The organism is Duganella sp. CF402, assembly GCF_900109645.1.
Taxonomy (GTDB): domain Bacteria; phylum Pseudomonadota; class Gammaproteobacteria; order Burkholderiales; family Burkholderiaceae_D; genus Rugamonas.
The window spans coordinates 57672-113649 of the sequence record NZ_FOBG01000001.1; the positions used below are offsets into that span (position 1 = coordinate 57672).

Annotated in this window: 52 protein-coding genes, 3 tRNA genes, 1 other RNA gene and 1 riboswitch (2 of these 57 only partly in view); of the genes, 29 read left to right on the forward strand and 27 right to left on the reverse strand. The window is 62.4% G+C overall.

All coding sequences use genetic code 11. The features are described from left to right. The 5 genes in view from BMZ70_RS00235 to BMZ70_RS00255 are tightly spaced (at most 15 nt apart) and all read right to left on the reverse strand, a layout consistent with a single transcriptional unit that may run on beyond the window. On the reverse strand, nt 1-484 hold the beginning of the coding sequence (locus tag BMZ70_RS00235) for a sigma-54-dependent transcriptional regulator (protein ID WP_092268569.1). 911 nt of this gene lie to the left of the window's left edge; the window shows 484 of its 1395 coding nt (coding positions 1-484); its start codon is at nt 482-484; its stop codon lies beyond the left edge, outside the window. Nucleotides 485-487: 3 nt separating this feature from the next. Further along, the gene (locus BMZ70_RS00240; protein ID WP_092268571.1) at nt 488-1684 is read right to left on the reverse strand and encodes an ABC transporter permease; all 1197 of its coding nucleotides are present in this window, start codon (nt 1682-1684) and stop codon (nt 488-490) included. Next, nucleotides 1684-2922 carry an ABC transporter permease gene (locus BMZ70_RS00245; protein WP_092268573.1) on the reverse strand — a complete coding sequence of 413 codons (1239 nt, stop codon included), beginning with the start codon at nt 2920-2922 and terminating at the stop codon, nt 1684-1686. Before BMZ70_RS00245 ends, BMZ70_RS00240 begins: the two co-directional genes overlap by 1 nt. 9 nt (nt 2923-2931) lie before the next feature. Beyond that, on the reverse strand, nt 2932-3594 hold the full coding sequence (locus tag BMZ70_RS00250; RefSeq protein ID WP_092268576.1) for an ABC transporter ATP-binding protein: 663 nt from the start codon (nt 3592-3594) through the stop codon (nt 2932-2934). A 15-nt stretch (nt 3595-3609) separates the two neighbouring features. After that, nucleotides 3610-4857: an efflux RND transporter periplasmic adaptor subunit gene (locus BMZ70_RS00255; RefSeq protein WP_092268578.1), complete on the reverse strand. Its 1248-nt coding sequence runs from the start codon at nt 4855-4857 to the stop codon at nt 3610-3612. Nucleotides 4858-5095: 238 nt separating this feature from the next. Between BMZ70_RS00255 and BMZ70_RS00260 the strand changes: the two genes are divergently transcribed. Together BMZ70_RS00260 and BMZ70_RS29150 are read left to right on the forward strand one after the other, a co-directional pair. Continuing rightward, nucleotides 5096-5881 carry a transporter gene (locus tag BMZ70_RS00260; RefSeq protein WP_092268580.1) on the forward strand — a complete coding sequence of 262 codons (786 nt, stop codon included), beginning with the start codon at nt 5096-5098 and terminating at the stop codon, nt 5879-5881. A gap of 12 nt (nt 5882-5893) precedes the next feature. Continuing rightward, nucleotides 5894-7435 (forward strand): methyl-accepting chemotaxis protein, encoded by a 1542-nt coding sequence (locus tag BMZ70_RS29150; protein ID WP_092268582.1) that lies wholly within the window; start codon nt 5894-5896, stop codon nt 7433-7435. On the opposite strand, the gene BMZ70_RS00270 is transcribed toward BMZ70_RS29150, so the two are convergent. After that, nucleotides 7432-9093: a methyl-accepting chemotaxis protein gene (locus tag BMZ70_RS00270; protein ID WP_092268584.1), complete on the reverse strand. Its 1662-nt coding sequence runs from the start codon at nt 9091-9093 to the stop codon at nt 7432-7434. The two genes, BMZ70_RS29150 and BMZ70_RS00270, sit on opposite strands and share 4 nt — an antisense overlap. Nucleotides 9094-9333: 240 nt before the next feature. Here BMZ70_RS00270 and BMZ70_RS00275 point away from each other — a divergent pair, with 240 nt between their 5' ends. Next, complete coding sequence (locus BMZ70_RS00275; RefSeq protein ID WP_092268586.1) at nt 9334-10509, forward strand: DUF418 domain-containing protein; 1176 nt, start codon at nt 9334-9336, stop codon at nt 10507-10509. A 61-nt stretch (nt 10510-10570) separates the two neighbouring features. On the opposite strand, the gene BMZ70_RS00280 is transcribed toward BMZ70_RS00275, so the two are convergent. Further along, a complete protein-coding gene (locus BMZ70_RS00280) occupies nt 10571-11167 on the reverse strand; it encodes an IMPACT family protein (protein WP_092268588.1) in 597 nt (198 codons plus the stop codon). A 42-nt stretch (nt 11168-11209) separates the two neighbouring features. On the opposite strand from BMZ70_RS00280, the gene BMZ70_RS00285 reads away from it, so the two are divergent. Then, nucleotides 11210-13192, forward strand: a complete 1983-nt coding sequence (locus BMZ70_RS00285; RefSeq protein WP_092268590.1) for a helicase-related protein — start codon at nt 11210-11212, stop codon at nt 13190-13192. A gap of 45 nt (nt 13193-13237) precedes the next feature. Here the strand turns inward: BMZ70_RS00285 and BMZ70_RS00290 are convergent. Then, nucleotides 13238-13313: transfer RNA gene (locus BMZ70_RS00290), tRNA-Lys, on the reverse strand. Nucleotides 13314-13463: 150 nt separating this feature from the next. Between BMZ70_RS00290 and BMZ70_RS00295 the strand changes: the two genes are divergently transcribed. Together BMZ70_RS00295 and BMZ70_RS00300 are read left to right on the forward strand one after the other, a co-directional pair. Then, nucleotides 13464-14618 (forward strand): acyltransferase family protein, encoded by a 1155-nt coding sequence (locus tag BMZ70_RS00295; RefSeq protein ID WP_092268592.1) that lies wholly within the window; start codon nt 13464-13466, stop codon nt 14616-14618. A gap of 203 nt (nt 14619-14821) precedes the next feature. Further along, nucleotides 14822-17584, forward strand: coding sequence for a TonB-dependent receptor (locus tag BMZ70_RS00300; protein ID WP_092268593.1), 2763 nt, complete (start codon nt 14822-14824; stop codon nt 17582-17584). Between the two features lie 9 nt (nt 17585-17593). Here BMZ70_RS00300 and BMZ70_RS00305 read toward each other — a convergent pair whose 3' ends face one another. Together BMZ70_RS00305 and BMZ70_RS00310 are read right to left on the reverse strand one after the other, a co-directional pair. Then, complete coding sequence (locus BMZ70_RS00305) at nt 17594-19711, reverse strand: TonB-dependent receptor plug domain-containing protein (protein WP_092268595.1); 2118 nt, start codon at nt 19709-19711, stop codon at nt 17594-17596. A gap of 84 nt (nt 19712-19795) precedes the next feature. Beyond that, nucleotides 19796-20053, reverse strand: a complete 258-nt coding sequence (locus BMZ70_RS00310; protein ID WP_092268596.1) for a hypothetical protein — start codon at nt 20051-20053, stop codon at nt 19796-19798. Nucleotides 20054-20293: 240 nt separating this feature from the next. Between BMZ70_RS00310 and BMZ70_RS00315 the strand changes: the two genes are divergently transcribed. After that, complete coding sequence (locus tag BMZ70_RS00315; RefSeq protein ID WP_229205229.1) at nt 20294-20848, forward strand: PEP-CTERM sorting domain-containing protein; 555 nt, start codon at nt 20294-20296, stop codon at nt 20846-20848. A gap of 107 nt (nt 20849-20955) precedes the next feature. Further along, complete coding sequence (locus BMZ70_RS00320) at nt 20956-21735, forward strand: substrate-binding periplasmic protein (protein WP_092268600.1); 780 nt, start codon at nt 20956-20958, stop codon at nt 21733-21735. Here the strand turns inward: BMZ70_RS00320 and BMZ70_RS00325 are convergent, their stop codons facing one another. From BMZ70_RS00325 to BMZ70_RS00385, 13 genes are all read right to left on the reverse strand, one after another. Beyond that, the gene (locus BMZ70_RS00325) at nt 21736-22257 is read right to left on the reverse strand and encodes a hypothetical protein (protein WP_130300962.1); all 522 of its coding nucleotides are present in this window, start codon (nt 22255-22257) and stop codon (nt 21736-21738) included. Between the two features lie 9 nt (nt 22258-22266). Beyond that, the gene (locus BMZ70_RS00330; protein ID WP_092268603.1) at nt 22267-22962 is read right to left on the reverse strand and encodes a hypothetical protein; all 696 of its coding nucleotides are present in this window, start codon (nt 22960-22962) and stop codon (nt 22267-22269) included. Between the two features lie 166 nt (nt 22963-23128). After that, nucleotides 23129-23392, reverse strand: coding sequence for a hypothetical protein (locus BMZ70_RS00335; RefSeq protein WP_092268605.1), 264 nt, complete (start codon nt 23390-23392; stop codon nt 23129-23131). Nucleotides 23393-23485: 93 nt separating this feature from the next. Further along, nucleotides 23486-23561, reverse strand: a tRNA-Lys gene (locus BMZ70_RS00340). A gap of 28 nt (nt 23562-23589) precedes the next feature. Continuing rightward, a tRNA-Lys gene (locus BMZ70_RS00345) sits at nt 23590-23665 on the reverse strand. Nucleotides 23666-23722: 57 nt separating this feature from the next. Continuing rightward, nucleotides 23723-24478, reverse strand: a complete 756-nt coding sequence (gene ybgF / locus BMZ70_RS00350; RefSeq protein ID WP_092268607.1) for a tol-pal system protein YbgF — start codon at nt 24476-24478, stop codon at nt 23723-23725. 109 nt (nt 24479-24587) lie between these two features. After that, nucleotides 24588-25118 carry a peptidoglycan-associated lipoprotein Pal gene (pal, locus tag BMZ70_RS00355; protein WP_092268609.1) on the reverse strand — a complete coding sequence of 177 codons (531 nt, stop codon included), beginning with the start codon at nt 25116-25118 and terminating at the stop codon, nt 24588-24590. A gap of 30 nt (nt 25119-25148) precedes the next feature. Further along, nucleotides 25149-26414 (reverse strand): Tol-Pal system beta propeller repeat protein TolB, encoded by a 1266-nt coding sequence (gene tolB / locus BMZ70_RS00360; RefSeq protein WP_092268611.1) that lies wholly within the window; start codon nt 26412-26414, stop codon nt 25149-25151. Nucleotide 26415: 1 nt separating this feature from the next. Next, entirely contained in the window at nt 26416-27324 is a 909-nt protein-coding gene (gene tolA, locus BMZ70_RS00365; RefSeq protein ID WP_092277344.1) for a cell envelope integrity protein TolA, read from the reverse strand. Nucleotides 27325-27333: 9 nt separating this feature from the next. Continuing rightward, nucleotides 27334-27771 carry an ExbD/TolR family protein gene (locus BMZ70_RS00370; protein WP_092268612.1) on the reverse strand — a complete coding sequence of 146 codons (438 nt, stop codon included), beginning with the start codon at nt 27769-27771 and terminating at the stop codon, nt 27334-27336. 5 nt (nt 27772-27776) lie between these two features. After that, nucleotides 27777-28469 carry a protein TolQ gene (gene tolQ / locus BMZ70_RS00375; RefSeq protein ID WP_092268614.1) on the reverse strand — a complete coding sequence of 231 codons (693 nt, stop codon included), beginning with the start codon at nt 28467-28469 and terminating at the stop codon, nt 27777-27779. 10 nt (nt 28470-28479) lie between these two features. Beyond that, entirely contained in the window at nt 28480-28890 is a 411-nt protein-coding gene (ybgC, locus tag BMZ70_RS00380; RefSeq protein WP_092268616.1) for a tol-pal system-associated acyl-CoA thioesterase, read from the reverse strand. Nucleotides 28891-29039: 149 nt separating this feature from the next. Further along, nucleotides 29040-29786, reverse strand: coding sequence for an SDR family NAD(P)-dependent oxidoreductase (locus tag BMZ70_RS00385; protein ID WP_092268618.1), 747 nt, complete (start codon nt 29784-29786; stop codon nt 29040-29042). Nucleotides 29787-29916: 130 nt separating this feature from the next. Continuing rightward, nucleotides 29917-30053, forward strand: a riboswitch (ZMP/ZTP riboswitch). A 94-nt stretch (nt 30054-30147) separates the two neighbouring features. Here BMZ70_RS00385 and glyA point away from each other — a divergent pair. The 14 genes from glyA (at nt 30148) to BMZ70_RS00455 (ending at nt 41922) form a co-directional block, all read left to right on the forward strand. Beyond that, nucleotides 30148-31395 carry a serine hydroxymethyltransferase gene (gene glyA, locus BMZ70_RS00390; protein ID WP_092268620.1) on the forward strand — a complete coding sequence of 416 codons (1248 nt, stop codon included), beginning with the start codon at nt 30148-30150 and terminating at the stop codon, nt 31393-31395. Nucleotides 31396-31507: 112 nt separating this feature from the next. Then, nucleotides 31508-31981 (forward strand): transcriptional regulator NrdR, encoded by a 474-nt coding sequence (gene nrdR, locus BMZ70_RS00395; RefSeq protein WP_092268621.1) that lies wholly within the window; start codon nt 31508-31510, stop codon nt 31979-31981. 93 nt (nt 31982-32074) lie between these two features. Beyond that, a complete protein-coding gene (gene pilV / locus BMZ70_RS00400; protein ID WP_092268623.1) occupies nt 32075-32611 on the forward strand; it encodes a type IV pilus modification protein PilV in 537 nt (178 codons plus the stop codon). Beyond that, nucleotides 32608-33501 (forward strand): PilW family protein, encoded by an 894-nt coding sequence (locus tag BMZ70_RS00405; RefSeq protein ID WP_092268625.1) that lies wholly within the window; start codon nt 32608-32610, stop codon nt 33499-33501. The genes pilV and BMZ70_RS00405 overlap by 4 nt, the downstream gene beginning before the upstream one ends. A 3-nt stretch (nt 33502-33504) precedes the next feature. Beyond that, entirely contained in the window at nt 33505-34131 is a 627-nt protein-coding gene (locus BMZ70_RS00410) for a pilus assembly PilX family protein (protein WP_092268627.1), read from the forward strand. Then, nucleotides 34128-36083 carry a pilus assembly protein gene (locus BMZ70_RS00415; RefSeq protein WP_229205230.1) on the forward strand — a complete coding sequence of 652 codons (1956 nt, stop codon included), beginning with the start codon at nt 34128-34130 and terminating at the stop codon, nt 36081-36083. The genes BMZ70_RS00410 and BMZ70_RS00415 overlap by 4 nt, the downstream gene beginning before the upstream one ends. Then, nucleotides 36080-36526, forward strand: a complete 447-nt coding sequence (locus BMZ70_RS00420; protein WP_092268629.1) for a type IV pilin protein — start codon at nt 36080-36082, stop codon at nt 36524-36526. The genes BMZ70_RS00415 and BMZ70_RS00420 overlap by 4 nt, the downstream gene beginning before the upstream one ends. Further along, nucleotides 36523-37071 (forward strand): GspH/FimT family pseudopilin, encoded by a 549-nt coding sequence (locus tag BMZ70_RS00425; protein WP_165403551.1) that lies wholly within the window; start codon nt 36523-36525, stop codon nt 37069-37071. Before BMZ70_RS00420 ends, BMZ70_RS00425 begins: the two co-directional genes overlap by 4 nt. A gap of 45 nt (nt 37072-37116) precedes the next feature. Beyond that, nucleotides 37117-38211, forward strand: coding sequence for a bifunctional diaminohydroxyphosphoribosylaminopyrimidine deaminase/5-amino-6-(5-phosphoribosylamino)uracil reductase RibD (gene ribD / locus BMZ70_RS00430; RefSeq protein ID WP_092268633.1), 1095 nt, complete (start codon nt 37117-37119; stop codon nt 38209-38211). An 8-nt stretch (nt 38212-38219) separates the two neighbouring features. Beyond that, nucleotides 38220-38855 (forward strand): riboflavin synthase, encoded by a 636-nt coding sequence (locus BMZ70_RS00435; RefSeq protein ID WP_092268635.1) that lies wholly within the window; start codon nt 38220-38222, stop codon nt 38853-38855. Between the two features lie 122 nt (nt 38856-38977). Beyond that, nucleotides 38978-40090 (forward strand): bifunctional 3,4-dihydroxy-2-butanone-4-phosphate synthase/GTP cyclohydrolase II, encoded by a 1113-nt coding sequence (gene ribBA / locus BMZ70_RS00440; protein WP_092268637.1) that lies wholly within the window; start codon nt 38978-38980, stop codon nt 40088-40090. A gap of 25 nt (nt 40091-40115) precedes the next feature. Further along, a complete protein-coding gene (ribH, locus tag BMZ70_RS00445; protein ID WP_092268639.1) occupies nt 40116-40604 on the forward strand; it encodes a 6,7-dimethyl-8-ribityllumazine synthase in 489 nt (162 codons plus the stop codon). 29 nt (nt 40605-40633) lie between these two features. Beyond that, nucleotides 40634-41104, forward strand: a complete 471-nt coding sequence (gene nusB / locus BMZ70_RS00450) for a transcription antitermination factor NusB (RefSeq protein ID WP_092268640.1) — start codon at nt 40634-40636, stop codon at nt 41102-41104. A gap of 128 nt (nt 41105-41232) precedes the next feature. Beyond that, on the forward strand, nt 41233-41922 hold the full coding sequence (locus BMZ70_RS00455) for a hypothetical protein (RefSeq protein ID WP_229205231.1): 690 nt from the start codon (nt 41233-41235) through the stop codon (nt 41920-41922). Nucleotides 41923-41971: 49 nt separating this feature from the next. Here BMZ70_RS00455 and BMZ70_RS00460 read toward each other — a convergent pair whose 3' ends face one another. Beyond that, a complete protein-coding gene (locus BMZ70_RS00460; RefSeq protein ID WP_092268642.1) occupies nt 41972-42859 on the reverse strand; it encodes a lytic transglycosylase domain-containing protein in 888 nt (295 codons plus the stop codon). Nucleotides 42860-43320: 461 nt separating this feature from the next. On the opposite strand from BMZ70_RS00460, the gene ubiD reads away from it, so the two are divergent. Both ubiD and ffs read left to right on the forward strand, forming a co-directional pair. Beyond that, nucleotides 43321-44805, forward strand: coding sequence for a 4-hydroxy-3-polyprenylbenzoate decarboxylase (gene ubiD, locus BMZ70_RS00465; RefSeq protein WP_092268644.1), 1485 nt, complete (start codon nt 43321-43323; stop codon nt 44803-44805). Nucleotides 44806-44820: 15 nt separating this feature from the next. Then, an RNA gene (gene ffs / locus BMZ70_RS00470) (signal recognition particle sRNA small type) lies at nt 44821-44919 on the forward strand. A gap of 37 nt (nt 44920-44956) precedes the next feature. Here the strand turns inward: ffs and BMZ70_RS00475 are convergent. Beyond that, the gene (locus BMZ70_RS00475; protein WP_092268646.1) at nt 44957-45610 is read right to left on the reverse strand and encodes a hypothetical protein; all 654 of its coding nucleotides are present in this window, start codon (nt 45608-45610) and stop codon (nt 44957-44959) included. Nucleotides 45611-45724: 114 nt separating this feature from the next. On the opposite strand from BMZ70_RS00475, the gene dnaX reads away from it, so the two are divergent. From dnaX to BMZ70_RS00495, 4 genes are read left to right on the forward strand one after another with little or no spacing between them, the layout of a single operon-like run. After that, nucleotides 45725-48169: a DNA polymerase III subunit gamma/tau gene (gene dnaX / locus BMZ70_RS00480; protein ID WP_092268648.1), complete on the forward strand. Its 2445-nt coding sequence runs from the start codon at nt 45725-45727 to the stop codon at nt 48167-48169. Between the two features lie 42 nt (nt 48170-48211). Then, nucleotides 48212-48538: a YbaB/EbfC family nucleoid-associated protein gene (locus BMZ70_RS00485; protein ID WP_092268650.1), complete on the forward strand. Its 327-nt coding sequence runs from the start codon at nt 48212-48214 to the stop codon at nt 48536-48538. A gap of 6 nt (nt 48539-48544) precedes the next feature. Then, on the forward strand, nt 48545-49135 hold the full coding sequence (gene recR, locus BMZ70_RS00490) for a recombination mediator RecR (protein ID WP_092268651.1): 591 nt from the start codon (nt 48545-48547) through the stop codon (nt 49133-49135). Further along, nucleotides 49136-50350, forward strand: a complete 1215-nt coding sequence (locus BMZ70_RS00495; RefSeq protein ID WP_092268653.1) for a CaiB/BaiF CoA transferase family protein — start codon at nt 49136-49138, stop codon at nt 50348-50350. It begins immediately after the preceding gene. Here BMZ70_RS00495 and BMZ70_RS00500 read toward each other — a convergent pair. Together BMZ70_RS00500 and BMZ70_RS00505 are read right to left on the reverse strand one after the other, a co-directional pair. Further along, entirely contained in the window at nt 50291-52471 is a 2181-nt protein-coding gene (locus BMZ70_RS00500) for a putative bifunctional diguanylate cyclase/phosphodiesterase (RefSeq protein ID WP_092268655.1), read from the reverse strand. The genes BMZ70_RS00495 and BMZ70_RS00500 overlap by 60 nt on opposite strands. A 2-nt stretch (nt 52472-52473) precedes the next feature. Continuing rightward, nucleotides 52474-55314 (reverse strand): hybrid sensor histidine kinase/response regulator, encoded by a 2841-nt coding sequence (locus BMZ70_RS00505; protein WP_092268657.1) that lies wholly within the window; start codon nt 55312-55314, stop codon nt 52474-52476. A gap of 132 nt (nt 55315-55446) precedes the next feature. Between BMZ70_RS00505 and BMZ70_RS00510 the strand changes: the two genes are divergently transcribed. Continuing rightward, nucleotides 55447-55978, forward strand: partial view of a glycosyltransferase gene (locus BMZ70_RS00510; RefSeq protein ID WP_092277353.1) — the start only. It continues 674 nt past the right edge of the window; 532 of the gene's 1206 nt are visible here — the first part of the coding sequence; it begins with the start codon at nt 55447-55449; the stop codon falls past the right edge of the window.

The window sequence follows — 55978 nt, forward strand, 5'->3', positions numbered from 1 at the left end:
GCACTTTCAGCAGGCGCGGATGCTCGCCGACGATGGCGCTGAAATCGAACTGCGCATCGAGCGCCTGGCGCGAGGCGGCGCCGGCCGGCGCCGGCGCGGCGGCCTCCAGCGTGGTGCGCACCAGTTCGGCCAGCTGGGTGTTGTCCCACGGCTTGGTGAAGAAGTTGGCGGCGCCGGCCTGCATGCCGCGCACCGCCAGCGCGATCGAGCCCCAGGCCGTCATCAGCAGCACCGGCAGCGACGGCTGGGCGGCGCGGATGCCGGCCAGCAGCTGCAAGCCTTCCTCGCCGCTGGTGTGCAGCGAGAAGTTCATGTCCTGCAGCACCAGGTCGATGGCATGCTGCTGCAGCAGGGCCAGCGCCTGCTCCGGGCCGTCGGCGCACAGCGCGTCGTAGCCCGACTGCTTGAGCAGCAGGGCCAGCGACACCTGCACCGCGCTGTCGTCGTCGACAATTAAAATGCGTTGCTTGCGGGTTGAGTCCATTGTTTATTCGTAGTGCAGCGCTTGGGTCGGGCTCAGGCGCGCGGCGCGCCAGCCGGGGTAGAGCGAACACAGCAAGGATAGCAGATAGATCACACCGGCCGATAGCACCAGTGCGGCGATGAACAGCGGCCAGTTCAGGCTGTCGCCGAACACGCCGGTCAGCGGCAGCTGGATCAGCAGCACCAGCGCCACCAGCATGGCGCCGCTGCTGAGCAGCATCTGCTCGGCGATGATCTGGCGGTAGATGCTGCCGGCGTCGGCGCCGAGCGCGCGGCGCAGGCCGATTTCCGGGATGCGCTGGGTGGTGTTCTGCCACAGCACGCCGAACAGGCCGAACGCCACCATCACCAGCAGGAAGGCGGCGAGCACGGACAGGATCATCAGTGGGATCAGCTGGGTTTGCAGCATGGAAGCGCGCGCCTCGCTCTGCGGCGTGATGATGTAGTTCCAGTCATTGCGGATTTGCTTGAGCTTGGCGTTGAGTTTGGTTTCAAAGATGCGCGGCGTGCCCGGCTTCAGCTTGAGCACGATGTTGTACGCCGCCTCCTTGCCGACCCCGGGGATGAAGCGCGGCAGCATGAAGTACACCGGGTCCATGAATTCGCCATGCGAGCGGAAGTGGGCCACCACGCCGGTCACGCGGTAGCGCCAGCGCTTGTTCTTGTCCTCGTTCGCCACCACGATAATCTGGCCGATGGGATTCTTGCCGGGGAAGTAGCGGTCGGCCAGACGCTGGTTGATGATGGTCGGCGCGGCGTCGGCGCCGTCGTCCTGCCGGGAGAAAAAGCGGCCGGCCGTGAGCGTCATGTCCATCGTCTTGAAATAGTCGTCGGTCACGCCCATGCCGTCGATGGTCAGCTTGTTGCTGCCGTCGGGCAGGGTGTAGTCCTCGGTCCAGCGCGACATTTCATAGGTCCCGAACGAGGCGAAGGCCACCGACTCCACTTCCGGCAAGTCGAGCAGGCCGCGCTTGAAGCTGTCGTAAATGGCGGCGTCGTTGGGCATCTCCTTGGCGGAGCGGATGCTGACCGACCACTGGTTTTGCCAGCCGTGGCCGATTGGCATCTGGTACAGCTGCCAGTAGCGCAGGCCGAAGGCGGCAATCGCAAACACCACCAGGAAGGCCAGCAGGATTTCCAGGCTCAGCATCAGGTTGCGGGCCTTGCGTTTCCAGATCAGTTTTAACAGATGGCGCAGCATTATGCGTTTCCTTTCAGCGCATGGACCGGAGCCAGTCGCGACATTTTCCAGGCCGGGATCACGCCCGACAGCAGGCCAAACACCAGCGTAATCAACAAACCGTAGCCGAACACGGCGAGGTTGAGGTGCACTTGCAGGTAGGGGATGAGCCCGGAGCCTTCCAGCCACCACAGCACGCCTGCGGCCAGCAGCAGCCCGGCCGCGCCGCCGATCAGGCACAGCAGCACGTTTTCCATCACCAGCTGCCCCACCAACTGGCGGCTGGTGGCGCCGAAGGCCTTGCGCACGCCGATCTCGCTGCTGCGCTCCATGATGCGGCCGACGTTGAGGTTGACCAGGTTGAGCGCGGGCAGGGCCATGAACAGCAGCATCAGCGTGACGATGCCGGCCAGCAGTGTGCCGGCGCCGCCTTCCTCGGTCTTGTCGCTGAGCAGGGTACGCGCAAACAGGGCCAGCTTGGAGTCACCCCACATGCGGGTGACGTTGAAGAGATTCGGGTCGTCGTACTGCACGGTCTTGGCTACCGCCATGATTTCCATTTTCAGCGCAGGCAGTTCTTCCGGCGAATGCGCCATCATCATGGCCATGAAGCCGCCGAAGATCTGGCTCTTGTAGTCGCTCGATGGCTGCGAGGTGACCGGCACCCAGATATCGGAAAAGGCGTTGACGTGCATTTCATCGCGCACCACGCCGATCACGGTGAACACCTGGCCGCCGGCGCTGAACTTCTGACCGAGCCAGGTCTGGCCGGGGAATAGCTGGCGCGCGGTGGACTGGTTAAGCACGGCTGCCATGCGGCCCTGCGCGACGTCCTCGTCGTTGTAGAGGCGGCCTTGCAGCACGGTGAAGTCAAGGATCTTCCAGTATTCGGCGTCGGTATAGCGTAGGTTCAGGTTGCTGACGCGATCCTGCTGATACACCGCTATCGTTTGCGGGAAGGTGCTGGCCGACACCAGTTCGGCATGCTTGAGCGGCTTCAGGTATTGGTCGATCAGCTTGTAGCCGAGCGTGCCGCGCCGCTGCCCGCCCTTGCCTGTGTGGCTCGACTCGATCATGATCATTTGCACGAAGCGATCGCTCTTGCCTTCCACGCCGCTCGGATAAAAGGTGTTTTGCAGCAGCGCGGTGACCACCATCAGCACCACCAGCGTCAGCACGATGCACAGCAGGTTGATGGCGGTGAACAGCTTGCGGCGCATGAAGACTTTCCATGCTGTCAGCAGATAGTTTCTGAACATGCGCGCTCCTTAAGCGACCAGCTGGCCGTCGAACACGCGCACGATGCGGGTGGCTAGTTTCGCCTCCTGCTCGTTGTGCGTGACCATCACGATGGTGGTGCCCTCGCTGTGCAGCTTGAGCAGGATGTCCATCACTTCCTGGCCCATCTTGCTGTCGAGGTTGCCGGTTGGCTCGTCGGCCAGCAGCACTTGCGGCTGGCCGACGATGGCGCGCGCGATCGCCACGCGCTGCTGCTGGCCGCCGGACAGCTGGTTCGGGTAGTGGTCCATGCGGGCGCCGAGGCCGACTTTTTCCAGCGCCTCGCGCGCCAGCCGCTGGCGCTTCTTGGCTGAGAGGTCGCGGTACAACAGCGGCAGCTCGACGTTGTCGATCACGCGCAAGTCGTTAATCAGGTGGAAGCTCTGGAAGATGAAGCCGAAGGTGTTGTTGCGCAGCCTGGCCACATGCTTGTCCTTGTACGACGCCACCGGCGCGCCGCCGACGTGGATGGAGCCGGCGCCCGGCTCGTCGAGCAGGCCGATCAGGTTGAGCAGGGTGCTCTTGCCGCACCCGCTCGGGCCCATGATGCTGACGAACTCGGATTTCTCGACATGCAGGTCGATGTCCTTGAGCGCGAGCGTTTCGACCTTGTCGGTCTGGTAGGTCTTGCTGACTTTGTTCAGGCGGATCATTGTGTTCTCCCTTTGTTATTGGGCCACGCGGACGCTGTCGCGGTCCTTGTAGCGGCTGGTGTCTGAGATGATGAGCTGGTCGCCGGCGCGCGCGCCGGACAGGATTTCGACGGCCTTGCCGTCGCTGGCGCCGATGTTGAGCGTGGTCTTGCGTGCGACGCCGCTGCGCACCACGAAAATATCCTGCGGGCCGCGGCCGTTGAAGGCGGGGCCGTTGTCGGCCAGCAGGGTGTGCTGTTTCTGCTCGGTGATGATGTTGACCTCCACCCGCAGCTTATTGCGCAGCATGCTGTGGTGCGGCTCGGCCAGCGTCACCAGCAGCTTGACGGTGCCGTTCTGGATTTCCGGCAGCACGGTTTGCACCTCGCCCTTGAGCTTGACGTTGCCTTGCTCGACCAGCACCTGCTGGCCGGCGCCGAGCGCGCGCGCGTGGAAGTCGGACAGCGAGGCTTCCACCTTGTAGTTGTTCAGTTCGGAGACCTTGGCCACCAGCTGGCCGGTGCCGACGCTGGCGCCTTCATCGGCCAGCAGCCAGGTCAGCATGCCGGCGAACGGCGCGCGCACCTGGGTTTGCGCCAGCAATTGCTGCTGCTCCTGCAACTGCTTTTGCACGATGCTTTTCTGCAGGCGCGCGCCTTCGATATTGCTGTTGGTGACGCGCTTGCCATCCGCGATTTGCTCGCGGTGCTGGCGCAGCTGGATCTCGGTGCGCTGGACGTTGAGTTCGGCGGTCAGCAAATCCTCGGCCGAGACGCCGCCGGCCTTGCGCAGCGTCTGGTACCGGCCCAGCTTGACGCGGTTGGCTTGCAGGTCCAGCTCCAGCAGTTCAATGGCGCTGACCAGTTGCTTGCGTTTCTGCTCCATCTCCAGGGTCAGCGCGAGGATGCGGTTTTCCTGCTGCGCCAGTTGTTCCTTGAGGCTGTCGATGGCGAGCTGGATCGTGCGGTTGTCGAGCTCGAGCAGCAGCTCGTTGGCCTGCACTTGCTGGCCCAGCTTGGCGTGCACCTTGGCCACGCGCGTCTGGACCGGGCTCGACACGAGTTCCTCGTGCACCGGAATCACGATGCCGGAGGCGTTGATGGTATTGGCAATCTGCCCGACGCGCACGGTTGCAATGCTGACGCCGTTTGCGTCGACGCTGGGCGTGACGGCGCGATTGATGGCCCAGGCAGTGAGGCTGATTGTGGCCAAGAGGGCGGCCAACGCCATGACCGTCTTGCGGCGCCGGCGGGCAATGATGTGAGGGCTGATCGTTGTATCCATGCCACCGCTAGTGCAAGCCCCGTGCCAAGTAGCTAAGTCTGATAAATCAAAGACTTAAGATCCGCTGTGGCGGGGTGGCTTGCCCGTCTCCGCGCACCACCGTCCGGAACCGGACACTGGACCGCTAGCGCAGGCGCTTGCTCATGAGGGTGTAGCTGAGCTGTAGGAATTTACCAACAATTGATTTGTACCAATGTGTTAGGGTGATGTCCATTGCGCATCATGAAGTGGAGGAAGCATGCCGCGTCTATGGATTGCCTTGCTGGGTCTGCCATTGCTGGCCCACGCCGCCGACGAGAAGGACCAGATCGTCACCGACCGCCCCGATTTCGTTGAATCCAGCAATGTGGTCGGCGAAGGGCGATTTCAGATCGAAACCAGCTTCGCGCTCGAGCGCAACAAGGCCAACGGCGTGCGCGAGCGGACCTATTCCACCCCGACCCTGCTGCGCTTCGGCCTCAGCGACACGCTGGAAGCGCGCATCGAAACCGACGGCCGCATGCGGCTGGTGACCGATGATCTTGCCACCGGCAAGCGCCAGTCGGAAAACGGCTATGCCGATGTCTCGCTGGGCGTGAAGTGGCATGTGGCGGACGAGCAAGGCATGCGGCCCTCGCTGGGCGTGCTGGCCCATGTGGACCTCGACAGCGGCAGCGGCTCGTTCCGCGCGCCCGGCAAGGGCGGCTCGCTGCGCCTGGCCGCCGAATGGGAGTTGCCCAATGATTTCGGGCTGGGCGTGATGCCCGGCGTGGCCTGGCAGCGCAACGACAATGGCGAGCGCTACACCAGCGGTATTTTCGGTATCGTGCTGGGCAAGGAGTGGAGCGAGCGCTGCCGTACCTTTATCGAATATTCGGCGCCGCAGATCGCCAGCGGCCGCAACGGCGGCTCGCTCAGCACCTTCGATATCGGCGGCGCCTACTTGCTGACCGATACCGTGCAGGTCGACACCGCCTTGTCGCGCGGACTGAACCGGAACACCCCGGACTGGAGCTGGACCGTCGGCCTCTCCATCAAATTCTAGCCAGGAGACGCCATGCGACTCACCATCCGGCAGCGCTTGTTGATGATGAACCTGGCGACCTTGCTGTTCGTCAGTCTGGTGGGGCTGGTGGGCTACTACGCGGTGCATGTGCTCGATGTGTCGATGGATGCGATCAGCGGCAACAGCGCGGCCATGAAGGACCAGCTGCAGGCCGACCAGGCCCACGACGCGCTGCGTGCCGATGTGCTGGCCGCGCGCCTGGCGGCCGAGAAAAACGATCCGGCCGAGCTCAAGCAGGTGCGCGACGATACGGCCGAACACATCGCGCTGTTCCGCAAGCTGATCAAGGAGATGGACGCCGCCGGCGCCGAGGGCGAGGTCAAGCAGGCGATCGACAAGGTGCGGCCGGACGTGGACCGCTACCTGAAAAGCGCCGAGCAAATGGTCGAGCTGTCGCTGCGCGATCCACCGGCGGCGCAGGCCAGGTTCGCCGACTTCATGGACAGCTTCCGCGTGCTGGAAAAAAGCATGGCCGCGCTGAGCGACCTGATCGAACATGACTCGGAAGCCACCAAGGAAGTCGGCGACGAGGCGGTGGTCAAGTCGCGCATCCACATCATCGGTTTCGGGCTGCTGGCAGTGGTGGTGTCGCTGGTGGTGGGGCAGTTGATGTCGCGCGCCATCCTGCGGCCGCTGGAAGAGGCGGTCGGCTTTGCTGCGCGCGTGGCCCAGGGCGATTTGTCGGTGCCACTGACGGTGGCCGGCGACGACGTCACCGAAACCGGCCAGCTCAAGCGCGCCTTGCGCGACATGAACGACAGCCTGCACCGCATCGTCAGCGAAGTGCGCAGCGGCACCGACGCGATTGCGATGGCCTCGGGCGAGATCGCCACCGGCAATATGGACCTGTCCGCGCGCACCGAGGCGCAAGCCAGCTCGCTGGAAGAGACGGCGTCCTCGATGGAGGAAATGACCTCGGCGGTGCGGCAGAATTCCAGCAATGCGGGCGAGGCCAACCAGCTGGCGTCCTCGGCCGCGCAAGTGGCCACGCGCGGCGGCGCCGTGATGGCGCAGGTGGTGGAGACGATGGGCGCCATCCACAGCTCGTCGCAAAAGGTGGTCGACATCATTGCGGTGATTGAAGGGATCGCGTTCCAGACCAATATCCTGGCGCTGAATGCGGCGGTGGAGGCGGCCCGTGCCGGCGAGCAGGGGCGCGGCTTTGCCGTGGTGGCGTCGGAAGTGCGGGTGCTGGCGCAGCGCGCCGATGCGGCCGCCAAGGAAGTGCGGCAGCTGATTGAAGCGTCGGCGACGCAGGTGGGCGAGGGCAGCGCGCTGGTCGATCAGGCCGGCGGGACGATGGCGGAAATCGTCACCGGCATCCAGCGCGTGACCGCCATCGTCGGCGAAATCGCCTCGGCCAGCCGCGAGCAGGAACTGGGCATCGACCAGATGAACCAGGCCATCGTCACCATCGACAGCGCCACCCAGCAGAATGCCGCGCTGGTGGAGGAAGCCGCTGCCGCCGCCGGCGCCCTGCAGGAACAGGCCGCGCGGCTGGCGGAAGCGGTCAAGGTGTTCCGGCTGGCTTAGGCAGCGGCCAGGCGGTGATTGCCGCGCGCGGCGACCAGCGACAGCTGCGGTTTCTTGCGCTGGCTGGTCATGCTGGCGTTGTGGGCGCCGGCGTGGGCCGGACCGGATGCCAGCTTGAACACGCCCACCAGCTGCACCAGATGCTGCGCCTGATCCTGCTGGGCTTCCGCTGCGGCGGCCGCTTCTTCCACCAGCGCGGCGTTCTGCTGCGTCACGGTGTCCATCTCGGCAATCGCGTGGTTGATCTGTTCGATACCGGCTTCCTGTTCGTGGTTGGCGGTGCTGATCTCGCTCATGATGGCGGTGACCGACTGCACGGCCGCCACAATGCGCTCCATCGTGGCGCCGGCTTCGCCCACCAGCTGGGTGCCTGCGCCGACCTTGCCGACCGAATCATCGATCAGTTTTTTGATCTCCTTGGCTGCCTCGGCCGAACGCTGCGCCAGCGTGCGCACTTCGGTTGCCACCACCGCGAAACCACGGCCTTGTTCGCCGGCGCGCGCCGCTTCCACCGCTGCGTTCAGCGCCAGGATGTTGGTCTGGAACGCGATGCCGTCGATGACGCCGATGATGTCCACGATTTTCTTGGCCGACTCGTTGATCGCCTCCATCGTCTCCACCACATTGGCCACCACCGCGCCGCCCTCGACCGCGATCTGCGAGGCGTTCTGCGCCAGCGTGTTGGCCTGGCGCGTGTTCTCGGTGTTTTGCTTGACGGTCGCGGTCAGTTCTTCCATCGAGGAGGCAGTCTCTTCCAGCGAACCGGCCTGCTGCTCGGTGCGCGAGGACAGGTCCATATTGCCGGAAGCGATTTCAGTTGCCGCCGTGACGATGGAATCGGCGCCGCTGCGTACCTGCCCAACGATCTCGGCCAGGCTGTCGCGCATGCCCTGGATGGCAAACAGCAGGCTGCGCTGGTCGCCTTGGCGCAGCGCAATCGGCGCTGCCAGGTCGCCGCCGGCAATCTGGCGCGCAATGGCGGCCACCTCGCCCGGCTCGCCGCCCAGCTGCGACAACAACTGGCGTGAAATCAGCCAGGCCAGCACCGCACCCAGCGCGATGGACAGCATGCCGAGCCCGAGCGCCACGTTGCGCGATTGGTGGTAGGTGGCCTCGGCCTCGGCGCGGGCCCGCTCCATGTTTTCGCTCTGGTGCGCGATCAGGGCGTCGATGGCGTCCATGTAGGCCAGTTGCAGGGCGCGCATCTTGCCCAGCATTTCATTGACGGCGCCGTCGATGTCGCCCTCGCGGCGCAGGCGCATCACCTCGTCCAGCGACGCGTTGAACGGCGTGCGCGCGGCTTGCACCGCGTTGAACAATTCCTGCCCTTTGCCGGACTGGACCATTTCATCCAGCTTTTTCATGGACGCATCGTTTTCCTTGCGCTTTTCCATGATGGTGGCCAGTTCCCTGGCGGCCTTGGCGTCGTCGCGGATCAGCAGCGCGTTGCGCAGCGAGCGGGCGATCTTGTTGTTGTGGTTCATGATCTGCTGCGCCTGCTGCACCTTCGGATACGTGACGGTCACGATTTCGTTGGTGTTGTCAGCCAGCTCGGCCTGGCTGTAGATGCTCAGGGCGATGGTGATCGCCAGCATCAGCAACACTGCGCCAAAGCCCAGTCCCAGACGGACGCCTACTTTGAGGTTGTTGAGTTTCATGATGATATTCCGTTTGTCGAGGTTGACTCGCGTTCCGGGCGGAACGTTGGCGGGAATAAGGCCATTGAGAAAGAGGGCGATCGCGGGAATTTGGCGATCAGAACTGCGGTGAATTGTCACCAATATACACGGATGATTCCCGCAAGGCAATAAAAATCATAAATTTGAAAGTGTGACATGGTATCGATTCCATTACACTTGGCTTTCTGTTCACTTTTGCCCAGGAATTGGTGGAGACCCATGACGACAACAAATACTTCCCGGCTGGACGTGATCGATGCGCTACGTGGCTTTGCCATCGTGTCGATCATGCTGCTGCACAACATCGAGCACTTTGACTTTTATTTCCTGCCCGCCGGCTTGCCGGCCTGGCTGGTGGCGGTCGACAAGATCATCTGGGACAGCCTGTTCTTCTTGTTTGGCGGCAAGTCGTACCTGATCTTTGCCTTCTTGTTTGGCATGACTTTCTACATCCAGTACCACAACCGGGAAGTGCGCGGCGAAGATTTCCGAGCCCGTTTTGCCTGGCGGCTGGTGTTGCTGCTGGGTTTTGGCATGCTCAATTCCATGTTTTATCACGGCGATATCCTGAGTATTTACGCAGTGCTGGGATTGTCCCTGATTCCGGTGGCGCGTTTAAGCAGCCGCTGGGTATTGGCGATCGCGGTCGTGTTATTGCTGCAGCCGTATGCGTGGATTGAGGTTATCCAGGCTTTGCCGGATCCGAATCGCAAACTGGGCGATCCGGCTTCGTGGGCTTATTTCGGCATCGCCAATAAATATTTCGCTGACGGTTCGGCCACGCAGGTTTGGTGGGGCAATCTCACCAATGGCAAAATCGGCGTGATTCGCTGGAGCTGGGAAAATGGTCGGATATTCCAGATTCCCGCTTTATTTATGCTGGGCATGCTGGCTGGCCGCAAAGGCGTATTCAAGGAAGGTAATCACGCATTCTGGCGCAAGACATTGATTTGCGCCGGGCTGGCATTTATTCCGTTATATGTTCTGAAAACCTGGCCGGAAGCATGGAGTATTGGACAGGCAGTTGGCCGCCCATTACAGACGATTGTCATGACATGGTCGAATATGGCATTCATGCTGGTATTGGTGTCGAGTTTCTGCTTGCTGTTTTATTCTCATCGCTGGCTGGAATTTTTCTCGCCGCTGGGCCGCATGAGTTTAACCAGCTACGTGGTGCAGTCGGTTGTCGGTACCTCGATTTATTATGGCTTTGGTCTCGGCATGTATAAATATTCCGGGCCGAGCGTGGCGCTGGCGATCGGCGTGGTGCTGGCCTTGCTGCAACGCCAGTTCAGCGTGTGGTGGCTGGCCCGGCATTCGCAGGGACCGCTTGAAACCTTGTGGCATAAACTGACCTGGTTGCGCGCCACGCCGTTGGTGCGTGCTAAAAATTAGCTTGATTACACCAAAAATCAGCATGTGAAGGGCGGCCGGCCGCGATGCCGGCCGTTGCTTTTTATTCGTCGTCGGGAGTAATCCAGAGAATGCGGCCGTGGCCGGATTCATTCAGGCGGGTGATCAGCGCTTCAGCCGCGCTATCGGCCAGGTTGAATTCAAACTGCACATTATCTGCGTGCTGCACATTATTCAGGGCGGCGCCGGCCATTTCAATTTCTCGCCGTACCAACCCTTCCATCGCATAAGGCGCGCTGCAAATGAGAAAGCGCTGTTTGATAATCGCGATTTTCTCGGCTTTTAATAAAGCCTGCGCCACGCTATCGGTATAAGCGCGCACTAGACCGCCTGCGCCTAATTTAACGCCGCCAAAATACCGAACCACCGTGGCCAGTACGCCTTCTAAATCCTGATGGCGTAAAACATCGAGCATGGGACGGCCGGCGGTGCCGCTAGGTTCGCCGTCGTCTACCGCCGCTGATTGGCCGCCCGCTAATAATGCCCAGCAAACGTGAGCGGCGCCTGGGTGCTGCTCCCATAATTCAGCAACGATTTTCTGCGCACTGGCACGATCCGCCATTGGCTGGACGCAGGCGATAAAACGGCTTTTTTTAATCAGCAATTCATGGTGAACTGCAGTATCGATGGTTTGCGGCATGATGGCGGTACGTTGGGAGGTGCGTCATTATATAATCAAGCCATGAAAGCCTATTCCCCCTCCGCCCCAGCCTCCGACGCCGACTTCGATAACGGAGAAGACGATCAATTAGTGCATCATCTCGGCCTGGCGGAGCAGGGCGTTTCGCTGTCCCGCCTGGAAGGCCGGGTATTTTTGCGCATTACCGGCGTGGTCGATTACGCCGGCCGCCGCGTGCCTTACGACCTGGTGCCGACGCAAGGCGTGCTGGCCAAGCCCTCCAAGTGGCGCAAGATGGACATGGACACCCGCGCCAGCCTGCTGCGCGAGCGTGCCAGCCAGGCGGTGATCGACGAACTGCACCAGCACGTCAGCGCCTTCGTGCAGGAGTTGGCCGACGCCTGCGACGATTGCGATATGGACGCCGAGCCCTTCCTCAACGCGCTCAGCGACATGCAGATTTCCGAGCCGGCCGGGCAGGTATTTGATCGCATCCGCCAGCGCCTGGAGCACGCGGTCGAGCGCGACATGGAGGAACAGCACGCCGAACGCACGCGCCAGAGCATCAATCTGGCCGAGTACCCGGCCTCGTTCGAGGTGGCGCGGCGGATGAAGCGCAAGTTTATTGCTGTGCTGGGACCGACCAATTCCGGCAAGACCCATCAGGCGATGGAAGCGCTGGGCAAGGCGCCGAGCGGCGTCTATCTCGCGCCGCTGCGTCTGCTAGCGCTGGAAAACTACGAGCGCTTGCAGGAAATGCAACAGCATGGCAAGCCGCTCAAGGTCAGCCTGGTCACCGGCGAAGAGCGCCGGCTGGCGCCGGGCGCGACCCACGTGGCCAGCACGGTGGAAATGCTGGATACGCACACCCCGGTCGATGTGGCCGTGATCGACGAGATCCAGATGCTCGCCGACCGCGACCGTGGCGCCGCCTGGACCGCCGCCGTGTGCGGCGCGCCGGCCAAGGTGGTGTATCTGGTCGGGGCCCCGGAAGCGCGGCGCGCGATCGAAGTGCTGGCCGCGCGTCTCGACTGCGAACTGGAAGTGCACCTGCTCAAGCGCAAGGGCCCGCTTTCGATGGAGCCGACCGCCGTGCGCAAACTGAGCAACCTGCGCCGTGGCGACGCCGTGATCTGCTTCTCGCGCCGCGAAGTGCTGATGTGGCGCGACATGGTGACCGAGATCGGGCTGTCGGTGGCCACCGTTTACGGCAACCTGTCGCCGGAAGTGCGGCGCGCCCAGGCCCAGCGCTTCCGCGACGGCGCCGCCGACGTGGTGGTGGGCACCGACGCCATCGCGATGGGCCTGAACATGCCGATCGCGCGGGTGGTGATGACCACCAGCGTCAAGTACAACGGCTATGAAGAGGAAGAGATTCCGGCCGCGCTGGCGCGCCAGATCGCCGGCCGGGCAGGGCGCTACGGCGTGCACGAGGAAGGCCTGGTGGCCGGCTACGACAACGAGACCCACAACGTGATGCGCTCGCTGCTGCGCGAGAAACCGGTGCCGCTGAAAACCACCGGCTTCGCGGTGGCGCCCACGCTCGAGCATTTGCACCGCATCTCCTCGGTCACGCACGAGCAGGCGCTGGCCAAGTTGCTCAAGCGTTTCGTGCACAACATCGACGTGCCGGACGGCTTCTTCTACCCGCGCATCACCGAAGATCAGTTCGAGCGCGCGGCCTGGCTCGACACGCTGGAATTGACGGTGGCGGAAAAGTTTGCGCTATCGCTGGTGCCGATCTCGTCCAAGGTGCCGTCGCTGCAGAATGCGTGGGAAAGCTGGGCCAAAGCGCTGGCACACAAGAAAATCACCGAGCTGCGGCCGAATGACCGCCCGCTGCACTACCTGAACCTGCAGGAAGTGGAAGACGCCTGCCGCCTTTACTCGGCCTACGCCTGGCTGGCCTACCGCCAGCCCGAATACTTCCCGGACACCGAACTGGCGCAGCGCCTTTCGCGCGAAGCGTCGGAGCGGGTGGACGCCATCCTGCAAGACCAGAACTCCGCCGCCCGCAAACGCCAACCGCGCAAATTCCGCCGCTAAAAACAAAAACGCCAACCGGTGAAGGTTGGCGTTTTTGATGAAGCTTGGTAGGCCGTGCGGGATTCGAACCTGCGACCAACGGATTAAAAGTCCGCTGCTCTACCAGCTGAGCTAACGACCCAAGGGCCAGCATTGTAACGGCCCGTCCCGGAAAATTCAAGAGGGTAGTTTGCATACGTGCGCCACTTGAGGGGCAACCTCGGCTATCATATCGCCCTGCCGCTAACAACTGTGGGTTTGGCGACAGGAAATTGCTCAGTTAGGAATTTTAATGAAAGTAGTTGCAAGTGCGACGCATGGTGCGGGTAAGCCGGCCCCGTCGCAATTTGGTCTGATTAATCTGTTGAAGGCGGTCGCTGCCCAGTTGATCGTGTTGCACCATCTGGCGTTTTACGGCCCGATGGCCGATCACGCGCGCGCCTGGTTCCCGTCGCTGATCGACTGGCTGAGCGGCAGTGCGCGCATCGCCGTGCAAGTGTTCCTCGTAGTGGGCGGTTTCCTCGCGGCCAAGTCGCTGGCGCCGTCCGGCCACGCGGGCTACGCCGATCCGCTGCGCGCCATCTGGCGCCGCTACACCAAGCTGGCGCCGGCCTTCCTGGCCGCCACTCTGATTGCCGTGGTCGCCTCGGCGCTGGCGGCGCGCTGGATGAGCCATGATTCGATTTCCCCGCCGGCCACGCTGGCGCAACTGGGCGCCCACGCCTTGCTGCTGCATGGCGTGCTCGGCTATCCGTCGATCTCGGCCGGCGCGTGGTACGTCGCCATCGATTTCCAGCTGTACGCGCTGCTGGTGGCCGCGCTGTGGGTGGGCGGCATCGTCGAGGGCAAGCGCCCGCTGGCGTGGCTGATGCCGCTGGCGGCCGCGTTCGGCATCACGCTGTCGCTGCTGTACTTCAATCTGGATTCGGACTGGGACAATTGGGCGCCGTACTTCTTCGGCAGCTACGGCCTGGGCCTGATGGCGTGGTGGGCCAGCGAGCCGCGCCGCAAGCCTGGCGTCGCCGTGCTGTTGATGATGATGGCGCTGCTGCCGGCCGTGGTTGGGCTGGCGCTGGAATTCCGCAGCCGCATCGCGCTGGCGGCCGGCGTGGCTTGCCTGCTGTTCCTGTTCGGCCGCATCAAGACCGCCGGCGATGGCCGCGCTTGGAGCGCGATCCACGGCATGGGCAAGATTTCGTACTCGGTATTCCTGATCCACTTCCCGGTGTGCCTGCTGGTGAACGCGGCGTTCACGCGCTTCGTCGAACCGGAGCCGGAGCTGCAGGCCTTCGGCATGCTGGTGGCGTGGGGCTTCAGCCTGGCTGCCGGCGCCGTGTTCCACCGCTGGGTGGAAGAACCGCTGGGCCGCCTGATGCAGGCCATCACCACGCAGGCCGGCACAGTCCAGACGCTGCCGGCGCGCATGAGCGGCGTATCGTTGCGCTAGCGCTACTTCCTGTCGACACAAAAAAAGCCAGCAATTGCTGGCTTTTTTATTGGCCGTGCGCGCCAGCCATACCAAATCGAGATGCTTTTTCGTAAATAAGTAATAGATTGCCATTGTTGAGTGAGGCGTAATATTGATTCATGTAGTTGATGCACCTAGCAGTCGAAAACGATGTCACATCTAAAAAATACACTGGAGACAACATGCAAACGACGCGAACCACCCTCCGCAAGACCGTATTAGCCGCCCTCATTGCCGACCTTGTTCTCATGGCTGGCGCCCACGCCCAAACCCCCAGCGAAGTCGATCCCGCATCCACCGTGGTGGTCAGCGGCATACGCGCCTCGCTGAGTTCTTCGCTCAACACCAAGCGCTTGCAGGACGGCGTGGTCGACGCGGTGTCGGCCGAAGACGCCGGCAAATTCCCGGACACGAATATCGCTGAATCGCTGCAGCGCGTGACCGGCGTGCAGATCCAGCGCAACAACGGTGAGGGCCGCTATATCTCGGTGCGCGGCCTGGGGCCGGAGTTCAACAACGTGCTGGTCAATGGCCGCACCATGACCAGCGACACCGGCGGCCGTGAGTTTTCCTTCGACCTGCTGTCGTCCGACCTGATTTCCAAGGCATTGGTGTACAAGACCTCGCAAGCTTTTTTGCCCGAGGGCGGTATCGGTTCCACCGTGGATATCCAGACCGCGCGCCCGCTGTCGGGCAAGACCGGCCACACCTCGGTCGTGAATGTGTCCGAGGCCTACGATTCGAATTCGGAAAAGAAAACCCCCAACATCAGCGGCATGTATTCGTTTGCCAATGAGGCGCGTGACTTCGGCGTGACGGCCTCGCTGTCCTACACCGACCGCGCCTCCAAGCAGAACAAGGCCATCACCGACGCCTGGAATTTGCGCGACGTCTCCATGATTAACGGCGACCTGAATTCCAAGGGCCTGACGATGGCCGACGTCACCACCAAAAAACTTTACATCCCGCAGAGCTTTGGCTACCAGCAGGAGAACGAGCGCCGCAAGCGCCTGGTCGGCAACCTGACGATGCAGTACAACCCGAGCCCCACCTGGAAGCTGACTGCCGACGCCCTGTATTCTCACCTTGACCAGCGCAATGACGTGATCGCCTTCAGCGACTGGAACAATCCAGTGCAGCTGGGCGTGAAATATGACGGCAATAACCAGATCACCAGCTTCCTGCGTCCGGGCTCGATTTTCTACGCCAACAATCCCGCCATCGCCGGCCCCGGCACGCTGCTGGGCGAAGCCAATTCCAACGACATGATCGTCAAGGGCGGCGACCGGCTTTCGACCACGCGCGCGTTCGGCCTGAACTCGAAATGGGCGCTGTCGCCGGACTGGAAGCTGGAAGGCGATATCTCGACCTCGCGCACCACCTCCGGCACGCCGGATATGTGGGTGGTGGCAGGCATGGTGCCGAAGAACGGCGACGTGCTGACCTTCAACGGCACGCCGGGCCTGCTGTTTGGCGACGGCATCGCCGATCCGTCCGCCGTGCGCGCGCACGCAGTGTCGAATGGCGACATCCGCAATCACGACAAGCTCAACGAAGGGCGCCTGAACCTGACGTGGTCGCAGGACATCGGCTACTTCAAGGGCCTCGATACCGGCGTCGCTTATTCGCAGCGCAAGGTTGACCGGACCGAGTGGAAAAACGATGCATGGAATGCGTTCAGCGGCTACCACCTGGCGCTGCCGTCCTCGCTGTTCACCGTCACGCCGATCGACAACTTCCTCGGCGGCGGCGTGCAGATGCCGAACGCCTACCTGAGCTTCAATCCCTATAGTTACATGAACTACCTGAACCAGCCTTCGGTGCTGGCGCAGTCGAACGATCCGGCCCTGTACCTCAACACCACCAAGTATCCGAACGGCCCGATGGCGATCGATTACACGCTGCCATCGATGTGGGCGGTGAAGGAAAAAGTCGCCAGCATCTTCCTCGACAGTAAATGGGAAGGCGAGGGCTGGTCGGCCAACGCCGGCGTGCGCGCGGTGCACGTGCAATCGAGTTCGACCGGCATCAGCCGCGTGCTGCTGTCGGCCACCAAGAGCCCGAACGACACCACCTACATCCTGAACTACGGCCCGAGCTCGGTGACCACGGTGGACAACAGCTACAACAGCTATTTGCCGTCCGCCAACGTCAAGTTCGACCTGACGCGCGACATGCTGCTGCGCCTGGCCGCTTCCAAGACCGAGACCCGTCCGACCCTGAGCCAGATGGGCGTGGACAACTGGTACGGCGGCCGCTACGGCGACGTACAGACCGGCGGCGGCAATCCCTACCTGAAGCCGATGAAGTCCAACAACTACGACCTGTCGTGGGAATGGTATCTGTCGAAAACCAACTACGTCAGCGCGGCCGTGTTCCAGAAAAACGTACGCGACTTCCTGGAAACCCGCCTGGTGGACATGAAAATCCCGCAGTACACCGAGGTGGTGCATGACAGCCGCGTGCGTAACGGACAGAAGGGCAAGATCAAGGGCGTGGAAATCGCCGGCCAGTACGCGTTCGATACCTCGGTCGCCTGGCTGCGCGGCTTTGGCGTGACCGCCAACTACACCTACGTCGATGCCACTGCCAGCCGCGAAGACAACAGCACCCCGGCCTGCGGTTATCCGGGCTTGTCGCCGCAGTCGTACAACGGTTCGGTGTTCTATGAGAACGACAAGTTCCAGGCGCGGGTCAGCTACAACTGGCGCAATCACTTCTCGATCGATTGCGGCGGCGGCAGCACCCAGCCGCGCAACCGCGCTGCCTACGGCCAGACCGACGCCAGCCTGCGCTACAACCTGACGCCGAAGCTGGCGATCTACGCCGACGCCATCAACCTGACCAATGCGCGCACGCACGAGTATGCGCTGAACGAAAGCCAGTTCCTGACGCTGGAAGATGTCGGCCGCCGCGTCAGCATCGGCTTGCGGGCGGCGTTCTAAGCTGCGCGCCTACAGCTTGACGCTAAGCTGTAGCGCCACGGCGCGCGGCGACACCGGGATGTCGAACGGCAGCGCCAGTCCCGGCGCTGCGCTCGGCTCGCGCGCGTCGGCATCGAACAGGTTGCGCACGGTGGCGGAGACGGACCAGCCCTGCGGCAGCTGGCGGCTGAGGACGGCATCCACGGTGCGGTAGTTGGCAATCGGTGTCCGTGCATCGCCGGGCGCGCGGCGCCGGCCGGCTACCCAGTTCAGCTGCGGCCCGAACTGCCAGCCAGGCTGGAAGCGCCAGTCCAGCCGGGTGTAGGCATGATGGCGCGGCGCGTAGCCGGGATCTTTGCCTGTGGCCGGATCATGCGCATGCTGGCGCGCGTAATTGGCGTGCCAGCGCAGGTTCTGGCGCAGCTCCCAGCGCAGTTCCAGTTCGCCGCCTTGGCCATCGACGCTGCCGCTGTTCTGGTAGCTGGCGCCGGGCGCCGGCGCGGTATTGGCCACCGAGCGGATCAAGTCGCTCATCGCATAACGGTACAGGCTCAGGTTGACGGCCAGGTCGGGCCGCGCCTGCCAGGCCAGCGCCGCTTCGGTGGTGCGGATGGTTTCCGGACGAATCAGCGGATTGCCCATGTTGACCGGATTGATGCCGGTCTGTTCGTTAAAGCTGGGCGAGCGGAAGGCGTGGCCGCGCAGCAGCTTGACCGTGACGTCCAGGTCGGCATCCCAGACCAGCGCCAGGCGGGGATTGGTGGTGCCGCCGAAGTCGGAGTAATCGTCATGGCGCACGCCGGCCGTCAGCGCCCAGTCCGGCGCGAACTGCCATTCGTCCTGCAGGTAGACGTAGTTGATCTTGCGGCGCTGCGGCCGGATGTGCGGCTGGATGGCGCTGTAGTCGATCACCGCGCCGGTGGGAATCGGCACGCCGGCCGGGCTCAGCAGGAAATTCTTCAGCGTGCTGACCTGGTACAGGTCGAGGTCATCATGCCCGGCGCCGACGCGCAGTGCATGGCCGCGCCAGCCGCTGTAGTTGGCGTAGACCGAGGCGCGCAGATTGCGCTCCCAGCGGTTGGGGCCGCCTATCATGCCATCCGGGAACAGGTTGGGGCCGATGCGCGCGCCAGCCGGGAACAGCGCCAGACCGTCGGGGGTCTGCTCGGTGAAAAACTGATAGCTCAAGGCGGCGCCAAGGCTCCAGGCCTCGGAAATATCGGGCGCCTGCCATGACAGCTCGCTCAGGGCCGAAGCGCTGCGCGCCTTGTGATCGGGATCGAGCGCGGAGTTGACGCCGGGGCCGGTGCCGACGTTGCCGCGCCATTTCAGGTTGCTGCGCCAGCGCCAGCGCTGGTAAGCCAGGTCGAAGCCGCCGTCGAACGCGTTGTAGCCGGTGTTCATCGGCCCCGGTGCTTTGCTGACGTGGGTGCCGAAGCGGCGGTCATTGAGGCTTTGCGCGTCGGCCTCGAGCATGCTGCCGGCGCCGTCGGTGCGGCCGGCTTGCAGATAGCTGGCCAGCGCCAGGTCGCCTTGCTTGTGGCCATATTCGAGCCAGGCTTCGCGGGTGCTGAATGAGCCGGCCCGTACGCCCAAGCGCAGCCCGGGCATCTGCTCCGCTGTCTTGGTGATGATATTGATGACGCCGGCGTACGCGTCGGCGCCATACAGGGCCGAGCCGGGGCCGCGGATAATCTCGATGCGGGCGATCGCGGTCAGCGGCATGCTGGCCCACATATTGCCCTTGTCGCCGTTGTAATCGGTATTCAGGCGCAGGCCGTTGAGCAGCACCAGCACCTGCGGATTGGTGGGGCCGCCACCGCCGATGCCGCGTATCACATAGTTGGGCGCATACATCGGCGCCGCGCGCGTGACGTGGATGCCGGCCACCGATTCCAGCACATGGTCGAGGTCGGTCGCCCCCATGACGGCGATATCCTCGGCCGTGACCACCGACGCCACCGCCGGCGCGCGCCGCAGCGACAGGCTGGAGCCGGTCGCCAGGCTGATGGCGGAATGATCCATGCCGTACAGGGCCGTATCCTCGTCTTCGGGTAGGTAAGCGGAAACGGAGAGCGGGTAGCAGGCCAGCAGCGCCAGGGCGGCCAGCCAACCCGGCTTGCGGGACAGGGAAAAGGTCGGAGTCATTACGAAAGTTAAACTACATCAATGACTCCACAATACACTGGCAACGACAGCGTCACAATCCGCTGTTGTCAAAGTGCATCAGGATTACGGGGCCTTCTTCTTTTGCACCTGGCGTTGCTGTTGCTTGCGCTGGGTCTCGTTCTTGTTCTGCTTGGTCTGGTAGATTGCGGCGGCTTCCAGCTTGGCTTGGGCGAAGGTGCGCAATTCTTCCGTGTCGTCGTGGGTGACGAAATAGTCGTTGGCTTGCGCGTCCACCACCAGCTTGATTGCCGCCTCGTCGGACAGGTCGTACATTTCGGTCAGCAGGGTGGCGATCTCGTCGAGGAATTCTTCGTAAGTCATGGTGGGGCTTTCTATGGGATGAGCGAAAAACAGAATAGCCAACGCGGAGGTTGGCTATTGCAGGATTTTATCACGTCGCCCGACGCAGCAATTGGTGTCAGTTCCACACAAACAGAATCTAATTTTTGTAAAGGCAGCACAAATCAATAATTCCAATGTTAATATTTATATTCTTTTTGACATTAAAAATGAATGGGAGATAACATGCGTCTGGCAAATTTACTGTTTGGTGCTGCCGTCTTGGGAGCGAGCGCGCTGGCTCACGCGGACAACATCATCGCCGCCGGTAGCGGTCTGAGCGGCAGTTATTCGACGGAGACCTTCACCAGCGGGCTGTCGGACTGGAGTGCCGCCGGAAGTAACTTCAACGGCGTGACCTTCGGTGATGGCAACTATGTCACCGATGATTATGATGGCAGCTTCCCGAACATCAATGGCACGGCGATTGTCAATTTCTTCCCATGCTGCACTACACCGACCACCTTGACGTTCTCCTCCAACCTGTCTGGCGCCGCGTTCAACTTCGTCAGCAATCCGGGCACATCGACCTTTACCGCCTACCTCGGGGCCACTGCGGTAGCGAGCTTTACCACGTGGACCGGCTATGGCGGCGAGTTCTATGGTTTCCAGAACATCGTCTTCAACAGTATCAGGATCGATTCCGGCGGCGGTAACTATGCCTACGTCCTCGACAACCTGCAAACGGCCGCAGTGCCGGAGCCGGAAACCTACGCCATGTTGCTGGGCGGTCTGGGGCTGCTGGCCCTGACCCGCCGCCGCACACGCAAAGCCTGAAGCGCGCGAGCAAAATCGAAAAGCTCACGAACCGACATTCGTGGGCTTTTTTGTTGCTGTCAGCTTGGTGTATCGTATTGCTTACCATCCGAAGCTTGCGAGGCGCCATGCTGTATCAACCAATACTACTGTTGCGAGCACTGCTGGGCGGCGGTGCGCTGTTTGCCGTCCTGCTGAGCGGCGCGGTGTGCGCGCAGGAGCTGGCGCTGCTGGAAGTGCATGTCGGCATGGGCTTGCCCAAGCCGCCCTACATCATGGAATCGGGGACCTCCGGCCTGGATTACGACATCGCCCGGAAAGCGATGGCGGCCGGCGGCTACAAACTGGTCGGCCAGATGTTGCCGCAGACGCGCGCGTTGGCGATGCTGCGCGCCGGCCAGCTGGACGGCATGCTGTCGACGTCGGAAGGGATAGGCGGCCATCTTTACTTCAGTGACGCCTACATCGTTTATCAAAACGTCGCCACCACGCTCACGCGCCGTAATTTGAAACTGCGCCAGATTGAAGACTTGAGCAGTTATTCGGTGGCGGCATTCCAGAGCGCCAACATGGTGCTCGGCGAGCGCTTCAACTTCGTCGCCAGCAACCATTCGGACTACAGGGAAGTGCCGTCCCAGATCACCCAAAACAAGCTGCTCTTCATGGGGCGGGTTGATGTGGTGGTGGGAGACCGTTTGATTTTCCGCTACTTCATCGACAAGCTTGAACCGCAGATCGATGCCACGCAGGCGGTAACGTATCACAACATCTTCCCCGAAAGCCCGCGCAAGGCGGTGTTTCGCGACGCCCGCGTGCGCGACGCCTTCAATGCCGGGCTGAGCATTATCCGCAGCAACGGCACGTATGATGCGATTGTGAAGCAGTACCTGGGCGCGGTGCGGCGATGATTATAGAGCTGAGGTAGACGGATTCCGGTTCCCAGTTTGATTTGGAACATCCGGCGCGCCTTCTGGCCGTGGCTTACCTTCAACGCGAAATTGCCGGAAGAATTTGAACTTCCGACTAACGCCGCGTGGATCTGAAACTAAGGGAAAGGCAAATTCCGGCGCAGTAAGCAACACCAGGCGCCAGATGATGCCGCCAAAGAAGCGAAACGTCAGTGTATCCGGTGGTTGCATGCGAAGGTCGGCGAATGTGCCGGTGGAGTACATCGCGCCGAACACAGCAGCGTCAACGAGTGTCATGTCCGCATCGAACATGTAGATCCGCAACATCTCTTCGAAAGGAATGTCATCGGTAAAGAAGGCAATGCTGTAGCCGCGCCATTCCACAGCGGCTTCCAGCGTCGCTCCGGTCACGACCGACCCTGTCGGCATACCGTCCACCAGCAATTCAGAAGTTGCCAGCGACGTATCTGAATAGGGCGACGCTAGCCTTGCTGAGAATTCTGAAGCCTGAAGTAATCTCATGAGCTTGCTCTACCAGATGAAGCCAGCGCCGAAAGCAGCCAAGGCGCCTCCTGCGAATGCACCTATTGTGACACATACGGGGGCACCGGGGCCGCACGCCAGCCCCGCGATAGCTCCTGCTGCTATGCTGCCACTAACTCCTGCTGTAGTGGTGACCAGCTCGTGCTTGATCGCAGCGGACTTGTTGCGAGCGGTTAGTACGTTGTACGTCGATAGAGCCAGTGATAGCAGAATCAGGCTCCGTCCCAGATAGGAAAACCGCCGAACATTCCCTGTGATGGTGAGGCGAGATCTGCCAGCCGAGGCTACGACTTCGGCAAATACGCGGTTTTGGCGGGATTGGGTTAGCTTGGCGAAGACGGCGCTTTTCCCATACAGCTTCACAGTCTTTTCTGCGATCAGTGCGTTCAGGCCTTGACCTTCAGCCTTGGCGCGCTCTGCAAACGCGCGAGCCACCGGCGTGGTGCGCGATCTGGTGAGCTGCATAATGACGTTCCTGGTGGTTTGGGCCTGCTCCGCCGCTTCTGCCCAAGACAGCTTACCTTTGGCCACATCGCTGCGAAGATTGTCGGACATCGCCTTGATCTCGCGCGCGTAAATTCGGCGCGCGGTGGAGTCCACTTCCAAATGCACTCCTACGCTGGTTGTGGTTGCTTCCAGTGATTTGATTGCGTTTTCGAAATTTTCTTTATCTGGCTGCGGCATGGCGAACTCCTCGAGGGGGGGATCTGTCGAGAGTAAGCCCCGCAAGGCAGGGAGGATTTGAAGTGGCGCAAAACAAAAAAGCCCACGAACCGAAATTCGTGGGCTTCCTTGATAATTATGGGTAGGCCGTGCGGGATTCGAACCTGCGATCAGCGGATTAACGCCATCAACTTGCCAGACCTTTTTGCAGTAGGGCAGCGACAACCTCGTTGAGATCGGTGCCCTGTTCGGCTGCCAGTGCATTGATCTGAGCCACCAGGTTGCTATTGAGCTTGACGGCAAACGGCACCAGGCCAAGCGCCTGGTCGAGGCGGCGTTGCTCGCGGCGATCAACCACGACAGCTGCCTTGCCGAATTCTGCGCCACCGGGTGCGACCATTTTGCCCATCAGTTTCTTGGCGTCGCTTTTTGCCATTCCGGTCTTTTTCATGGGGATTCTTTCGTGGGTGCGTGTGGTGGGGAGAGGGAAGAAAAAAAGGCCATGCGCCGAAGCGGATAGCCTTTTTTGGTACTACTGAATTCTTGGTAGGCCGTGCGGGATTCGAACCTGCGACCAACGGATTAAAAGTCCGCTGCTCTACCAGCTGAGCTAACGACCCTCAGGTATCAAACCTGGGAACTTTCGGATGGTAGGCCGTGCGGGATTCGAACCTGCGACCAACGGATTAAAAGTCCGCTGCTCTACCAGCTGAGCTAACGACCCCCGAAAGAAGCGAGATTATAGGGGACCCCAGCTCAACTGTCAAATACCCTGCGGTAATTATTTGCCCGCCAGGCGCTCCTTGGCCGTGGCCGCCGCCGGCGAATCCGGATATTGCTTGATCAAGTCTTGCAGTGTCTTTTTGGCAGCTTTGTCTTTCAGCTCAGTCTGGCAGCTGGCGATGTTCAGCATGGCGTCCGGCGCTTTCGGGCTGTCGCTGTAGTTCTTCAGCACCACCAGCTGTGCCGCGATCGCCGCCTTGCAGTCGCGCTGCGCGTAGTAGGCGTTGCCCAGCCAGTATTGCGCGTTCGACGCGTAGCTTGAACCCGGATAGCGCGCCACGAAGTCGCTCAGCGCGCCGCCGGCCGCTTTGTAATCGCCGGCCTTGAACAGCTGCATGGCCGCTTCGTAGTTGCGTTGCTCGTTAGGATCGACTTGCGAGGTCTTGCCGTCGATGGTCACTTCGCGCGGCTCCAGCTTGCGCAGGCGGGCGTCGAGGTCGACGTAGAAATCTTTCTGGCGCTTTTGCGCGTTGGCGATGTCGTTGGCCAGCACTTCGATCTGGCCGCGCAGTTTGGCGATTTCCTGCAGCAGGTTTTCATTCTGGCTCACCAGGTCCAGCGTGCTGGTCTTGTCGGACTTGGTGTCGATGCGGGCATTCAGCTCGGTGCGCATGGCTTCGACCTTGGCGCGCAGGTCGAGCAGGGCGCGGCGCGCTTCGTCGTCGTCGAACAGGCCGGCGTGGGCTTGCAGCGGCAGCCAGACGGTCGCGGCCAGCAGGGCGGCGCTCAGGCCGGATTTGGAGAATTTCATCATGTCAGGCGCTTTCTACACAAATCAAAAAAGGAAACGGGGCAGGGCGCGGATAACACCGCGCGCCGCCCCGTATTATGCCTGTGACCCGGCAAAAAGGTAGTGCTTTTGATTACTTGTAGACGATGTCTGCACGGCGGTTTTGCGCCCATGCTTCTTCGTTCGAGCCGGTGGCTTTTGGTTTTTCCTTGCCCAGCGATACGGCTTCGATTTGCGACTCAGGCACGCCCAGGGTGGTCATGGCCTTGCGCACGGCTTCAGCACGCTTCTGGCCCAGGGCCAGGTTGTACTCGGAACCGCCGCGTTCGTCGGTGTTACCTTGGACCAGGATCGAGCGCGACTTGGTTTTCACCAGGTAGGCCGAGTGGTTTTCCACCACCGATTTGCCGTCAGCACGGACCACGTAGCTGTCGAAGTCGAAGTAGACGCTGCGGTTGGCCAGCACGCCTTTTGGATCGTCCAGCGGATCCAGCGATTTGGTTTCCACTGGGGCGACGGTGCGGGTGTCAGCTTGTGGGGTCACGGCTTTTTCAACTGGACGTTCTACGACTGGTGCCGGCTCCGACACTTTGACCGGGGTCGAGCAAGCCGACAGGATGGCGGCGGTGGTGATGGCAAAAGCCAGGCTGCTGATTTTACGCATAGTGATTCTCCTAGTAGTGAAACGCGATAGTTACTGCATGAACGGGCCCCAGGTGGGCTCCTTGATGTTGCCCGCCTGAGTGGTCAGGCGTTGTTTTACACGTCCATCCACCGAGACCACAGCCAGCGATTTGCGGCCGCCGGCACGGGTGGAGTACATGATGTATTTGCCGTTAGGGGCGAAACTTGGCGACTCATCGTCGGTGTTGTCGGACAGGCGCTGCTCCTGGCCGGTGGCCAGGTCGAGCACGAACAGCTGGAAGTTGCCGTCGCGGCGCGAGATGTAGGCCAGCGTCTTGCCATCGGCCGAGATACGCGGGCTGATGTTGTAGCTGCCGCCGAAGGTGACGCGCTTGGCGTCGCTGCCGTCCGGGTTCATGCGGTAGATTTGCGGGCCGCCGCTGCGGTCGCTGGTGAAGTAGATGCTGTTGCCGTCAGCCGACCACTGCGGTTCAGTGTCGATGCCGCTGCTGGTGGTGGCGCGCTGCAGGTTGCTGCCGTCGGCGTTGACGGTGTAGATCTGGGTGTTGCCGCTCTTCGACAGCGCCACCGCCAGCTTGTTGCCGCTTGGCGCCCAGGCCGGGGCGGAATTGCTGCCTTTTTCATTGGCCACCACGGTGCGCGCGCGGGTGATCAGGTTCTGCACGTAGACCACCGGCTTCTTCTGTTCAAACGAGACGTAGGCCACCTTGGTGCCGTCCGGCGACCACGATGGCGAGATGATCGGCTCGTTCGAGCGCAGCGCCAGCTGTTCGTTTTCGCCGTCGGCGTCGGCCACCAGCAGCTGGTAGTTGCGGCCTTCCTGCTTGACGTAGGCGATGCGGGTCGAGAACGCGCCACGGATGCCGGTCAGCTTGAAGAACACGTCGTCGGCGATCAGGTGGGCCGACAGGCGGGTGAACTGGGCGGTCACGGCCTTGTCCAGATTGGAGATCTTGGCTTGCTTGACGGTGTCGAGCAGTTTGTAGCGCACGTCGTAGCGGCCATCGGCCAGCGCGTCGACGGTGCCGACCACCAGCGCGTCGGCGCCCTTGGCTTTCCAGCCGCTGTAGTCGATGTTGTTGACGTCGCTGATCACGCCGGCGTCGATGATCTTGAAGGCGCCGCTGCGCTCCAGGTCGGCCTTGATGATGTCAGTGATTTTTTGCGGCGCTACGCCTTCATTGGCGAAGCCGGCAATGGCGACCGGGATCTGGTTGCTGCCGACGCCGGAAATCTCGATCCGCATCTGGGCATGCGCGCTGCTCATGGTGGCGGCGATGACCAGACCGGTGTACAGCATATTCAGTTTTTTCATATCAGTGCATTTCCTTCAATTTGAAGACGAGTTCAAGTTCGCGCTCTACCGTACCATCTTTTTTCTTGGGCAGCGGGGACGATTTGGCAATCGCGTTTTCAATTGCGTTGTCGTAAGCCGTCGAACCACTGCCTTTCGTTTTGCGCATGCCGATCACTTCGCCGGTCGGCAGCTGGGTGATCACGTAAGTGGCACTCAGGCTGTCATCGTCGGCGCCGTAGACCAGATTGCTCTTGATCTTGGCCTTGATCGCTGCCGCGTAGCCGCCATCGGTGCGGCCGCCGGTCGACTGCGCTGCAGTGCCGGTGCTGCCCTTGGCGGCGGCGCCGGTGATGCGGCTCATTTCGGCGGCGAAGGCTTTGTCCTTGGCGGCTTTCTCGGCTTTTTCCTTGGCCAGTTTTTCGGCGGCGGCTTTTTTCTTGTCCTTCTCGGCTAGCGCTTTTTCTTTCGCTTCCTGTTCGGCTTTCTCTTCCTTGGCTTTTTGCTCGGCCTTTTTCTTGGCTTCCAGCTTGGCCAGCTTCTCGTCTTCGATCTTCTTCAGGCGCGCTTGTTCCAGCTTTTCGGCTTTCTCTTCTTCCTGCTTTTTCTTTTTGATGCGTTGCAGGGCGATTTCCGGATCTTCACGCGGCACAGGCGGCGCTTCCACCACCGGTTGCGGCGGCGGCTTGACGGCTTCCGGTTCAGGCTCCGGTTCCGGGGCGGGTTCAGGCGTTGGCGTCGGCGCCGCTTCCTGCACTTTCATGTCCCAGATTTCGGCCTGCACTTCGACCGGATCATTGTTTTGCCAGCTGACGCCTATCCACAGGAACATCAACAACACGGCGTGCATGACCACGGCCAGCGTGATCGAACGCCAATTGTCGTGTTGTCGCGGAACCTTGTACGGGCCGCCGGCAGTTGCGGGTGTCATGGTCTGCATTTACTTGGTGGACAGGCCCACGCGGGTGATGCCCAGTTTCTTCGCTTCCGAAATCAGTTGAATCACGTCGTCGTACTTGCTTTCCTTGTCGCCAGCGATCAGCACCGGGTAGTCCGGGTGCGCCTCGTGGATGGTACGCAGTTTACGCACCAGCGCGTCGCGGTTCGGTGCGGTTTCCGGCGCATCTTCATCCTTGCCTTTGACGCCGATCGACAGCGCGCCGTTCGGCTTCAGGATGATCTGCACATAGTCGCTTGGCGGCTTGGTGGATTTTTCCGCGCGCGGCAGGTCGACCACGCTCGGGTCATTGGCCGACGGCATCACCATGAAAATAATCAGCAGCACCAGCATCACGTCGATGTAAGGCACGACGTTGATTTCGGACTTGAGCTTGCGGCCACGGCCGCCGCGCATGCTGCTGGAGAAGGAAGAAGCCATAGTGATTAACGCGATTGACGCTGCAGGATGTTGGAGAACTCTTCAACAAAGCTCTCAAAACGGATCGCCAGGCGGTCCACGTCGTAGGAGAAGCGGTTGTAGGCGACGAAGGCCGGAATCGCCGCGAACAGGCCGATGGCGGTGGCGATCAGCGCTTCGGCGATGCCAGGCGCCACGGCGGCCAGGGTCGCTTGCTGCACGTTGGCCAGGCCGCGGAAGGCGTTCATGATGCCCCACACGGTGCCCAGCAGGCCGATGTATGGCGACACCGAGCCGACCGAGGCCAGGAAGGCCAGGTGCGATTCCAGTGCATCCATCTCGCGCTGGAAGGCGGCGCGCATGGCGCGGCGGGCGCTGTCGAGCACGGCGCCGGCATCGAGGTTGTCGCGGTTGGCGGCGAAGGCGGCTTTCGATTTGATGAACTCACCCATACCGGCTTCAAAGATGCGTGCCAGCGGGCCGCTGTTGGCGCGGTCCTTGCCGGCGTTCTGGAACAGGGCGTGCAGGTTGCCGCCGGCCCAGAAGGTCTTTTCAAATTCCACCGTCAGGCGGCGCGCCGATTTGATGGCGAACAGTTTGCTGAAGATGTAGGTCCAGCTGGTCAGCGAGATGACGAACAGCAGCGCCATGATCAATTGCACGATCAGGTGCGCATTGGTGATGAGGGACAGGAAAGAAAGGTCTTGGGTGACGTTCATTGTTTATCTATCAGTCTTTGGTGTTGTGACGCATTTTGTCGGCGACGATCGCGGGCACGGCGCGCGGGCGCAGGGCGGAATCGACGCAGCCAACCTTGACCCGCGCCGTGTTCAGCAAAGTTTCGCCGCGCCAGGCCTCTTGCTGGAAAACGATAGAGGCGCGGCCGATTTTCTCGATACTAACCGTTAATTTTAGTTCATCGTCAAGCTTTGCGGGCGCATGATAGTCAGCGCTCACGCTTTTGACCACGAACATGGCGTCGTGCTCGGCCAGCAGGTCGTGCTGGTTGACGTTGAGGGCGCGCAGCCACTCGGTGCGGGCGCGCTCGAAGAATTTGAGGTAGTTCGCGTAATAGACGATACCGCCGGCATCGGTGTCCTCGTAGTAGACACGTACTGTCCAGATGAAATCTGCGGGCATGTTGTTTTGACTACAAATGTGATTGAGCAACATTCTACGCGATATTGTTGTTTTGGTTGAATATTATCAACTGGCGCGCAAAGCTGCCCCCGGCAAGAGTAAAGCGGTTTCCTAGTCTCTTGCCAAGGATTGTAACAATGGCTTACGAATTAGAGCTCACGTTTAATATTCAGCGGGCCGTAGCCCTGGCAGGTCGGCATCATGTCGATACGGTTGATGTTGACATGCGGAGGGAGGGTGGCGACCCAGTAGGCGCTGTTGGCGATGTCCTCGGCGGTCAGCGGGGTGGTGCCCTCGTACACCTTGGCCGCCGCCGCATCATCCTTCAGACGCACGTTGGAGAACTCGGTGCCGCCGCACAGGCCCGGCGCCAGGTTGGTGCAGCGTACGCCGGTGCCAGCCAAATCGGCGCGCAGGTTCTGGGTGAACTGGTTGACGAAGGCCTTGGTGGCGCCGTACACATTGCCGCCCGGGTAAGGGGTAGAACCGGCGATCGAGCCGATATTGATCACGGTGCCGCTGTTGCGCTCGACCATGCCCGGCAGGATGGCGCGGGTCATGGCCACCAGGCCGCTGACGTTGGTGGCGATCATGGTATCCCAGTCTTCCAGCGACGAGGTGTGGGCCGGGGTCACGCCCAGCGCCAGGCCGGCGTTGTTGATCAGGACGTCGATCTGGCGCCATTCGGCCGGCAGGCCATCCAGCGCGGCCTGGATCGAGGCGCGGTCGGTCACGTCCAGCACGATAGGGCGGACGGCGTCGCCCAGTTCGGCCGACAGCGCCTGCAGGCGGTCTTCGCGACGGCCGCTGATCAGCACTTTATGGCCGTTTTGGGCAAAGATGCGGGCCATTGCCGCGCCGAAGCCGGCGGTCGCGCCGGTGATGAAGACGATCATGTTCGGTCCTTGTAAGTGGTAGGGAGGTGTCCAAAATTGTATCCGTAATTTCCCTTATGAGTGGAATTGCCAATAATGCAATGCATTTTCTTGCTCAAATCTGGCGCATCAAATACAATCTGGCTTCCATTACGTCTCACGTAACTGGCGAAAAGCTGGAATGATTTCCAAAAATGCACCACAATAGTGCGTTTTGATCAGTCGGCGAAAGGTGGGCATCCACCGGGAAACGTGAGATTTCAACAGCCGTTCGCCTGGGCAGCCCTCGATGGAAAGCACGAAGAGGCTGCCGGTCCGCTATGGCTTCTCTCTTTCGATCCAACTGCCAGTAACAAGCTATTCTTTCGATTGGAGTTTTTTCATGTTTGCAAAAGACCACACCCTCGCCAGCGTTGATCCGGAACTGTTCGGCGCGATTCAAAACGAAAACACCCGCCAGCACGATCACATTGAACTGATCGCCTCGGAAAACTACACCTCGCCAGCCGTAATGGAAGCGCAAGGTTCGCAGCTGACCAACAAATACGCCGAAGGCTACCCAGGCAAGCGCTACTACGGCGGCTGCGAGTACGTCGACGTCGTGGAGCAACTGGCTATCGACCGCGTCAAGAAACTGTTCGGCGCCGAAGCCGCCAACGTGCAGCCTAACTCGGGCTCGCAAGCCAACCAGGGCGTGTTCTTCGCCGTGCTGAAACCAGGCGACACCATCATGGGCATGTCGCTGGCAGAAGGCGGCCACCTGACCCACGGCATGCCACTGAATATGTCCGGCAAATGGTTCAACGTGGTTTCGTACGGCCTGACCGCTGAAGAAGATATCGACTACGTTGCAATGGAAGCGCTGGCCAAGGAACACAAGCCTAAGCTGATCATCGCCGGCGCCTCGGCCTTCTCGAAAAAAATCGACTTCGAGCGTTTCGCTGCCGTCGCCAAATCGGTGGGCGCGTACTTCATGGTCGACATGGCCCACTACGCTGGCCTGATCGCCGCTGGTCTGTATCCGAACCCAGTGCCGCACGCTGACTTCGTTACCTCGACCACCCACAAATCGCTGCGTGGTCCACGTGGCGGTATCATCCTGATGAAGGCCGAGCACGAGAAAGCCATCAACTCGGCCATCTTCCCTGGCATCCAGGGCGGCCCGCTGATGCACGTGATCGCCGGTAAAGCCGTGGCCTTCCAGGAAGCGTTGCAGCCTGCGTTCAAAGAGTACCAGCAGCAAGTGGTGAAGAACGCCGACGTGCTGGCCAAGACCCTGATCAAGCGCGGCCTGCGCATTGTGTCGGGCGGCACCGAGTCGCACGTGATGCTGGTGGACCTGCGTCCGAAGAACCTGACCGGCAAGGAAGCGGAAGCGATCCTGGGTTCGGCCCACATGACCTGCAACAAGAACGGCATCCCTAACGATCCACAGAAGCCATTCGTGACTTCGGGCATTCGTCTGGGTTCGCCGGCGTTCACCACCCGTGGCTTCAAGGAAGCGGAAGCGGAACAAGTCGGTAACCTGATCGCTGACGTGCTGGACAACCCGCACGACGCAGCCACCATCGAGCGCGTCAAAGCGGCGGTGAAGGTTCTGGCTGACAAGTTCCCGGTCTACGCCAAGTAAGTAACACCGCGTCGTTCCGGCGCAGGCCGGAACCCATACTGAGCATGCGTTCTATGGGCCGCAGTGGCGGACCACCCGCCTTCGCCGGGACGACGCTAACCAAAGCGCCTCTATGAAATGTCCGTTCTGCCAGCATGAAGATACCCAAGTCCTCGATACGCGTGTATCGGAGGAGGGGGACTCCATACGCCGGCGCCGGCGCTGCGGGAAATGTGATAAACGATTTACCACGTATGAACGCATCGAACTGGTGATGCCGTATGTGGTCAAGAAGAATGGCAGCCGTACCGAGTATGCCTCGGCCAAGTTGCGCGGCAGTCTGGAGCTGGCTTTGCGCAAGCGTCCGGTCGCGGCGCCGGCGGTGGATGCGGCCATTGCTTCGATCGAAGAAAAACTGCTGACCAGCGGTCAGCGCGAAGTGGAAACCGGCTACATCGGCGAGCTGGTGATGCAGGAATTGAAGCGCCTCGACAACGTGGCCTATATCCGCTTTGCATCGGTCTACAAGAACTTCGAAGATCTGGCCGAGTTCCAGAACGCCATTGCCGAGGTCGGCCAGGAGCGCAAGGCTCCGCGAAAAATCTAGCGCACTGCTGGCGCACTTTTGATACACCTCATACTCTCTGCTGTAGCCGCTGCTAACTTCTAACGCAGTCTCCCCGACTTGCGGAGGTGTGCCATGCGCGCACGCGGCTTTACCCTGCTGGAAATTTTGATTGCGGTGCTGGTGCTCGCCCTGGGCATCATCGGCGGCGTGGCGTTGCAGATGGCGGCGCTGCGGGCGCGGCATCAGGCGGTGCTGTTGTCGCAAGCGGCGCAGTTGGCGGCCGCGCTGGCCGAACACATGCGCGCGAATCCGGCACAGACCGATCTCTACCTGACCCTCAACTACGATGCCTATGCCGAGCCGTTGCCGGCAGCGCCTCCCGCCTTGTGTCACGGCGATGCCTGCGCCAGCGCGCAGTTGGCATGGGCCGATATCTACGAGGCCAAGCAGCAAGTGCGACTTGGCATGCCTGCTGGCCGCGTGCTGGTCTGCCGTGATGCCGGCGTGTGGAGCGGCGGCAAGTTGCGTTGGGCTTGCTCGGGCGGCGTGGCGGCGCCGGTCGTGATCAAGGTCGGATGGCGCGGCAAGAATCCCGACGGCACGCCGATGGTGGACGATGCTGGCGAGTATGTTCCCGGCGTGGCGCAGGTGGTCGGAGTGGTGCCATGAACGCGGCGTCGCGTGCTCGCCTGAGCGCTGGCAACGGCTGGGGGCTGGTTGAGTTCCTGATCGCGATTGCGCTGGGCTTGCTGCTGACGCTGCTGGCCAGCGGCCTGCTGATCGCCACCGCCAGCAATTACCGCAATCACAGCGACAACGCCTGGCTGGCCGATGGCGGCCGCTATGCCTTGCAAACGATGGCGCAGGCGATAAGGCAAGGTGCCTACATCAACTGGGACAGCGACGTAGCGCCACCGGAGCTGGATCCCGATACGCCCGCTGCGGTCGATGGCCGCGATGCCGCCAGCATCAGCCGCAGCAGCGATGGCATTGGCGCGGTGTTGCCGCCGGTGGCGAATGGTAGTGATGTGCTGGCTTTGCGTTTTGCCGGCTCCGGTGCGGGCGCGAGCGGCGATGGTTCCAGCGTCAATTGCGCCGGCTTCGGCGTGGCGGGCGCAGCGCAAGGCTGGAGCATTTTCTACGTGGCGGCCGACGCGGGCGGTGAGCCTGAGCTGCGCTGCAAGTATCGCAGCGCGTCCGGCTGGGGCGCGGATGCCGTTGTGCGCGGTGTCGATTCGTTTCAAGTGCTGTACGGCGTGGACACGGATATGCCGTTGGATGGCGTGCCCAATACGTATCTGAACGCCACGGCGGTACAGGCGATGGCGGCCTGGAAGCGCGTCTGCAGTATCAAGCTGGCCTTGCTGCTGCATGGCGAACGCAACACGCGCAGCGATACGGTGGACGCGCGTTATGACCTGTTCGGCCCGGCGTATGCCGATGCGCATGGCGAGGATGTCGGCGTGCGTGTGGCGGAGGGCAGCTTGCCGCCATCGCAGCGGCTACGCGCACGGCGGCTGTTCAGCATGACCGTAGCGCTGCGCAACCGGGATGGCTGAATCATGGACGGGCAGCGAGGGATTGCGCTGGTGGTCAGCCTGGTGTTGCTGATCATGGTGTTGTTGCTGGGTGTGTCGGCCGCGCAGTTGAGTCTGCAAGGTGAGAAAGCGGCGCGCAGCGAGCGTGATCGGAATGTGGCGTTTCTTGCGGCGGAGGATGCCTTGAAAGATGCGGAACATGATATCGACGACAGCGGCGATCCCGCCCGCCGCGCGGCATTTGCGAGTGGCGACGGATTCGCGGAGGCGTGCGGCGCTGCTGGCAGTGGCGGTGGCGGTGCCAGCAGCGCTGGCGCTGGCGTCAGCGCAGGCTTGCGTGTGCGTGCGCCTGCCGCTGCGACGCCGGCGTGGCAGCAGGTGGACTTGTCCGGGGTCGAGGACGGTGGCGGCTGCTCCGTCGCGCACGGTGCGTACACCGGCGCTGCGATGCCAACCGGCGAGGGCTTCCTGCCATTCAAAAGACCGCGCTATGTGATCGAGCGCATGGAGTGCCACCAGCCCGGTGACGATGCCTCCGCTGGCGCGCCGCCGCACTACTGCTACCGCGTCACCGCCATCGGCTTCGGCGCGCGGCCGGAAACCGAAGTCGTCTTGCAAAGCGTCTTCAACAAGCCGGAGAGAACTCCATGAAGATTCGCACCTTACTGCACGCTGCGGTGCTAGGCATAGCCATCTTTATGCCGGCGCGCGCGGATCCGCCGACGCTGGTGATCGACAGCTGGCCCATCGCCGCAGATTGCAAATCTGCCTCATCCGGCAGCGGCGCAGTGTTGTTGCGCCCAGCTCCGTTCGCGGCATCGTCCGGCAGCGCGTCGTCGGCGAGCGCTGGCGACGTATATCAGGCCACGATGAACATTGCTGACTGGGGCGGGCATTTTTCGCGCTATGTGCTGTCCGCCGGCGTGGGTGCGACCCCCACCTCGGCGTGGGATGCCGGCGCCATCCTGACCGGCACGGCCGGCCGCGTAGCTGAGCCCACGCCGGCGCTGCGCCAGATCTATACTTCCGTCGTGAAGCCCGATGGTGTGCTGGCAATGGCGCCCTTCACATGGGCCGCGCTGTCGCCCGCACAGCAGGCGCTGCTCAATCTTGAAGACCATGCAGGCGAACAGCGCGTCGCCTATCTGCGTGGCGAGCGCACGCTGGAGGGCGTCCAGTTCCGCCGCCGCAGCAGCATACTGGGCGACGCCGTCCACAGCACGCCAGTCTATGTCGACGCGCCCGGCCGCCGCGCCGCCATCTACCTCGGCGCCAACGACGGCATGTTGCATGCCTTCGACGCCGCCAGCGGTATCGAACTTTTCGCGTACGTTCCCGATGCCTTGATCGCCCAACTCCACTACCTGACTGATCCTGCCTACGTTCATCGAGCCTACGTCGATGGCCCTGCGAGCGCAGGCGAGGCCAACATCGCAGGCAGCAAAAAAGCCGTCCTGCTCTCCGCGATGGGCGGCGGCGCAACCGGCGTGTTTGCATTGGACGTTACCGATCCCGCCCGCTTTGCGGACGGCCTCGGCGCAATATGGGAATTCACCAGCCGCGACGACCCACTGATGGGTAACGTCACCACCATTCCACAAATCGCCAGGGTACGCGTGCGGCGCGACGTGGTGCGTGATTTCGCCATCGTCGCCAGCGGCTTCAACAACGGCGGCGACGGCAAGGGGGCCTTATTCCTGCTGGCGCTCGATAAACCGCACGACCAAGGCTGGCGGCTCAACCGCAACTACTACCGCATCACCACGCCTGTCTCGGACAGCACAGTGGCCAACGCCCTGAGCGCACCGGTGCTCCTGAATGACAATGACGGCGTACTGCGCTACGCCTATGCCGGCGACCTGCAAGGCAATCTGTGGCGCTTCGATTTTAGCGGCAGCGCGCCGTGGCCCAAGGCCATCGGCAAATCGCTGTTCGTCGCCCGCGATGCCAGCGGCCGTCGCCAGTCGATCACCCAGCGGCCGCTGCTGGCCTACGCAAGCAATGGCTACATGATCCTGTTCGGCACCGGCCGGTTGATTGCGCTGGCTGACCGCAAGCCATCGCCCCAGTCCTACTATGCCATCATCGACAGCCTGCAAGCGCCGCCTGACATCATCACCGGCCGCCATCAACTGACCCAGCGCTTCCTCGATGGCCGGGATATGCGCATGGCGCCGGGTAGCAAGGGCTGGTACATCGACTTCACGGAGGCGATAGAGCGCAGCATCAACACCGGCATGCTGACGGATGGCGTGGTGCTGTTCAACACCGTGCTGCCCGGCGCGGACATGTGCAGTCCGACCAGTAGCCGCAGCTACGCGCTCAAGGTGACCAGCGGCTTGCCTGCGGAGAGTTCTTCTGCAATCACCGGCGAGACGCTGCCAGACTATTTTCCGCTGCCAGCGCTGCTACCGCAAACAATCACGCGCAGCGAGCCGGATCCGATGGGGCGCATCGCGCAGGAGAAAACCTATGCGGTGGTCGGTGCTACGCCAGCAGGTCCGATGGTCGTCATCGGCACCGTGCGCACCACGCGCCGCGTTGGCCGCCTGAGCTGGCGCGAAATCGTCAACTGGCGCGAACTGCACGAGGCGGCCAAATGAAACACGCCGGATTCAGCCTGATTGAATTGCTGGTGGTGCTGGTGATCATCGGCGTGCTGGCAGCGGCGGCGATGCCCGCCTACCAGCAGCAAGTGGTGCGCACCCGCCGCAGCGAGGCGCAATCGGCCTTGTTCAAGCTGATGATGCAGCAGGAGCGCTTTCATTCGCAGCACAATCGCTACATCGCTTTCTCTGCCGGCGAGGTGGAGCCGGAGGCACGTCATTTCCAGTGGTGGAGCGGGGCGAGCGCGCCGGTGAGCGCCTACGAGATCGAAGGCAAGGCCTGCGATGGCGAATTGATTGCCCATTGTGTGCAACTGATCGCGCGGCCCGGTACCGCGCTGGTTGACAGCCGCTTCCGCGACGCGGATTGCCGCGAGCTGACCCTCACCAGCACCGGTGTGCGCCTCGCCAGCGGCCCCGCCACAGGATGCTGGCCATGACCCGCCGCGCCGGCCTGACGCTGATCGAACTGCTGGTGGGGCTGGCGCTGGCTGCCATCCTGCTGGGGGCGGCCGCGCCGGCTTTCCAGCAATCGCTGCAGCGCATGCGCCTGCAAGCCTCCGCCAATGACCTGCAAGCCGCCATCGATCTGACCCGTTCCTCGGCGATGACACGCGGCGCCAAAGTCCTGATGGCGCCGCTGGAATCCTCGGGCGCCAACTGGCAAAGCGGCTGGGCCATCTTCATCGACCGCAACGGCAATCGCCGTCCCGATCCCGGAGAAACGCTGATTTATCGCCATGACCCGCTACGCTCCGACATCACCGTCACCACTCGCTTCACCGCTGGCAGCGCGCCGGACTACATCGCCTACAACGCCGCCGGCCGCACCTGCCGTGCCGACAACAGCCTGGCCGCCCGGTGGGGGACGCTCACCCTCACGCAAGGCGATCAAGCCCGCAGCCTCATCATCAACATGCTGGGCCGCGTGCGGGTCTGCGATCCCAAGACGGAACCCTCTAAATGCGCCAGCGCGGCCGACTGAACAAGCCTTTATAATGTCGCGAGGACTTATTCAGGCAGGGGTAACGTGAACATCAGTAACGATCTGGAAGGCATGACGCTGGCGCTGGAGTGGGCCGCGAAGGGGCTGTACACAACGTCCCCGAATCCGCATATCGGTTGCGTGATCGTGCGCGACGGTGTGGTGATCGGCGCCGGTGTCACGCAACAAGCTGGCAGCGACCATGCGGAAATCCAGGCGCTCAAGGATGCCCAGGCGCGCGGCCACGATGTGCGCGGCGCCACCGCCTACGTCACGCTGGAGCCGTGCAACCACCACGGCCGCACGCCGCCGTGCTCGGACGCGCTGGTGCGCGCCGGTCTTGGCCGCGTGGTGGCGGCGATGGAAGACCCGAATCCGCTGGTGGCAGGGCAGGGCATGGCCAAGCTGGCCGCCAATGGTATCGCCACGCATGTTGGCTTGCTGGCCGAGCAGGCGTATGAATTGAATATTGGCTTCTTCTCGCGCATGACGCGCGGCCTGCCGTGGGTGCGCATGAAAAGCGCCGCCAGCCTCGATGGCATGACGGCGCTGCATAACGGCGTCAGCCAGTGGATTACCGGGCCGGAGGCGCGTGCCGACGGCCATCACTGGCGCGCCCGCGCTTGCGCCATCCTGACCGGCATCGGCACCGTCAAGGCCGACGATCCACAGCTGAACGTGCGCGCGGTCGAGACGCCGCGCCAGCCGCGCCGCATCGTGGTCGACAGCAAGCTTGAAATTGACCTGTCCGCCAAGATATTGGAAGGCGGCGGCACGTGGATCGTGGCCGCCGTTGCCAATCCGGAAAAAGAGGCTGCGCTGGCTGCTGCCGGCCATGAGGTCGTCATGCTGCCGAATGCCAGCGGCAAGGTCGACCTGCCGGCGCTGATGCGCGAGCTGGGTCGCCGCCAGATCAACGAGCTGCACGTGGAAGCCGGCGGCAAGCTGAATGGTTCGTTGATCCGCGAAGGCTGCGTCGATGAACTGCTGGTCTATCTGGCGCCCACGCTGATCGGCGACGCCCAAGGCATGTTCGCGCTGCCGGCACTGACCGACCTGTCGCACAAGCAGCATTTGAAATTTCACGAGGTTAAGCAGATCGGTGAAGATTTGCGTATCCTTGCCCGCTTCACTCATTAGGAATAATCATGTTCACTGGTATCGTCGCCGCTGTCGGCAAAATTGAATCCGTTAAACCGCTGGAAGGCGGCTCGTTCGCAGGCGTGCGCCTGGACATCAATGCCGGCGGCCTGCCGCTGGCCGATGTGGCGCTGGGCGACTCGATCGCCATCAACGGCGCTTGCATGACGGTGGTGGAGAAGGACGCCACCAACTTCCGCGTCGACGTCTCGCGCGAAAGCCTGAACAAGACCGTCGGCCTCGACACGCTGACCGAAGTCAACCTCGAAAAAGCGCTGACCCTGAACGAACGTCTCGGCGGCCACCTGGTGTCCGGCCACGTCGACGGCCTGGGCGTGGTGCGCAAGTTCGAGCCGGTCGGCGAGTCGTGGGAGCTGGTGGTGGAAGCGCCGCACGAGCTGGCCAAATTCCTCGCCTACAAGGGCTCGATCGTGGTCAACGGCGTGTCGCTGACCGTCAACCGCATCACCGATATCGGCGCCGGCACCGACCTGGTCTGCCAGTTCTCGATCAACCTGATCCCGCACACCATCGCCATGACCACGCTCAAGCACCTGACCGTGGGCGCCAAGGTCAACCTTGAAATCGACCTGATCGCCCGCTACGTCGAGCGCATGGTGTCGGTGGGCGCCGCCGGCAAGTGATTAATGTTGGCAGGAATGCCATGCGGATGCACTAAAAAGCGGGGTTTTACGGTAGGGATGGCGTAAATCCTTTAAAATAGCGGGTTAATGAAATACTCTCGCTCAGCCTTGAAGGATTAAAAATGTCAATTTCCAGCACCGAAGAAATCGTCGCCGAATTGCGCGCTGGCCGCATGGTGATCCTGGTCGATGAAGAAGACCGGGAAAACGAAGGTGACCTGGTGCTCGCGGCGGACTTCGTCACGCCGGAAGCCATCAATTTCATGGTCAAGTACGCGCGCGGCCTGGTCTGCCTGACCTTGACCGAAGAGCGCTGCGACCAGCTCGAACTGTCGATGATGTCGTCCAAGAACGGCACCGCCTACGGCACCAATTTCACCGTCTCGATCGAAGCGGCCGAAGGCGTGACCACCGGTATTTCGGCCGCCGACCGCGCCAAGACCATCGAAGTGGCTGTGGCCAAGGACGCCAAGCCATCGGACATCGTCCAGCCGGGCCACATCTTCCCGCTGAAAGCGCAAAAGGGCGGCGTGCTGATGCGCGCTGGCCATACCGAAGCCGGTTGCGACCTGACCGCGATGGCCGGCCTGACGCCAGCCTCGGTGATCTGCGAAATCATGAAGGACGACGGCACGATGGCGCGCCTGCCGGACCTGCTGGAATTCGCCAAGGAACATAATCTGAAGATCGGCACCATCGCTGACCTGATCCACTACCGCAGCCGCAACGAGTCGCTGGTGGAAAAAGCCGGCGAGCGCACGCTGAAGACCGCCCACGGCGACTTCCGAATGATCGCCTACCGCGACAAGCCGAGCGGCTCGGCCCACCTGGCGCTGGTGCATGGCCAGATCGAAAAAGGCAAGGAAACCCTGGTGCGCGTGCACCAGCCGGTGTCGATCCTGGACATCCTGGAATCGGAAGCGACCACCCACTCGTGGAACCTGTCGTCCTCGATGGCGGCGATCAAGGCGGCCGACAGCGGCGTGATCGTGCTGCTCAACTGCGAAGAGACTGCCGAGCAGTTCTTCACCCAGTTCGAAGCCCTGTGCAATCCGGTCGAAGTCAAGCCGAAAGGCCGCGCGGCCAGCATGGACCTGCGCAGCTACGGCATCGGTGCGCAAATCCTGCGCGAAGTCGGCGTCTGCAAGATGCAACTGCTGGCCAGCCCGCGCAAGATGCCGTCGATGACCGGCTTCAATCTGGAAGTGACCGGCTACGTCGCCAAACCGCAATAATTTAACCAACATACAAGAGGCCATCATGACCGTAGGAAGCTACGAAACCAACCTGAACGGCGAAGACCTGCGCATTGGCGTGGTACAAGCCCGTTTTAACGAAGACATCTGCCACGGCCTGCTGTCCGCTTGCCTGGCCGAGCTCAAGCACCTGGGCGTGGCTGACGAAGACATCCTGCATGTGACCGTGCCGGGCGCGCTGGAAGTGCCGCTGGTGCTGCAGAAGATGGCTGAGTCGCAGCAGTTCGACGCGCTGATCGCGCTGGGCGCCATCATCCGTGGTGAGACTTATCACTTCGAGCTGGTGTCGAACGAATCGGGCGCGGGCATCACCCGCATCGGCCTGGACTACGGCATCCCGATCGCCAACGCCATCCTGACCACCGAGAACGACGAGCAGGCCGAAGTGCGCATGGCGGTCAAAGGCGCCGATGCTGCGCGCGTAGCCGTCGAAATGGCCAACCTGACCATCGCTCTGGAAGAGCTGAGCCAGGACCAAGGCGACGACGAGTAATTAATAAGTAATTTAAAATAGGTAGAACCATGAACGAGAAGACTTTGCACGCCAACCCAAGCAAGAACCGCACGCCGCGTCATCGCGCGCGCGAGTTCGCGCTGCAAGGGTTGTACCAGTGGCTGCTGAATAACGAATCCGCCTCCACGGTGGTCAACCACATCCGCGGCGCGCACGGCTTCGACAAGGCCGATGCCGAGCACTTCACCGTGCTGCTGAACGGCGCCATCGGTTCGTCGGTGGAACTGCGCGAGATGTTCGCGCCGCTGGTGGACCGTGGCATCAACGAGCTGTCGCCGATCGAGCACGCGGTGCTGCTGATCGGTGCCTACGAGCTGAAGAACAACCAGGAAATTCCTTACCGCGTCGTCATCAACGAAGCGGTGGAACTGACCAAGTCGTTTGGCGGTATCGATGGCCACAAGTATGTCAACGGTGTGCTGGACAAGCTGGCCGCCCAGCTGCGTCCGGACGAAGTTGCTGCCGACAAGAAGCGCTAAGCGTTTCTCAAGTATCGTTGAAAGCCACCCACGGTAGCGTGCGGTGGCTTTTTTTATGGGCCGCTTGACCGCAATAGCGGCAGTGATGATGATTGCTTTTTCGGTAATTCTGGAGCGGTATCATCGACTTGCCCACCCCAAGCTGGCGCCGACGCGGCTGGCTGGCGCTGATCGGCGGCGCCCACCTGCTGGCGCTGATGTGCTGGAAAGCGCCTGAGAGGCCGATGGCGGCCTCCGTGGCGCCGCATGTGCCGATCACCTATATTTTGACGCCGTTCAAGCCGCTACGGCCGCTTCCGCCACCCAAGCCGGCGGCGCAGGCGCCGGAGCGGCCTTCACGCGTCCTAGCCGCGCGTCTGCCCGAGGCGATTGTTGCTGCGCCCCGGCCGCTGTCCGAGCCGCAGCCGATCACTGCGCCATCGGCGCCCACACCGGCGGCGGTGGCCGATACCCAGGCCGTCACGCTGCCGCCCGATCCGTTTGCCGTACCGGTCAAGCCGCAGGATGATCTTAAGCAGCGTGCGCTCAAGGGCGCGCTGGCCGCCGACCAAAAGGCGCGCAAGGAAGATGCGTGGACCCAGCGCGACCGCAAATACGTCAACGACGAAACCGCGCTGGCGACCGCCATCGGCAAGGCTTACAAAGACCGCAGCAGTGGAGCGATAGGGGAGTTCACGGCGCCGGACGGCAGCCGCGTGACCAAATGGCGTTTGCCGGGCGGTGCGGTGGTTTGCTATTACAAGGAATCGAACAGCTTTGGCGGTGGGCGGGATCCGTTCAAGGATTCCGGCCGGGTCTCGGCCCGGTCCTGCCCATAAATGAAAAAAGCCACCTGACCAAGGTGGCTTTCATATATGCACGGCTAAATTACAGACCGGCGATCTGCGTACCGCTGACCGATTTCTCGGCGGCAGCGACTGGCGCTGCTGGTTTGGCTGGGGCGGCTGCCATCACCGGAGTGATGGTCGGCACCTTCTTACCAGCCGAAACTTGCTTCAGGCGATTGTACTCAGCCAGAACGCGCGAACCGTAACCATCATCGGTTTCAAACGCGGCGGCGCCGACGTAGCTCTTCAGGCCGGCTTCCACCGAACCGCCACGGGTCACATAATCCTTCAGGATCAGCGAACCGACGCGGATGTTGGCGACCGGGTTCAGCGCGGCTTGCAGGCCGCCCATGTCCTGGAACTTCTCGTGGTGCACCTTCGACATGACTTGCATCAGGCCTTGCGCGCCCATCGGGCTTTCCGCGAACGGATTCAGACCCGACTCGATCGACATCACCGCCAGGATCAGCAGCGGATCGAGCTTGATTTCACGTGCGGTCAGATAAGCGGTCGACACCAGCATGTTGGCGGCGTCACCGGCTACGCGGTAACGCTTGGACAGCCAGGTGGTGACCCATTTCTGCTGTTTCTCGGTGCCCAGCAGGGCTTTTTCTTCGGCGGTCAGCGGCGCGGTCGAGGCGGTGACGGTGGCTGGCGCCTCCATCAGCGCGTCCAGCGGCGGCGCGGTGACTGCTACAACTTCCGCGTCCGGAACGCGGTTCAAACTGTCGCTGAGGGCCTTGGCCAGGTCAGGACGGACAAACAGTACTGCCATTACTACCAGAGCGGTCACACCCACAATGGTCAGGGTGTGCTGGGCGGTGGTCAACACGCCCTTTGCCGAAATGCTGGCCGTGGTGAACCACGCAGCTGGCTGGCGAGCCATAGTACGGGCAAACGTAGTTGCGCCGGTGATGCGATTAATCATAGAGTTCCCCTGAAATGTCCGTAAAAGCGATCCCCCGCCAGCGTCAAACGCAGCTAAACAGGTGCTAATGCCGTGCATCAGAAATATCTCGTTCGTCGTTACTGTAGGTAGTACACGAGAACGCCTTCATTGCTTGCTTGTTGCTGATCTCTCCCGCAGGAGTCAACCAGATGCAATACAACTACAACCGGGGAGCAAGGCAAGACGCCTTTGAAAACACTCCTTAAAATGTCATGTGGAGCCCCGACTCCGTGAATGTATGAGGGACATAAAAGTCAGACCTCATCAAGTAGGGTGGATTGTAGAAGGCGTTTTATATCAAGTCAATACTAACGTCAATCGTTTTTATAACTTTTAAATCTAGAATTTTGCCTTGCTAGCGATGGAAAACCAATAAAATCAATCACTTGACCTGTATTTTTAAACAGTGCGCTTTAATGTAAGAAAATATTAAAAAACCGATGAAATATTCCGATCTACGAGATTTTATTTCCCAACTGCAAGCAATGGGTGAACTTAAGCCCATTTTAAGCCCCGTTTCGCCGCATTTAGAGATGACCGAGGTGTGCGACCGCACCTTGCGCGCCGGTGGCCCGGCCTTGCTATTCCAACATCCGACCGGCCACAGCATGCCGGTGCTGGCCAATTTGTTCGGTACGCAGCGCCGCGTGGCGTTGGGCATGGGCGCGGAGAACGTCAGCGAGCTGCGCAAGATCGGCCATGTGTTGTCGCGCTTGAAAGAGCCGGAACCGCCGAAGGACTTCAAGGACTTGCTGGGCCTGGGCTCGCTGGTGAAGGCCGTGTGGGATATGGCGCCGAAAGAGCTGCGTGGCGCGCCGTGCCAGGAGATCGTGTGGGAAGGCGCCGATGTCGATTTGTCGAAATTGCCGATCCAGCACTGCTGGCCGGGCGACGTGGCGCCTTTAATTACCTGGGGCCTTGTTATTACCAAGGGCCCTAATAAGAAGCGCCAGAATCTCGGCATCTATCGCCAGCAGGTGCTGGGTCCTAACAAGGTCATCATGCGCTGGCTGGCCCATCGCGGCGGCGCGCTGGACTTCCGCGAGCACGCCATCCAAAGCAAAGGGAAGCCTTATCCTGTCTGTGTCGCTTTGGGCGCGGACCCCGCTACTATATTAGGTGCAGTGACGCCGGTGCCAGATTCCTTGTCGGAATATCAGTTCGCCGGCCTGCTGCGCGGCAGTCGCACCGAGCTGGTCAAGGCGATCGGCAGCGAGCTGCGCGTGCCGGCGTCGGCCGAGATCGTGCTGGAAGGGCATATCTATCCGGACGAAAACCATCCGTCCGGTTACGAGCATGCGCTGGAGGGGCCGTATGGCGACCACACCGGTTATTACAATGAGCAGGACTGGTTCCCGGTGTTCACCATCGACCGCATCACCATGCGCCGCGACCCGATTTATCACTCGACCTACACCGGCAAACCGCCGGATGAGCCGGCCGTGCTGGGGCTGGCGCTGAACGAGGTGTTTGTGCCGCTGCTGCAGAAGCAGTTCAGCGAGATCACCGATTTCCATTTGCCGTCGGAAGGTTGCAGTTATCGCATGGCGGTGGTGCAGATCAAGAAGCAGTACGCCGGCCATGCCAAGCGCGTGATGTTTGGCGTGTGGAGCTTCCTGCGCCAGTTCATGTACACCAAGTTCATTGTGGTGGTGGATGAGGACGTGAATATCCGCGACTGGAACGAGGTGATTTGGGCCATCACCACCCGCGTCGATCCGACCCGCGATACCACGCTGGTCGACAATACGCCGATCGACTACCTCGACTTTGCCTCGCCGGTAAGCGGCCTGGGCAGCAAGATGGGCATCGACGCCACCAACAAGTGGCCGGGTGAAACCACCCGCGAGTGGGGTACGGTGATCACCATGTCGCCCGAGGTGAAAACACGGGTGGATCAGATTTGGCAGGAATTGGGGCTGTAAGGTATAATGACATCTGGCGGGCCCCTGCGCATTGTGGCATGGTCAACCTGGTCAGGTCGGGAACGAAGCAGCCACAGCCGTTCACCATAAGTGCCGCAGATCAGGCTCGCCTCCTTATTCAAAGAAAAAGCTCCCCTCGGGGAGCTTTTTTTTATTCCGAATCCAGCTCGGCTTCGAACGGTCGCTCGGATGCGACCATCAGTGGATTCTCCTTCAGCAGCGCCGAGTCGGGCTTCAGCTTGATCTGGTGCTTGGCATCGGTGTTGTAGGTCGCGCCGCCTACCTTCAGCTGGGCCGGGTGGTTGAACTTGAATACCACCACCTTGACGCTCGGCGCGAACATGCTCAGCGCGCCAGCCATTTTCTTGATGGCCTGGTTCATCTGGCCGACGCTGCTCATCACTGGCGCGTAGTTCCACTGCAAGCCCTCCGGCAGTGGCGTGACGGCGTCATAGCCGACGGCCGACTTTTCGCCTTTCGGCAGGCTGGTCATGACTTTGGCGTCGTCCGTCATCCATTTTGGATTCGGCACCAGCGTCATGCGGTAGTCCGGCGACAGCGCCGGTAGTTGCTGGCGTTCGCCGCCTTGCACCACGGTCAGCACGACGTCGGACGGCTTGATGCTTTTATTTTGCGGTTTGACGGTCAGGTAGAGGTTGACCTTGTCGCGTTCGGCGGCCGGCAGGGCGTAGAACTTGTCGAGGCGCAGGTCCTCCACCAGTTTTTTGTAGGGATGCCATTCGCGTTCATCGGCGTGGGCGGCGAGGGACAGCAACAGCAGGGGAGTCAGGGCAAGTTTTTTCATTTTTGGCATGTTAAAAGAAAAACAAATTGTAGGGCGAAAACGCAGACTTACCTAATCCAGTCGCGACTTGTTACAATTGCCGCTTTGGCACCCGCGATACGGTAAAATCCCAGCATGTCCTATCAAGTCCTCGCCCGTAAATATCGCCCCCGCAACTTCGAAACGCTCGTCGGCCAGGAGCACGTGGTTCGCGCGCTGACGCATGCTTTGCATAGCGGCCGGCTGCATCACGCCTATCTGTTCACCGGAACGCGCGGCGTGGGTAAAACCACCTTGTCGCGGATCCTGGCCAAGTCGCTTAATTGCGTCGGGCCGGATGGCAATGGCGGCATCACCGCTACGCCGTGCGGCGTGTGTGAGGCGTGTACCGCCATCGATGCGGGGCGCTTTGTCGATTACATCGAGATGGATGCGGCGTCCAATCGCGGCGTCGATGAGATGGCGCAGTTGCTGGAGCAGGCGGTGTACGCGCCGACCAATGCACGCTTCAAGGTCTATATGATCGACGAGGTGCACATGCTGACCAACCACGCCTTCAACTCGATGCTGAAGACGCTGGAAGAGCCTCCGGAGCACGTCAAGTTCATTCTGGCGACCACCGATCCGCAGAAGATTCCTGTTACCGTGCTGTCGCGCTGCCTGCAGTTCAATCTGAAGCAGATGCCGCCGGGGCACATCATCGGCCATCTGGAAAATATTCTCGGACAAGAAGGCATTACCTTTGAGCAGCCGGCTTTGCGCCTGCTGGCCACGGGTGCGCATGGTTCGATGCGTGATGCTTTGTCGCTGACCGATCAGGCGATTGCCTACGCCGCCGGTGCGGTGACGCTGGACGCGGTGCAAGGCATGCTTGGTGCGCTCGATCAGTCGTACCTGATTCGCTTGCTGGATGCATTGGCAGCGCAGGATGGCGCCGATCTGTTGGCCGTGGCCGATGAGATGGCCACGCGCAGCCTGTCGTACAACGGCGCCTTGCAGGATCTGGGCACCTTGCTGCACCGGATCGCGCTGGCGCAGACGGTGCCGGCCGCCTTGCCGGAAGATCTGCCGGAGTATGCGGATATCGTGCGCCTCGCAGGTTTGTTTGACGCGGAAGAAGTGCAGCTGTATTACCAGATCGCAGTGCATGGCCGCAATGAGTTGGGCCTGGCGCCGGATGAATATGCCGGCTTCTCGATGACCTTGTTACGGATGTTGGCCTTTCGCCCCGGCGTAGGCGGGGCGGAGGGACAAGCAGCGGCAGCACCGGCGGTATCGCGCCAGGCGGCGATGGCTTCGGCCCGCGCCGCAGCGGGCGCCGCACCGGCGCGCGCGGCCGCCAACGTACAAGCGAGCCACGCCAGCGTGGTGCCGCCGTCGGTCATCGCCGGCGCCGCCGCGATGGCGCGCGAAGCCGCATCGCCAGTGGCCGTCGCCGCGCAAGCACCCGTCGCGCCGCAGCCAGCCGCTGCACCGTCGCCAGCTGCTGTCGTGCAACCGCCGGTCAGCGCGGCACCTGCGCCAAGCGCACCGCCGCCAGCACCTCCGGCCGCCGCGCCAGCACCCGCAGCGCCGATCAGCACCGCGCGTGCCGCGATCAACGCTGCGTTGGAAGCGGCTCGCGCCGCGTCGCGTCCGGGCGGCGCACGTCCGGCCGCCAGCGCACCAGTCGCAGCGCCAGCGCCAGAAGCACCGTCGTCGCCTCCCAGCGTAAGCGCCGCTTCGACGGCGCCAGTACCATCCGCGCCGCAAGCTGTCGCGCCGCAAGCGCCTGCCGCCGTGCAGACTCCTGCTGCCGCGCCAGCGCGTCCGGCGCCGTGGGAAGACATGCCGCCAGCCGCTGACGGTGGCGCTGCCGTTCTGGAAGCGCCGGCCCGCGTGGCACCGCCTGCGGCTGCTCCGCAGTACGTCGCGCCTGCGCCGCAAGCCAAAGCCAAGCCGCCAGTCGCCGAAGACGACGACCTGCCACCGTGGGTCACCGAATTCTCCGACGACTCCGCCATGCCAGCCCAAGGCGCCGCGCATCCATACGCACCTGAGCCAGCGACGCAAAGCCAAAGCGCGCCGGCCCAGCAAGCGAACGATCCGCACGCCATCGCCATGCCGGCCCGCGCCGCGCCGGCGCCAGCCAAGGCGCCATACGCCTACGTCATCACGCCCGTTCCCGAACTGAACTGGGACGGCAACTGGCCAGCCGTGGCCGCCGCGCTGCCACTGCGCGGCACCGCCCAGCAACTGGCGATGCAGGCCGAAATGGTCAAGTGCTATTTCGAAGGCAATGCCTTCGTGATCGCCCTGCGCGTGCCGATCGAAACCTGGCGCACTCCCGGCAACATCGAAAAACTGACCACCGCGCTGACCGAGCGCTTCAGCCGCACGGTGCGTGTGGACAGTGAACTGGGCGCCGTCTGGTACACCGCCAGCGCCGAGGCGCAAGCCTACCGCGAAGCCTGCCAGCGCGCCGCCGAGGAAACCATCGCCAACGATCCTTTCGTGAACAGCATGATCCGCGAACTGGACGCCTGGGTTGTCCCAAGCTCCATCGTGCCGCCACAGACCAGCGCGGCTGCGGCCGCCTGATCGCCCCCTTAAACAACTTACCGCAATACGGAGAACTCCACCATGATGAAGAACCAACTGGCCGGCCTGATGAAACAAGCCCAGGCAATGCAAGACAATATGAAAAAAGCCCAGGACTCGCTGGCGCTGATCGAAGTCGAAGGCCAATCGGGCGCCGGCCTGGTCAAGGTCGTGATGACCTGCAAGAACGACGTCAAGCGCGTGTCGATCGACCCGTCGCTGCTGGCCGACGACAAAGACATGCTGGAAGACCTGGTGGCCGCCGCCTTCAACGACGCCGTGCGCAAGGCCGAAGCCACCGCCGCCGAAAAGATGAGCGGCCTGACCGCCGGCATGAACCTGCCGGCCGGCTTCAAGATGCCATTCTAAGGAACCATGTCCAAGTCGCTGGAGTTCCTGACCGAAGCCTTGCGCCGCCTGCCCGGCGTCGGTCCCAAGTCGGCCCAGCGCATGGCGTTCCACCTGCTGCAGCATGACCGCGAAGGCGCGGACATGCTGTCGCGCGCTTTGCATCAGGCGGTCAACGCCGTGCATCACTGCGCGCTGTGCAATACCTTCACCGAAGAAGACGTCTGCGACACCTGCAACGACGAGTCGCGCGACCGCCGCCTGCTGTGCGTGGTCGAGACGCCTGCCGATCAATTGATGATCGAGCAGACCCTGACTTACAAGGGGCTATACTTCGTGCTGATGGGCCGCCTGTCGCCGCTGGACGGCATCGGCCCGAAAGACATCCATCTCGAAAAACTGGTGGCGCGCGCCGCCGACGGGCTGGTCACCGAGGTGGTGCTGGCCACCAATTTCACCAACGAAGGCGAGGCCACGGCCCACTACATCTCCGAGATGCTGAAGGCGCGCGGCCTGCGCGTGAGCCGTCTCGCACGCGGCGTGCCGGTTGGTGGTGAACTCGAATACGTCGACGCGGGCACCATCGCCCGCGCCATGCTGGATCGAAGGGCGACATAAATGAGCAAGAACACTTCCGGTCCGCTGGCCGGCATCAAGGTACTGGAACTGGGCACGCTGATCGCGGGCCCTTTTTGTGCGCGCATGCTGGCCGAGTTTGGCGCGGAAGTGATCAAGGTCGAGTCGCCCGACGGCGGCGACCCGATCCGCAAATGGCGCGTGCTGAAGGATGGCACGTCGCTGTGGTGGTCGGTCCAGTCGCGCAATAAAAAATCGCTGACGCTGAACATGAAGCATGCGCAAGGCCGCGAGATCGCGCGCAAGCTGGCGCTGGAAGCGGACATCATCATCGAGAACTACCGCCCCGGCGTGCTGGAAAAATGGGAGCTCGGCTACGAGCAATTGAAAGCCGTCGATCCTTCGACCATCATGGTGCGCCTTTCCGGCTTCGGCCAGACCGGGCCGATGAAGGACTTGCCGGGCTTCGGCGCCATTGGCGAATCGATGGGCGGCCTGCGTTACGTGTCCGGACACGCCGACCGTCCGCCGGTACGCGTGGGCGTATCGATTGGCGATTCAGTGGCGGCGCTGCACGGCGTGATCGGCGCCATGATGGCGCTGCGCCACCGCGACGCCACCGGCGGCAAGCTGAAAGGCGAGGGCCAGATGGTGGACGTGGCCCTGTACGAATCCGTGTTCAACCTGATGGAATCGCTGGTGCCGGAGTTCGACCATGCGGGCGTGGTGCGTGAGCGCACCGGCGGTTCGCTGCCGGGCATCGTACCGTCGAATACCTACACCACAAAGGATGGCGAGAACATCGTCATCGCCGGCAATGGCGATGCTATCTTCAAGCGGCTGGTGCTGGCGATGGGCCGCATCGATATGGCCGGCAATCCGGAGCTGGAGCGCAACGACGGCCGCGTGAAGCACACGCAAATGATCGACGACGCGATTCAAGCGTGGTGCGACACGCAGACCATCGACAGCGCATTGGAAGTGCTGAAAGCGGCCGACGTCCCGGCCGGCAAAATCTACTCGGTGCGCGACATGATGAGCGACCCGCAATTCCTGGCGCGCGAGATGTTCGAGCAGCACCAGTTCGCGGACGGTACGCCGGTCAAGCTGCCGGCCATCTCGCCGAAACTGTCGGCCACGCCGGGCCACACCAAGTGGCTGGGGCCAACGCTGGGCCAGCACAATGACGAAGTCCTGTCAGCCCTCGGCTACAGCCCCGATGCCATCGCTGCGATGAAGCAGGGCGGCGTGCTGTAAGGCCTGGCCGGCCAGCATGCGGTGGATGGAGTCGGGCGGGGAGGGATGGCCGAGGTAGTAGCCCTGCACCATGTCGCAGCCGTATTGTTCCAGTAGCACCAGCTGGGCGTCGGTTTCCACGCCTTCCGCCACCACGGCCATCTTCAGGCCATGCGCCATCGCGATGATGGCGCGGGTGATGGCGGCGTTCTCTGAATCCAGCGGCAGGCCGCTGATGAAGCTCTTGTCGATCTTGAGCGCGCGCACATCGAACCGTTTTAGATAATTCATCGACGAGTAGCCGGTGCCGAAATCGTCGATCGACAAGTACACGCCGATGCCGCGCAGCTGTTCCAGCGTCACCATTGTGGCGCGTGCGTCGTCCATCAGCGTGCCTTCGGTCAGTTCCAGTTCCAGCAGTTCGGCCGGCAGGCCGCTGTCGTGCAGCGCCGACAGCACGCTCTGGGTCAGGTTTTCATCCTTGAACTGCTTGGCCGATAAATTCACCGCCACCCGCACCGGCGGCTTGCCCGGCAGTTGCCATGTGGTCGCTTGCTGGCAGGCGGCACGTAGTACCCACTCGCCGATCAGTACGATCAGGCCGGTTTCTTCGGCCAGCGGAATGAACTCGGTCGGCGAGATTACGCCGCGTTCGGGATGGCGCCAGCGCACCAGCGCTTCAAAGCCGACGATGCGCGAGCTGCACACGTCGATTTGCGGCTGGTACAGCAGGTACAGCTCGTCGTTCTGCAAGGCCTTGCGCAAGCCGACCTCGAGCTTGACGTGGCTCATGATCTGCATGGTCAGCGACGAGCTGTACAGCTTGGCGTTGTTCTTGCCGCAGTTCTTGGCGTGGTACATGGCGGTGTCGGCGTACTTGAGCAGGGAGTTGCAGTCCTCGCCGTCTTCCGGATAGAGCGAGATGCCGATGCTGGCGGTGACGAAGATTTCGTTCGCGTCCAGCAGGAAGGGGCGGCGCATGGCTTCCTTTACGCGGTGCGCGACATTCAGGGCGTTCTCCACCCGTTCCAGATCCGGAATCAAAATGGTGAATTCATCGCCGCCCAGCCGCGCCAGGTTGGTGGCGGCCTCGGTGCGCGACACCAGGTCGCCCGGCCGCGTGGTTTCGCGCAAGCGCTCGGAGACGGCTTTCAGCAGGTGGTCGCCGACGTCGTGCCCGAGCGTGTCGTTGATGCGCTTGAAGGCGTCCAGGTCCATGAACAGTACGGCGAATTTCTTGTTGGCCTTGCGCGAGCGTACCAGCTCGGCTTCCAGCGTTTCGAGGAAGGCCTGGCGGTTGGGGATGCCGGTCAGCGAATCGCAGTAGGCGAGACGGCGGATCTGTTCCTCGCTGCGCTTGCGCTCGCTGATGTCGCGCACCAGCCCCAGCACTTCATCCGGCCCGGTGGCCACCAGCCGCGCTTCGAAATGCCGCACCGGCATTGGCGCCGGATGCTCGCCTTGCCGCGCGCGCGGCGCCGGGCCGGGCGTGGGCAGTTCGTAGTCGAGCGAGCGGATGTGCTGGGTGTCGAGCACGTTGTGCACCTGCTCCATCAGGTGGCCGGCGATGTCGGCCGGCAGCACCTGGCTCAGGTGCTGGCCCACGCACAGGTCGCTGGCGAATACGCTGCTGGCTTCGTGGCCTTGTTCGTAGTCGAGGTAGTAGCCATCCTTGTTCATGCGGAAGAAGGTGTCGGGGATGGCGGCCAGTACCGCGCGGTGCTGGGCGTCGGCGATGCGCAGGCGGCTGATGGCGTCGCTGGCGCGCAGCACGTACAGCACGCGATGGCCGAGGATGGGCCAGTTGATTGGCTTGGAGACGAAATCGGTGGCGCCGGCCTCGTAGGCATGGGTCACCGATTCCAGCTCGTCGCCGCCGGTGACCATGATGATGGGCACGGCCGAGTGGGTTTCCAGCTGGCGGATGGCGCGGCACACGGCAAAGCCGTCCATGCCGGGCATGTCGACGTCGAGCAGTACCAGGTCGGGTGTGATGCTTTGGAAGCAGGCCACGGCCTTGATGCCGTCTTCGGCTTCGATGGCGTCGAGGCCGACTTGGGCCAGCATTTCCAGCATCAGCAGCCGCATGGTGGGGTCATCGTCTGCGACCAATACCAGGCCGCGCTTGGGGGAAGTTGCCATGATCAGGTTTCCTTTTCCAGGAGAGCTCCCAACGCCTGCCGCGCGGCCTGGAAAGAGTGTTCCATGTCAGCCAGCAGTGGTGCGGCGCCGGCGGTGGTGTGGTTGCGTCCGAGTTGTTCGAGTTCTTTGCTGCGTGCGGCCAGCGCTTCGGCGCCGACGTTGGCAGCGCTTGATTTGAGGCTGTGTGCGGCCTTGCGCACTTGTTCTGCATCGCCAGCCGCGATGGCGCGTTGCAGCGCCTGCAGCTGGGCCGGCGTGTCGTGCAGGAAGGCGTGCACTACGCGTTCCAGCAGGGCGTCGCCGTTGGTCGCGCTCAGCGCGCGGATGTTGTCCAGCGCCTGGTGGTTGATGGCGCTGCCGTCCATCGGCGCGATGGTCGTTGGCGATGCGGCGACCAGCGGCGGGGCGGCCTCGGCGGCTGGGGCCGCGATGCGGGGCAGGCTGATCCAGCGCGACAGGGTCTGTCCCAGCGCTTGCTGGGTGAAGGGCTTGCTCAGGTAGTCATCCATGCCGGCAGCGAGGCAGGATTCGCGGTCCCCCTGCAGTGCGTTGGCGGTGATGGCGATGATGGGCATGCTGCGCGCCCGTCCGCGCTGCTGCTCGTGGCGGCGGATTTCGGTGGTGGCGGCGAAACCGTCCATCACCGGCATCTGGCAATCCATCAGGATGGCGTCGAAGTCATCGGTTTGTACCGACAGCAGGGCCTCCTCGCCGTTGCGGGCGCGGCTGACCTCGAGGCCCAGTCCTTCCAGCATCGCGCTGGCCACTTCGACGTTGACCGGATTGTCTTCAGCGAGCAGCACCTTGCGCCGCTTGCGGCTGCGTGCGCCCGGTGCGGCGTCGATGGCGCCGGGTCCGGACGGCAATGGGCCTGCTGGCAGGCGCAGCGCGCCTGCCGCGTCCGGCGCGGTAGGCGGCTCGGCGGCGGGGCGTGACTCGCGTCCGCGCAATGGCAGGGTGATGGCGTCGTGCAGGTCGCATTCGCGGACCGGCTTGATGAGCTGGAAGGCCACGCCCGCTTCGCGCTGCTGCACGCTGTCGGCCGCGTTGCGCTCGGTACTCAGTAGCAGCAGGCGTATGGCGGCCAGCGCCGGTTCGCGGTGGATGGCGGCGGCCAGCGCCAGGCCGCTGGTGCGCGGCTGTTCCATCTCCAGCAGCACGGCGTCGTAGGTACAGCCGGCTGCCACCGCCTGTCGTAACCGGGGCAGGGCGTCGCTGGCGGTGGCGCCGGCGCAGGCGATGCGCCAGGCCGCCAGTTGCCGCTCCAGTGCGGCGCGGCTGGCGGGATGTTCGTCGACAATCAAAACGCGGATTCCCTGGGTGGCGGTGGATGGATCGTCGCTGTCAACACGACGTTTATCAAAATTTACGGCAAACCAAAACACCGATCCTTGAGTTAGCGCATGGTCGACGCCAATAACGCCTCCCATCAGCTCCACCAGTTGTTTTGAGATCGCCAAACCGAGGCCGGTACCGCCGTGCTTGCGGGTGGTCGAACCGTCGGCCTGCGAGAATGAATCGAAGATGCGCGCACGCGCTTCGGACGACACGCCGATGCCGCTGTCGTGCACCTCAAAGCGCAGGCCGACGGTTTGCGCGTCTTCATGCGCCACCCGCACCCGCACCGTGATCTGGCCGCTGTCGGTGAACTTGATGGCATTACCGAGCAGGTTGAAGATGACCTGCCGCAGCCGGTTCGGATCGCCGCAGATGCTGAGCGGGAGGTTGTGGGCGATCTCCAGCTCCAGGCGCAAGCCCTTGGCCTGCGCCTGCGGTGCGAACACATTGTCGATATCGTCCAGCAGGTCGCGGAAATTGAAGTGGATGTATTCCACCGTCAGCTTGCCGGCCTCGATCTTGGAAAAATCGAGGATGTCGTTGATGATGACCAGCAGATGCTCGCCGGAGCGCTTGACCATGCTGGTGTAGTGGCGCTGCTGCTCGCTCAGGCGCGTGGCCAGCAGCAATTCCGTCATGCCGAGTACGCCGTTCATGGGCGTGCGGATTTCGTGGCTCATGGTGGCGAGGAAGGCGCTCTTGGCCTGACTGGCCGCTTCGGCCGCGTTCTTGGCTTTTTCCAGCTGTTCGGTGCGCACGCTGACTTGCCGTTCCAGCTGGTCGCGGTACTGCGCCAAGGCAGCGTCGCGGCCTTCCACTTGCGCCAGCATCTCGTTGAAGCTGTCGATCAACGCACCGAGCTCGTCGCCGCGCTGGTGCAGTATGCGCGGTGTGGCCTGCCCCCGGCTGACCTGCTGCGCCGCCGTCATCAGCTGGCCGACCGGCTCGGCGATGCTGCCCTTGAAACGCGCCGCGGTCAGCAGCGCCATCACGAACGACAGCGCGGCGGCCACGATGGCGGCGCCGAGATTTTTCAGCACATCGAACCAGATGCGGGTTTGCGCGGCTTCCAGCATCACCACGCCAGTGGCGTCGTCGCCGTTGCGCAGAACGTGATAGACGCGCAGGGACGGCGCCCACGGCAGGCCGCTGGGTTCGCTTCGTGCTGCGTCATCGGCTTGCGGTGCGGGCAGGGCGTCGGGACCGGCTTGATCGGCCGGCAGGCGTGGCGACAGGTAGCGCGCCAGCAGCTTGCCGCTGCCGTCGTACAGCGCGGCTTGCAGGATGTCGTCGTCAAGCGCGAGCGTGGCCAGCACCTGCCCGGCTTGGTGGCGGTCGGCATACAGCAGCGCGGTCTTGCTGCTGTGGCCGATTACACCAGCCAGCACGGTCAGCTGCTGCCGCGCATCGTCGCTGCGGCTGAGCGCCGAGGTAGCGGCGAACGCGACGAGGACCAGCAGTAAGGCGCTGCCGGCCGAGAGCACGGACATGATCGTGAGTTTCATCGCGTAGGCCCATTCAACAATGCCAATGAGAAAAATATATGCATCAGGCAAGCTCGGCTTTGATCTGGATCTAATGCAGGCACGTTTGCGCTATCTCAAACAACGCCGCGACGGGCGTCGCAAGCTATGGAGATGGAACGCAAAAAAATCTTGTTTGTGGCGGAGGCAGTGACGCTGGCGCATGTCGGCCGTCCGCTGGCGCTGGCGCGCACACTGGACCGGCAACGCTACGACGTGCACTTCGCTTGCGCACCCGGCTACGAGCCGTTTTTCAAGGATGCGCAACTGCGCCACTGGCCGCTGATCAGCATTTCCAGCGCGCGCTTCCTGGCGGCGCTGGCGGCCGGCAAGCCGGTGTACGACGCACGCGCGCTGCACCAGTACGTGCTGGACGACATGCGCCTGTTGCAAGCGGTACGGCCGGATGTGGTGATCGGCGATTTCCGCTTGTCGCTGTCGGTGAGCGCGCGGCTGGCGGAGGTGCCATACGTGGCGCTGGCCAATGCGTACTGGAGTCCGTACGTGAACCAGCACTACCAGGTGCCGGCGCTGCCCTTGTCGCGCGTGCTGCCGATCGCGCTGGCGGACCGGCTGTTCCGGCTGGTGCGGCCGCTGGCGTTTGCCTTGCATTGCCGGCCGCTTAACCGCGTGCGGCGCGCGTATC

Excerpts from the sequence above, each read along its gene's own strand:
- BMZ70_RS00240 (WP_092268571.1), bottom strand. The coding sequence starts at position 1,684 with ATGCTGCGCCATCTGTTAAAACTGATCTGGAAACGCAAGGCCCGCAAC.
- BMZ70_RS00245 (WP_092268573.1), bottom strand. The coding sequence starts at position 2,922 with ATGTTCAGAAACTATCTGCTGACAGCATGGAAAGTCTTCATGCGCCGC.
- BMZ70_RS00250 (WP_092268576.1), bottom strand. The coding sequence starts at position 3,594 with ATGATCCGCCTGAACAAAGTCAGCAAGACCTACCAGACCGACAAGGTC.
- BMZ70_RS00255 (WP_092268578.1), bottom strand. The coding sequence starts at position 4,857 with ATGGATACAACGATCAGCCCTCACATCATTGCCCGCCGGCGCCGCAAG.
- BMZ70_RS00260 (WP_092268580.1), top strand. The coding sequence starts at position 5,096 with ATGCCGCGTCTATGGATTGCCTTGCTGGGTCTGCCATTGCTGGCCCAC.
- BMZ70_RS29150 (WP_092268582.1), top strand. The coding sequence starts at position 5,894 with ATGCGACTCACCATCCGGCAGCGCTTGTTGATGATGAACCTGGCGACC.
- BMZ70_RS00270 (WP_092268584.1), bottom strand. The coding sequence starts at position 9,093 with ATGAAACTCAACAACCTCAAAGTAGGCGTCCGTCTGGGACTGGGCTTT.
- BMZ70_RS00275 (WP_092268586.1), top strand. The coding sequence starts at position 9,334 with ATGACGACAACAAATACTTCCCGGCTGGACGTGATCGATGCGCTACGT.
- BMZ70_RS00280 (WP_092268588.1), bottom strand. The coding sequence starts at position 11,167 with ATGCCGCAAACCATCGATACTGCAGTTCACCATGAATTGCTGATTAAA.
- BMZ70_RS00285 (WP_092268590.1), top strand. The coding sequence starts at position 11,210 with ATGAAAGCCTATTCCCCCTCCGCCCCAGCCTCCGACGCCGACTTCGAT.
- BMZ70_RS00295 (WP_092268592.1), top strand. The coding sequence starts at position 13,464 with ATGAAAGTAGTTGCAAGTGCGACGCATGGTGCGGGTAAGCCGGCCCCG.
- BMZ70_RS00300 (WP_092268593.1), top strand. The coding sequence starts at position 14,822 with ATGCAAACGACGCGAACCACCCTCCGCAAGACCGTATTAGCCGCCCTC.
- BMZ70_RS00305 (WP_092268595.1), bottom strand. The coding sequence starts at position 19,711 with ATGACTCCGACCTTTTCCCTGTCCCGCAAGCCGGGTTGGCTGGCCGCC.
- BMZ70_RS00310 (WP_092268596.1), bottom strand. The coding sequence starts at position 20,053 with ATGACTTACGAAGAATTCCTCGACGAGATCGCCACCCTGCTGACCGAA.
- BMZ70_RS00320 (WP_092268600.1), top strand. The coding sequence starts at position 20,956 with ATGCTGTATCAACCAATACTACTGTTGCGAGCACTGCTGGGCGGCGGT.
- BMZ70_RS00325 (WP_130300962.1), bottom strand. The coding sequence starts at position 22,257 with ATGAGATTACTTCAGGCTTCAGAATTCTCAGCAAGGCTAGCGTCGCCC.
- BMZ70_RS00330 (WP_092268603.1), bottom strand. The coding sequence starts at position 22,962 with ATGCCGCAGCCAGATAAAGAAAATTTCGAAAACGCAATCAAATCACTG.
- BMZ70_RS00335 (WP_092268605.1), bottom strand. The coding sequence starts at position 23,392 with ATGAAAAAGACCGGAATGGCAAAAAGCGACGCCAAGAAACTGATGGGC.
- ybgF (WP_092268607.1), bottom strand. The coding sequence starts at position 24,478 with ATGATGAAATTCTCCAAATCCGGCCTGAGCGCCGCCCTGCTGGCCGCG.
- pal (WP_092268609.1), bottom strand. The coding sequence starts at position 25,118 with ATGCGTAAAATCAGCAGCCTGGCTTTTGCCATCACCACCGCCGCCATC.
- tolB (WP_092268611.1), bottom strand. The coding sequence starts at position 26,414 with ATGAAAAAACTGAATATGCTGTACACCGGTCTGGTCATCGCCGCCACC.
- tolA (WP_092277344.1), bottom strand. The coding sequence starts at position 27,324 with ATGACACCCGCAACTGCCGGCGGCCCGTACAAGGTTCCGCGACAACAC.
- BMZ70_RS00370 (WP_092268612.1), bottom strand. The coding sequence starts at position 27,771 with ATGGCTTCTTCCTTCTCCAGCAGCATGCGCGGCGGCCGTGGCCGCAAG.
- tolQ (WP_092268614.1), bottom strand. The coding sequence starts at position 28,469 with ATGAACGTCACCCAAGACCTTTCTTTCCTGTCCCTCATCACCAATGCG.
- ybgC (WP_092268616.1), bottom strand. The coding sequence starts at position 28,890 with ATGCCCGCAGATTTCATCTGGACAGTACGTGTCTACTACGAGGACACC.
- BMZ70_RS00385 (WP_092268618.1), bottom strand. The coding sequence starts at position 29,786 with ATGATCGTCTTCATCACCGGCGCGACCGCCGGCTTCGGCGCGGCAATG.
- glyA (WP_092268620.1), top strand. The coding sequence starts at position 30,148 with ATGTTTGCAAAAGACCACACCCTCGCCAGCGTTGATCCGGAACTGTTC.
- nrdR (WP_092268621.1), top strand. The coding sequence starts at position 31,508 with ATGAAATGTCCGTTCTGCCAGCATGAAGATACCCAAGTCCTCGATACG.
- pilV (WP_092268623.1), top strand. The coding sequence starts at position 32,075 with ATGCGCGCACGCGGCTTTACCCTGCTGGAAATTTTGATTGCGGTGCTG.
- BMZ70_RS00405 (WP_092268625.1), top strand. The coding sequence starts at position 32,608 with ATGAACGCGGCGTCGCGTGCTCGCCTGAGCGCTGGCAACGGCTGGGGG.
- BMZ70_RS00410 (WP_092268627.1), top strand. The coding sequence starts at position 33,505 with ATGGACGGGCAGCGAGGGATTGCGCTGGTGGTCAGCCTGGTGTTGCTG.
- BMZ70_RS00415 (WP_229205230.1), top strand. The coding sequence starts at position 34,128 with ATGAAGATTCGCACCTTACTGCACGCTGCGGTGCTAGGCATAGCCATC.
- BMZ70_RS00420 (WP_092268629.1), top strand. The coding sequence starts at position 36,080 with ATGAAACACGCCGGATTCAGCCTGATTGAATTGCTGGTGGTGCTGGTG.
- BMZ70_RS00425 (WP_165403551.1), top strand. The coding sequence starts at position 36,523 with ATGACCCGCCGCGCCGGCCTGACGCTGATCGAACTGCTGGTGGGGCTG.
- BMZ70_RS00435 (WP_092268635.1), top strand. The coding sequence starts at position 38,220 with ATGTTCACTGGTATCGTCGCCGCTGTCGGCAAAATTGAATCCGTTAAA.
- ribBA (WP_092268637.1), top strand. The coding sequence starts at position 38,978 with ATGTCAATTTCCAGCACCGAAGAAATCGTCGCCGAATTGCGCGCTGGC.
- ribH (WP_092268639.1), top strand. The coding sequence starts at position 40,116 with ATGACCGTAGGAAGCTACGAAACCAACCTGAACGGCGAAGACCTGCGC.
- nusB (WP_092268640.1), top strand. The coding sequence starts at position 40,634 with ATGAACGAGAAGACTTTGCACGCCAACCCAAGCAAGAACCGCACGCCG.
- BMZ70_RS00460 (WP_092268642.1), bottom strand. The coding sequence starts at position 42,859 with ATGATTAATCGCATCACCGGCGCAACTACGTTTGCCCGTACTATGGCT.
- ubiD (WP_092268644.1), top strand. The coding sequence starts at position 43,321 with ATGAAATATTCCGATCTACGAGATTTTATTTCCCAACTGCAAGCAATG.
- BMZ70_RS00475 (WP_092268646.1), bottom strand. The coding sequence starts at position 45,610 with ATGAAAAAACTTGCCCTGACTCCCCTGCTGTTGCTGTCCCTCGCCGCC.
- dnaX (WP_092268648.1), top strand. The coding sequence starts at position 45,725 with ATGTCCTATCAAGTCCTCGCCCGTAAATATCGCCCCCGCAACTTCGAA.
- BMZ70_RS00485 (WP_092268650.1), top strand. The coding sequence starts at position 48,212 with ATGATGAAGAACCAACTGGCCGGCCTGATGAAACAAGCCCAGGCAATG.
- recR (WP_092268651.1), top strand. The coding sequence starts at position 48,545 with ATGTCCAAGTCGCTGGAGTTCCTGACCGAAGCCTTGCGCCGCCTGCCC.
- BMZ70_RS00495 (WP_092268653.1), top strand. The coding sequence starts at position 49,136 with ATGAGCAAGAACACTTCCGGTCCGCTGGCCGGCATCAAGGTACTGGAA.
- BMZ70_RS00500 (WP_092268655.1), bottom strand. The coding sequence starts at position 52,471 with ATGGCAACTTCCCCCAAGCGCGGCCTGGTATTGGTCGCAGACGATGAC.
- BMZ70_RS00505 (WP_092268657.1), bottom strand. The coding sequence starts at position 55,314 with ATGAAACTCACGATCATGTCCGTGCTCTCGGCCGGCAGCGCCTTACTG.